Consider the following 54,630-nt stretch of genomic DNA (forward strand, 5'->3'; position numbering starts at 1 on the left):
GGCGCGTCGTGGACGTGGTTGTGGCGGAAGACGTTGCCCACCCCGTACATGTAGCCGGCGGGTGTGTAGGTGGCCAGCTTCGAGAAGTCGTAGATCTCGTTGTGCGCCACGACGTGGTCGCCGCGGCGCAGCGAGTCGCGGTCGCCGCCGGCCGCGAACACCCCGCCGCCGCCCAGGTCGTGCAGGCGGCTGTTGATCACCTTGTTGCGGTGGCCGCCCCTGCTCGTGCGGTATTCGGCGACGGCGGTGATCGCGTCGTCGGCCTCGCCGATGGCGACCGCGTCCATGCTGACGTTGAGGATCTCCAGGCCGTCGAGGACGCACTCCTCGGCGTCGAGGAGGCGGACGCCGGTGCCCGTGGTGCCGTTCAGCCTGAGGCCCTTGAGGGTCACCCCCTTCACGTTCTCCAGCTGGAAGAACGGCGCGTCGAACGACGTGAGACTGATCTCCTTGCCGGCCACGGTGCCGCCGGGCGGGTAGTAGAGCGTGTTGCGGCCCTGGTGGCGGTCGATGTAGTACTCGCCTTCGGCGTCCAGCTCGCTCAGCACGTTCTGGGCCACGCAGGAAGTCCACTTGTCCGTGGCGGCGTACATCGTGGGGTAGCGGGTGCGCAGCTCGCCGACGGCGACGGAGTCGATGCGGACGCGGTCGTTGGCGTAGTTGTTGCCGAAATAGCCCGACAGCCAGCCGTCGGTCTCGTACCTGGTGTGGTCGGCGTCCGCGGCGGAGGGCGGGGCCCAGGTGGCGGAGCGGGCGGAGACGGCCGGGTCGACGGCGGTGTAGACGGTGCGCCAGCGTCTGAGCCGTGTCGTCGGTGATCAGCTCGGGGGCGAAGGTCTATCCGAACGGCGCTGCGAAGCTGGACAAAACCCATCTGACCGTCAAGGAGGCCCCGAAGGGCGCCCGCGACTACGTCTCCGACAAGACCCCGGACGGCACCACGATGGCAGTTGAAGCCGTTCTTGTTGATCTGTCCGGTGGGGATGCCGTCGGCGCCCAGGTCGTAGACGTGGACGTGGGGTAAGGCCGCTTCGGGTACGCGGGATCTCGACGACCATTTCGGCTCGTCCGGGACCTCGCTGAGCTTGCGGAATCTTTCGGGCGCGAGCGTGGTGACCCCGGCGAGCTCCACCTGCTCGCCCGGGTGGGCGGCGTAGGTGACGTAGGAGTGGTGCGCGCCGTCGAGCTCGATGGTCCTGGACGTCCGGTACACGCCGCCGCGGAGGTAGACGGTGCCTCGGTCGCGGGCGGAGGTCCGGCCCGCCAGGGCGTCGCGGGCCGCCGCGATCGTGGCGAACGGGTCGTCGCGGGTGCCGGTGGCGCCGTCTCTGCCGTCCGGCGAGACGTACACGGTGGTCTTCGGGGGAGCGGCGCCGACGCCGGTGTCGCGGTGGCCGCGAGCACGGCGGTCAGCAGGACGCCTAACGCTCTCTTCGGCATACTGCGCGTCATTCCCCCTATTTCGGCTTGGCCGGCAGCTCGCGCTTCGGGGCGAGGTAGACGGAAGGCGGCGTGGTGGAGATGACGGCGCGCTCGAAGTTGATGGCGGCACCCTCCGTCGGCTGGATGTTGAACAGCTGGCCCAGCGACTGCGAGCTGGTGGCGAGCGTGCCGCCCGCCACCGCCAGGAAACCGTACAGCACCTTGGTGTTCTGGGCGATCATGGAGTTGGTCAGCAGAGAGAGCCGGTTGAGCAGGATCTCGCCGACGGCGCGCAGGTGGGGCGTGAGCTTCATGGCCTGGCAGGCGACGAGGTAGCCGAGGACGGTGGCGGCTAGAATGCCGATCTGCATCCAGTAGAGCGCGTAGGCGTCGCGTACCTGGTCGACCTGCGACTCCATGTTGTAGCAGAGGCCGCTGAGCTTCTGCAGGTCGCCGCCGAACACGCTGGCCGCGTCGAGGAACGCCTCCCGGTCGTCGGCGATCCAGCCCGCCCTGGACAGGAAGACGGCGTTGCCGATGAGGCCCGGGTATTCCACCTCCAGGGCCTTGGCCAGCGAGTTCCAGTTGGCCTTCGCGTCGCCCATCGCCGGGAGGTTGGCCAGCGCCGTGGTGGCGATGGTCACGCCCACCATGATGGCCGGCGCCGATCTGGCGGCCAGCTTGAGGTCGTCGAGCGCGGCCTTGGCATGGAGCGCGGCATAGGGCATGGGATGGGTCCTCCTGTCACTGGTAGACGACGGTGCTGGCGTCCTCGGCGGCGCGCCAGTTCGTCTTGATGGTCTCCAGGGCGTCGATCCACGCACCGATCGTCTTGATGGCCTCGTCGACGTGGCCCTTGACGTCGTCGCGGACGCTGTCGTACTTGCCGACCAGGACGAACCCCAGGGTGCCGAAGCCGGGGAAGGGGACGTGGGTGCTGTCGACGGAGCTCTTGAGCCGTTCTAGGCCCGGGATGACGTACTCGCGGAGGTTTCGCTGGATGTCGGCGATGGTCTTGGAAGTGACGTGGATGTCCTGCGCCATGATCTCCCCCTTGACATGTCCGCTGTGTGCGGAAAGCGAAACGTCTGGTTAACGCTGAATGAGCGTATGGAGTAATGTCAAGGGACAGTAGTGATCTTTGTTACAGACGTCGCGGAGGGGGCGTATGGTGCTCGATCCCGGTGGTATCGGTCCGGAGGACCTGGAGCGCGTGGCGCGGGAGGCGGAACAGGCCCTGCACCGCCTCGCCGACGTGCAGGAACGCCTCGGCGAGGTACGCGGGACCGGCACCGCGGCGGGCGGGCGGATCGTCGTCGGCGCCGACGCCTCCGGCCGGATCGACTCGATCAAGCTGGACCCGCGGGTGATGCGGATGGCCAGTCATGAGCTGGCCGCGGAGCTGCTGCGCGCGGTCAACGCGGCGCAGGACGACTGCGCGCGGCAGGCCGGCGACCTGATCGCCGAGGCCGGTGTCGACACCACCGTGGACGAGGCCGCGTTCGCGGCCATGGAGCGACGGCTGGAGGACGCCCACGCCGCCTTCGCCAGGGACCTGGAACATCCGCCGGGACGGTGACGTGGCCCCGGCCGAAGGGCGTGCGGGTCACTGCTGGGAAGCTCGTCGCGAGCGCCCGCGCAGCACGAGACCGGTGGCCGAGGAGAAGAGGACCAGCAGGGAGCCGACCAGCACCAACGCCCGCCCGTCGGGCCCGGCCTCGCCGCCCGCCCCGGTGTCGGCTCCGCCGGCCGGGGTCCTCGTGACGGTGGCCGTGACGGTGTCGTCCGGCTCCGGCGTCGTGGTGGTGTCCTCGCCGTCCTCGTCGTCCGTCTCGCTGGTGTCCGGGCTCGGCGTGGTCGTCGCGGCGCCCTCGCCGACCGCGAGGGGGTACTCCGTCAGGGCGCCTCTGTCCTTGACCTCGCACTCGATCACGGGCTCCTGAGGGGTGGGGCCGAAGTTGATGGCGGCCGCGTGCACCGTGCCGGCATCGTCCCTGTCGGGCGTCGTCGTGGTCAGATTGACGGTCGTCGTGGGGAGGGGGATGGGCGCTCCAGGGGTGACCGTGCCGAGCTGTGCCACGCCTGTGGCCGAGGTGAGGCCGCGGATGTCGCTGATGCCTGCGTAGGCGTACAGGTTGAGTCCCCCGTCCAGGCCGGTCGTGGGCGCGAGCAGTTCGTCGGCTCCGGCGTAGGAGCCGGTCCAGCCGATCGTCAGGTTCTCGCGCCTCCCGACCGTGGCGGGGACCGTGAGCACCACGTCGATCCTGATCTCCTGCTTCTCACCCGTGGCGATCGTGGTGCACTCGTACGGCACCACGGTCGCCGCGTGGGCGTGCGATAACAGCAGGGCGGCGAGCGGGGCGATCAGGTGGACGCGCACGGTGGCTCTCCTTGCGGCAGATGGTGCACTTGAGGGGACGAGAGGCGGGGACGCTGGGTTGACACGATTGTCCACATGGGGACAAGTTCAGCGCAGGCGGGGCGTGTAGGGCGGGAGGGCGTCGAGGTCCAGGTCCGCGTCGGGCCAGCGACGGCGGAGCAGGGCGGCCCCTCGCCGGGCCCACCCGGCGAGGTGCGGCAGAACGCGGTGGGCCTCGGCCGTACGGGCGGTGGCCTCGAGGGTCGCGACCAGCTGCGGGCGGCTGTGGTCGCCGGGGGCGCGGGCGTCGACAGTGAGGAGGCGTTCCAACCGGCGGAGCGCGAACGAGACGCAGGCCGCGGCCAGACCGAAGCCGTACCGCCGGTCGTCCTCGGCCTCGGGCACGCCGCGGGTCAGGGCGCGGCGATACTCGGCGGCAAGGGGATCGTCGCGGACCGACAGCCAGGCGGGGCCGGGGACGTGCAGGCAGACGGCGTCGTGGAGGGCGTGGGTGTAGCCGGCGAACTCGAAGTCGATGAGGCGCGCGTCCGGGTCGCCCGAAGCGTTCACGAGCACGTTGTTGGCCTCCGGGTCGCCGTTGCTCAGCGCCAGGAACGGCCCCGGCTCGGCCAGCTCCGCCAGTGCGGCGGCCAGCTCGTGCTCGGCCTCGCCCGTGATCGGCGCGCCGAGGGCGGCGGCCTGCCTGCGACCCTCGGCCTCGTGGGCGACGAAACGCCCGAAGCGGTCCTCGGCGACGGCGACCGGCCCGAGAGCGGCCCTGCGGGCGTAGTACGTCGCGGCTCGGCCGGCGGTGGCGGCGTTGAGCTCGCCGCGGGCGCGGGCGAAGGCGGCCAGGCGATCGGCGTGCGCGGCGGCGCCGTCCGCGAGCAGCAGCTGATCCAGCGGCGTGCGGGGGGCCAGGTCCTCCAGCACGACGAGCCCGGCCGCAAGATCGGCGGCGAGGACGCGGGGCGCCAGGCCGAGGCCGAGATCATCGGAGAGGAAGCGCAGCGCGGCCAGCTCGGTGCGGGTCCGCCACGAGATGGTTCGGGACCCGTTGACGTGTGGTCGCGTCCATTTGACGATCACCCGCTCGGCGCCGTCCAGCCGCGCCCGCACCACGGCCCAAGGCGGCACCGGCTCCCAGCCGACGACCGTGACGGAGGCGGAACGATGCCGGGACAGGACGGATTCCACGTCGGCCGGCCGGCCGATCTCTTCCGCGGTCACCGGTGAAGCTTACGTCGGAGCGACGGCATGAGGACACGGCCGAGGCCACGCCCCGCGTTGTCCGCACAATCCGGTCTGCCGCGCGCCGATCCCCGTCCGGAGGTGCGCCCGCTTGGGAAGATCGTCATTCCGCGCGGCGGAACTCCTCGCCGCTGGTCCCCGCCCCGGCTGTTGCTCCGTGCGGCCACGCGGGAACGGTCGGCCGGCTCGCCGGAGAGCCCCGAACGCTCGATGCACCGGTCGACCCACTCCGGGAGCAAGCCCAGGGCCGTCTTGGCGTCTTCCTCCAGATACATGTCCCCGACCAGGACGGCCGTGTGCTCGATCCGGTGAGGCGAGCACACGTACGAGAAGGGGCCGCGGACGCCGGCCCAGCTGTCGGCCAGGGTGCCGATGTCCTCCCTGGCCGGTCGGCTGCCTTTGCGGGCGGCAAGCCAGGCGGCGAAGTCATCGACGACAGGCTCGGCTCCTGCCGCCGCCACCGGGCCGACGGCCGTCCGCCACTCGGCGAGCGCTTCCTCCGATGACGCGAAGACCCCGGCCGCGACGATTGCGTCCGAGCCGCACTGGTCGATGTCCCAGCAGTACCAATGCTGGTCGGTGTCCCGCCATGCGAACGGCGCGAGCAGGACTCATGGCTCGTCGGCGTTGGTGCGCCACAGGGGGCGGCGGAGCTGAGTGCGGGCAGTCCGGCGGTCGAGTTGGGCTCTTCTCGCAACATTCGGTAATGGCCGTGCCACAATCTGTGCATGGCAATGTTGCAATCGGCCAATCGCCTGCCTGATCACGGAAGCGGAGGGCTGGGCCAGGTGGCGCACGGAGCGCTGACGACTCCGTCGGGCGGCCACGACGACCTGAGGATGTTCCTCGGCTACAACACGCTGCCCGATCCGCCGTTCCCGCTGGTCGGCTACCTGCAGTACGACATGGGCCAGCGGGCGGACGTCGACCTGGTCACCCTGCTCAGCGCGGCCGCCGAGTCCATGAGGGCGCAGCCGGTGCCGCCGCCGGAGGCGTTCGACGAGTCGCGCCGGCGGGTGGCGGCGGCGATGCGGGTGGACGCCATCGTGATGGTCGTCCCGGCGAGGGCGCTCGCGCCGCAGCACAGCGAGGCCGCCCGCGCCCTGTGGGCCAACCTGGCCGAGGGCTACTACCGCCCCGGCGACGCCGAGGCCTGCGTCGACGCGCGGGAGGCCTCGGTGGCGCTGGCCGTCGACCGCGAGGGCGCCCAGGTGCTGCTGATGGCCGAGCGGGACCCGTCCGGCGCCCACGCCGCGCCGACGCGGGTCGAAGGGGAGCCGCACGGAGCGCTGTTCGACCTGCTGGGAGACGTGCTGGAGGCCCAGTACACCTGGACCAAGGCGGCGTTCGCGCTCTGAGCCGGGCGTCGGAAGGGCATCAGGTCGCCGTGCCACCAGCCGTGGCTCAGCTCCGGCTAGCCCCAGAAGCCTGCGGTTCGGCGCCGAACTGCGGCTTGCGCAGGGTGGCCTAGGCGTGCGCGCCGAGCCACCGCTCGATCCGGTCCCATGCCGCTCCTCGGTCTCGGGGTCCCCGCAGGACATCGAATTGTTGACGAAGGCGCAGCTAACACCCTCGCCGACCTGGGCAAGGGCGCGATCATTCCGTACGAAGTGCCTCCGCGATGGTCAACCTGGCGGCCGAGCGGGCCGGAAGGAACGCGCCCAGCATCGCGATCGCCACCCCCGCCGGGACGAGCACGACCAACCCCCAGGCCCGCCACACGTCGAGCAGGAAGCCCGGCGTCGTGAGCCCTGCCGCGGCGCACATGGCCTCGACGATCAGCCGGTGCGCGCCCACCCCCAGCGGGACGCCCAGCAGCCCGCCCGCCGCGCCCAGGGCCGCCATGGAGGTCACCATCATCACGGTCACCTGGCGGGGGGTCATCCCGATCGACTTGAGCACGCCCAGGTCCCGGCGGCGTTCCCGGGTATTGAGCAGTACGGTGTTGAACACGCCCAGCGCCGCCACCGCGCCGAGCAGCAGGGTGAAGATCGACGTGGCGCTGATGATCGCCACACTGTTGGTGTCGACCTGCGACTTCGCGGCCGGGTACAGGCCGGGGTCGGCCGCCTTGACCGCCGCGTTGTACGCCTCCACGCCGACGCCGGGGGCCAGCTGGACCTCGTACTGCGTGGGCCGCAGGCGGGGGTCGAGCGCGGTCAGCGTCGGCCAGCTCACCATGATCAGGTCGGCGGCGGTGTCCATGGCCTCGCCCACGATCGTGGCGGACGTGCGGCCGCCGTCGAGCTCCAGCATGAGGCGGTCGCCGATCCGGAGCCCGCGTTTGCTCATGAACGCCGAAGGGGCGACGACCTCGCCGGGGCCTGACAGGGGGCGTCCGCGGACGATCACGTCGCCCCGCGCCCGGAGGTCCCCACGCAGGAACTGGGCCATGATCCGGTCCGGCCGTCCCGCCAGCCGCACGTCGATCCAGGCGTCCGCGACCACGTGCCGCGTGCCGGGCAGGGAACGCAGCAGTGCCTCGATCCCCGCGTCGTCGCGCACCGGCCGGGTCTGGTCGGGGCGGCCCACATGGATCACCGTATGGACGTGGCCGGCCCGCTGCGCCGTGTCCCCGTACACGATCATCGAGCGGGACAGGCCCGAGGCGAGCGTCACCGTGGTCACGCCGAGCACGATGGTGGCCAGCGTCAGCGCCGAGCGTCCCGGACGCGCGAACGGCAGGCCCAGCCCCAGGCCGACCGCGCGCGGCAGGCGTGCCCCGGCCAGCAGGTGCTGGACCCGCCGGCCGCGGGCCGAGCCGGGCGCGGCTCCGGCGTTGATCGTCCGGGCGGCGGACATCCGGTGCGCCCGCGAGGCCGGGACGAGCGCGGCCAGCGCCACCACGGCGGGCACACCGAGCAGCGCGGCCACGTGGACCCAGACGCCGACGCCCAGGCCGATGGCCGTCCCGAGCCCCTCGAAGACGAACTGCAGCAGGGGCTGCGCGGCCAGGCCGCCGAGCGCCGTGCCGACCAGGCAACCGGCGAACCCGGGCACCAGGACCATGATCAGGTACACCGCGACGACCTGGTTGGGGGTGAAACCCAGGGCCTTGAGCACGCCGATGTGCCGCCGCCCCGCCACGACCGCGCCGCCGACGACATTGGCCACGATGAGGACCGCCACCGTCAGGCCCAGGATGCCGAATCCGGTCAGGAAGGGCAGGTAGGCGGAGGCCGTGCGGGCGACGTCCCGCTTGACCGTCAGGTACGACCGCCAGTCGAGCAGCGCGCCCGCGGGCAGGGCCGACGTGCTCGCCGCCATCGCCGCCCGCAGGTCGGCGTCGCTGTCCGGGCCGGCGAAGCGGTAGAGCAACTGGGTGGTGGTCGGGCGCAGGGCCTGGATCTGCGTGGGCGCGACCCAGGCCTCGGCCGTCCTGCTCACGCTGGAGGCCAGTCCGACGGCCGTGAGCTTCGGCCCGCCCTCCGGCTGGACCGTGGCGCCGATCAGGTCGAGGAAGAGGGGCTCGGCCGGGCGGTCGAGCACGATCTGCCCCGGGGCGGTCGCCCAGCGGCCGGCCCAGAGGTTCACCCGGTCCACCGGGCCGCCCGGGTCGGCGCGGCCGACGACCGTGAGCGGGCCCGGCGGCACGTCGCCGGTGTCGGCCACGGTGATGACGGCCTGGCCGAAAGGTCCCGCCACGGCCTCCACCGCCGGGTGAGCGGCCGCCCGTACCAGCTGGTCGTCGGAGACCGCCGTGCGGTCGAACGCCGCCACCGCGTGCGCGCCGCGCTGGTGGGCGAACGTGCGGTCGAAAGGGGCCGAGGAGGCCTCGAGCAGGCCGAGCGCCACCACGATCGCCACGCTCGAGCACAGGACGACCACGCCCAGGACCGTGCTTTGGAACCGGCGCCGCCGCACCCCGGCCATCGCCACCCGCCACACCGCCCCGGCGCCTTCCAGCCGATCACGGAGGATTCCGCTCTCCCTCGCACGGCGTCGTCCGTTTCCGGTGCGGCTCGTGCTGGTCGTGCCCTCGCCGCGGCGGTCGCGTGCGTGCGCCGAGCCGTGGAGCCGCTCGCCGGCGTTCAAGGCGTCCGCTCCAGGGACCGCTCGCCCGTCACCCGGCCGTCGGAGAGCTCGACCAGCCGGCTCGCGCACCGCTCGGCCAGCCGCCGGTCGTGGGTCACCAGCAGGAGCGTCTGGCCGATTTGGTGGAGGTCGAGCAGCAGGTCCATCACCTGCTCGCCGGTGTGGCTGTCCAGCGCCCCCGTCGGCTCGTCGGCCAGCAGCACGGCGGGCCGGTTCATCAGGGCGCGGGCGACGGCGACGCGCTGGCGTTCGCCGCCGCTCAGCACGGCCGGATAGAGGCCGGCGCGGTCGGCGATGCCGAGCTCGTCCAGCAGTTCGAGCGCGCGCCTGCGGGCGTGCGCGGCGGGCGTGCCGGTCAGTTGCGCGGCCAGGGCCACGTTGTCGAGCGCGGGCAGGTCGTCGATCAGGTTGAAGAACTGGAAGATCATGCCGATCCCGCGCCGCCTGAACAGCGCCAGCCCCGTCTCGTCCAGCCGCCCCAGATCCTCGCCGCGGACGGTGACCGTCCCCGAGGTCGGCCGGTCCAGCCCGGCGATCATGTTGAGCAGCGTCGACTTGCCGCACCCCGACGGCCCCATCACCGCGACCGCCTCGCCGGCCCGGATCTCCAGCGAGACGCCCTCCAACGCCGCAGTCTCGCCGTAGTGCTTGCTCACCGCGTCGAGTCGCACGACGACCTGGTCAGATGTCGCCGGGTCCGCGACGGTGTCTGATGTCGCCGGGTCCGCGACGGTGTCTGATGTCGCCGGGTCCGCGACGGTGTCTGATGTCGCCGAGCCCGCGACGGTGCTCTCGTTGGACATGAGAGGAGGCTATGAGCGGACCTGGGGGCGGGGCATCCTTCCCGGGATGCAATCCCGCCGCACCATCATCCCGTGGATGTACGGCAGTGGGCTCGCGGGCTGATGCGGATCACGGAGCGGTCTGCGATCGTGAAGGCGTGACGTACGGCCTGATCACCGCCGTGGTGGCGCTCTCCGCGGTCGCGGGCTGGCTGGGCCTGCTCCTCATACGGTCCCGGCGGCGGCACCGCGCGGCCATCGAGGAGCGCGGCCGGCTCCTGGAACGCGAGAGGCAGAGCGCCGCCAGGGCGGCGGTCGACGCCGAGCGGGCCAGGATCGCCAGGGAGTTGCACGACATCGTCAGCCACAACGTCAGCCTCATGGTGGTCCAGGCGAGTGCCGCGAGGGAAGTGCTGGCCACCATGCCCGGCGAGGCCGAGGCGGCGCTCCAGGCCGTGGAGGGCGCGGGCCGTGCCGCCATGACCGAGTTGCGCCACCTGCTGGGCCTGCTCGCCCCCTCCCCGGACGGCGACGACGACTCGCCCGCCGATCCGTCGCCGGGGCTGGCTCGGCTCAGCACGTTGATCGACCGGTTCGCCTTCGCCGGGCTGCCCGCCGAGGTGCGGATCTCGGGGGAGCCGCGGCCGCTGCCGCCGGGCGTGGACGCGACCGCGTACCGGATCGTGCAGGAGGCGCTGACCAACGCGCTCAAGCACGCGGCGCCAGGCGCGAAGGTCGAGGTGACGATCCGTTACGCCGAGCACCAGCTGCGGGTGGAGGTGTTGAACACCGGCCGCAGCGTCCTCACTGACGACCACGGCCTGCCCGGCGGCCCGGGTGCCGTCGGCGGCGTCGGGAAGGGCGCCGGGGACGGAGGGGCCGGGCGGGGGCTGCTGGGGCTGCGGGAGCGGGTCGCGCTCTACGGCGGAGACCTGGACGCCCGGCGTCGCCTCGGCGGCGGTTACCGCGTACGCGCCCGCCTCCCCCTGGAGCGGCCATGACGAGGGAGCCCCGGGTGCTGATCGCCGACGACCAGGCCCTGATCCGCAGCGGCTTCCGGCTGATCCTCACCACGCGCGGCATCGACGTGGTCGGCGAGGCGGCCGACGGGGCACAAGCGGTGGCGGCGGCGCAGGAGCTGCGGCCGGACGTCGTGCTCATGGACATCCGCATGCCCGCCATGGACGGCCTGGAAGCGGCCCGGCGGATCCTGGCGCAGGATCCGGGCTGCCGGGTCCTCATGCTGACCACCTTCGACCTCGACCGCTACGTCTACGCCGCGCTGGCCCTCGGCGCGAGCGGCTTCCTGCTGAAGGACGTCACGCCCGAGCACCTGGCCGCCTCCGTGCGGCTGGTCACCACCGGGGACGCGCTGTTGGCCCCGTCGATCACCCGGCGGCTGGTGGAGCGCTTCGCCGCCGCCGACCGCGCGGGCGTTCCCGCCCCGGCCGGACACGCCGACCTGGCGACCCTGACACCACGCGAGGTCGAGGTGCTGACGCTGATGGGGCGCGGCCTGTCCAACGCGGAGCTGGCCGGCGTGCTATGCCTCAGCGAGACCACGGTGAAGACCCACGTCGCCCGGATCTTCGCCAAGCTCGGCCTGCGCGACCGCGCTCAGGCCGTCGTCGTCGCGTACGAGACCGGCCTGGTCAGCGCCGGTGAGAGCAACCTGTAGCGGCGGGTCCCTCCAGGCGGGGCGCGCCCTTAGTCTGTCGGCATGGCCTTCATCGTGACCACGGGCGCCACCGGCCGGCTCGGCGGCAGGATCGCCGCCCGGCTCGCGGCGGCCGGCGTCGAGCAGCGGCTCGTCTCCCGCAGCGCCGGCCGCGTCCCGCCGCTCGACCGCGCGAGCGCGGTCAGCGCCGACTACGGCGACCCCGAGGCGATGCGGCGGGCCCTCGACGGGGCGACGACCGTGCTGTTCGTGTCGGCCTCGGAGAGCGCCGACCGCCTCGACCGGCACCGCGCCTTCGTCGACGCCGCCCGCGACGCCGCCGTCACGCACCTGGTCTACATCTCCTTCTACGGCGCCTCGCCGTCGGCCACGTTCACGCTGGCGCGCGACCACTGGGCCACCGAGCAGCACATCCGCGACAGCGGCCTGCCCTTCACCTTCCTGCGCGACAACCTGTACGCCGACTTCCTGCCCATGATGGCCGGCGACGACGGCGTGATCCGCGGCCCGGCCGGTCAGGGACGGGTGGCGGCCGTGGCCCAGGACGACATCGCCGACGCGGCCACCGCGGTGCTGCTCGACCCGGGCGCGCACGAGGGCGCGACCTACGATCTCACCGGGCCGCGGGCGCTGACCCTGGACGAGGTCGCCGCCACGCTGAGCATGGCGACCGGGCGCACCTATGCCTACCATCCCGAGACCCTCGAGGAGGCGTACGCCTCCCGCCAGGTGTACGGGGCGCCGGAGTGGCAGCTCGAGGCGTGGGTGTCCACCTACCTGGCGATCGCCGCCGGCGAGCTGGAAGGCGTGAGCGACGCCGTCCCGGCCCTCACCGGGCGCCCGGCGACCACCTTCGAGGAACTGCTCGCCGGGACGCGGTGAGCGGGGCACCCGTCGTTTGACCGGTGTCGCGTGACCGCTTATTTTCTCACCGGTAGTTACTTAAGGGGCGCTCATGGACCAGAGGTACTCGCCGGTTCAGGACGTCCGGCGGCACCACCGCCGGCTCGTGCTGCGCAGCCTGCGGGACGACGGCCCGCAGCCGCGCGCGGACCTGGCGCGCCGGCTGGGCCTGTCGGCCACCACGATGACGAAGGTGGTCGGGCAGCTCCTCGACGAGGGACTGGTCGCGGAGGGCGCCGTGGAGGGCGTCGGTCAGCGGGTCGGCCGGCCGTCCACCGGCATCCAGATCCGCGCGGACGCCCGCCACGTGATCGGCGTCCAGGTCGGCGCCGGCACGGTTCAGCTGGGCCTGTGCGACCTCAGGGCCCAGGTCCGCCGGAGCGCGTCGTTCGCCTTCGACCTCGCCGCCGAGAGCCCCGAGCAGGTCGTGGCGCGGATCGCCGAGGCCGCCTCCGGGCTCTCGGCGGACGTGCCCGCCGACCGGCTGCTCGGCATCGGGGTCGCCGCCCCGGGGCCGGTGGATCCCGCGCACCGCCGCAACGTCCTGTCGGTCAACCTGGGCTGGCGCGAGGTGGCCTTCGCCGACCTGCTGGAGGCCGCGCTGGGCGTGCCGACCGTGGTGGACCACAACGTGCGCTCCATGGCGCTGGCCGAGAGCCGCTACGGGGAGACGGAGGGCGCGGACCCCCTCCTCTACGTGTACGTCCGCACGGGCGTCGGCGCCGGCCTGGTGATCGGCGGCCGCCCCTTCCGCCCCGGCGCCTACGGGGTCACCGAGCTGGGCCATCTGCGCGTGCTGGAGAAGGGCCGCCCGTGCGCGTGCGGCGCGACCGGCTGCCTGGAGACCGTGGTCTCGGAGCCGTACATCGCCGAGCAGCTCGGCCGCCGCCCCTCCAACCCGCTCGCCGAGCTGCCGGAAGCCCTCCTGGACGACCTCGTCGACCACCTGACCACCGGCCTGGCCAGCGCGGTCAACCTGCTCAACCCCGAGCTGATCATGCTCGGCGGGATCTTCCGGCCGGCTCCGGAGCCGGTGTTCGACCGGGTGCGCGCGGCGCTGCGCGCCAAGGCGTTCCCCGTGCTGCGCGACATGGTACGGGTGGAGCGGCCGACGCTCGGCGGCGACGCCGGCGTGGTGGGTGGGGCAAGCGTTGCCTTGGACTGTTTCCTGTACGAAGGGAGGACTTGTGGTTAATCGTGTTTACGCTCCGCTCGCGGCGTTCGATCCGCTGGCGGGCTCGGTGGTGCTCGCGCCCGAGAAGGACGAGGAGGGCTACTGGGTGGGCGCCGCCGGCGTACTGCACGATGGCGAGCGGTTCTGGCTGACCTACCGGCGGCGCCGGCCCAGAGGCGCCGCGTCGGAGCGCGGCTGGCAGTGCGCGGTCGCGGTGAGCGAGGACGGCGTCGATTTCACCGACGTGTGGTCGGTGCACAAGGACGAACTGGGCACCCCCTCGATGGAGCGCTTCTGCCTGATGCCGGCCGACGACGGCGGCTTCCGGCTCTACATGTCGTACGTGGACCCGGCGGACAACCGGTGGCGCATCGACGCGCTGACCGCCGGGCACCCGTCCGCGTTCGACGTGGCCAGGGCCCGGCCGGTCCTTACCGCGGCCTCGACCGGCACCGAGGGCGTCAAGGACCCGTACGTGCTGCGCGCCGGGCCGGTCACGTACCTGTTCGCCAGCTACGCCGAGCCGCTGGAGATCCCCCACCCGGACGCCCACGCCACCGCCGACATCTACAACGCCGGCGTCACCACGCACCCCACCGGCCTGGCCACCAGCCTCGACGGCGAGTCGTTCACCTGGCGGGGCGGCGTCCTGCCGGTCGGCACGGGCTGGGACCGCTACCAGGCCAGGCTCAACAGCATCGTCCCCATCCCCGGCGGGGGATACGTGGGCTTCTACGACGGCTCCGCCTCGCACGCGGAGAACTACGAGGAGCGCTGCGGCATCGCCGTCTCCTCCGACCTGTTCGGCTGGCGGCGGCTGTCGGAGTACGGGCCGTGGGTGACCTCCCCGTACGGCAGCGGCTCCGTACGCTACCTCGACGCGCTGATCCTCGACGGCCACTGGTGGCTCTACTACGAGATGGCCCGCGCGGACGGCGCGCACGACCTACGCGTTCTGCGCGTTCGAGCCGAATGAGCCGGACTCTTGTCGCCGCACCACACTAGTCTCCATAGAAGGCATTCATGGGGGCGGAGGGATCAGTGACGGTCAACGGGACGGCGAGCCGCGAGGCGACGGCCGCGACACCTGCGTCGGGTGAGGCCGTGGGGCGGGTCCTCGGCACGCAGGCGGCCTCGCCGCTGTCGTTCTGGGTCGGCCTGGAGCAGGGCAAGGTCCTGCAGCTCGACGACGTGGTGGTGACCAGGCGGGAGGTGCCGGGGCACGGCCCGGTGCTGGTCGCGGGCGTGGTGACGGCCGTGGAGGCCAGGCACGAGGGCGCCGCGTACGACTCCGACGTGTTCCTGATCGCCGACGGCGCGCTGCCCGCGGCCGTGATCGAGGTGGCCGAGGTGCGGGTGACCAGGATCGAGCCGGAGGTGTTCGTGCCGCCGCTGCCCGGCGCCAAGGTCTATCTGGCCGGCGCGGGCGACCGCGACCAGGCGCTCTACTTCGACGTCATGGACCGGCGCATCCCCCTGGGCATGGGCCGCGACGGCCAGCCGCTCTACGTCAACTTCGACTTCCTCGACGGCACCCGCGGCGCCCACGTGTCGATCTCCGGCGTGTCCGGCGTGGCGACCAAGACCTCGTTCGCCACGTTCCTGCTCTACTCGATCTTCAACTCGGGCGTGCTGGACGCCGAGTCGGCCAACACCAAGGCGCTGATCTTCTCGGTCAAGGGTGAGGACCTGCTCTTCCTCGACCACGACAACCTGCGCCTGGACGAGAGCGCGAGGAGCGTCTACGCCCGGCTCGGGCTGCCTGCCCGGCCGTTCGACAGCGTCCACGTCTTCGCCCCGCCCCGGCCCGGCGACCCCAACGGCGTGCCCCACGTCGCCGCCCGCACCCAGGGGGTGAGCGCGTTCTACTGGACGCTGGTCGAGTTCTGCGAGGAGGAGCTGCTGCGGTTCGTCTTCGCCGACTCCGACGACGAGCGGGCCGGATACTCGCTGCTCGTAGGGCAGGTCGCCGCCCGGCTGAAGTCGTGGGCCGAGCCGGTGGGCGACGGCGGCGCGGTCATGATCAAGGGCACGGCCTGCCGCACGTTCTCCGACCTGGTCGAGCTGCTGTCCGACCAGCTGCAGGACGAGGCCACCCGCACGGAGTGGACAGGGGCGCAGACCCCTCTGGGCACCGTCAACGCGTTCCTGCGCCGCCTGCGCAGCGCGGTCAAGCCGCTCGCCCCGATCGTCCGCGGCGACATGCCGTTCTACCGCGCCCACTCCGTCAGCACCTCCGACGCGCAGGTCTCGATCGTCGACCTGCACAACCTGCCCGAGCGGGCGCAGCGGTTCGTGGTGGGCGTGGTGCTGCGCGGCGAGTTCCACCGCAAGGAGTCCTCGGGCACGGCCCGGCCGCTGCTGTTCGTGGTGCTCGACGAGCTCAACAAGTACGCGCCGCGCGAGGGCGACTCCCCGATCAAGGAGATCCTGCTGGACGTGGCCGAGCGCGGCCGCTCGCTCGGGGTCATCCTCATCGGCGCCCAGCAGACCGCCTCGGAGGTGGAGCGGCGCATCGTCTCCAACAGCGCCGTCCGCGTCGCAGGACGCCTCGACCCGGCCGAGGCCGCCAGATCCGAGTACGGCTGGCTGCCCCCGGCCGTCAGGGAACGCGCCACGATCGCCAAGCCCGGCACCATGTTCGTCGCGCAGCCGGAGATCCCGGTCCCCCTGGCCGTGGCCTTCCCGTTCCCCGCCTGGGCCACCCGGCCCGCCGAGGCGGCGGCGCCCGCGACAGTCGTTTCCCTAGACCCGTTCAAAGGCCTGCCCGGCATCGAAGACGACATCCCGCCCTTCTGACCACAGGTGATTTCGTGAAGATCCTCCACACCGCGGACTGGCACGTGGGCAAGGTGCTCAAGGGCCGCCCCCGGATCGACGAGCACCGCGACGTGCTGCGCGAGCTGGTCGCGGCCGCCCGGACCCACGACGTCGACGCCGTCATCGTGGCCGGCGACCTCTTCGACACCTCCGCGCCCACGCCCGAGGCCCAGTCGCTGGTGCTCAACGCGCTCATGGCGCTGCGCGGCGACGGCAGGGACGTGATCGTGCTGGCCGGCAACCACGACAACCCGCAGCTGCTGGAGGTCTACCGGCCGGTGCTGGGCAAGCTCGGCCTGCACGTGATCGGCTCCTTCCGGCGGCCCGACGCGGGCGGCACGCTCGCCTTCACCGCGCGGTCGGGGGAGCCGGTGCGGCTGGCCGTGCTGCCGTTCCTGTCACACCGGTACGTCGTACGCGCCGCCGAGGTCCTCACCGGCACGGCCGCCGACCACAACCGCGACTACGCCTCCCGCATCGGCGAGCTCATCGGCGCGCTCACGGCCGGTTTCCAGGGCGACACCGTCAACCTCGTCACCACCCACGGCACCCTGCCCGGCGGGGCCTTCGGCGGCGGCGAGCGCGAGGCACAGTCGATCTTCTCCTACTACTTCGAGCCGACCGCCTTCCCGCCCGCCACCCAATACGCCGCCCTCGGCCACCTGCACCGCCGCCAGCAAATCCCCGGCCCCTGCCCGATCTGGTACAGCGGCTCGCCCCTCGCCGTCGACTTCGGCGAGGAGGGCAACACCCCGGGCGCGCTGCTGGTCGAGGTCTCACCGGGGCGGCCCGCCGTGGTGCGGGAGCTGACGTTCACCTCGGCCCGCCGGCTGCGCACCGTGCGCGGCACGCTGGAGCAGCTGGAGGCCATCGAACCGGGCGACGACTGGCTCAAGGTGATCGTCGAGGAGAAACCCCGCGTCGGCCTCGCCGACGACGTGCGGGAGCTGCTGTCCGGCGCCGTCGACGTCATGCTGGACGAGAAGTTCCGGCCCGTGCCCGCCACGCGGCGGGCGAGCTCGGCCGACCGCAGCCCGCGCGAGCTGTTCCGCGACTACCTCGCCGCCACCGGACGCCACGACGATCAGGTGGCCACCCTGTTCGACCGGCTCTACGACGAGGTGACCGGCTGATGCGTCCCCTGCTGCTGCACCTCGACCACTTCGGCAGCTTCCGCGAGCCGGTGACCGTCGACTTCTCCGACACCGAATACTTCGCGCTCGTGGGCCCCACCGGCGCGGGCAAGAGCACGATCATCGACGCGATCTGCTTCGCGCTGTACGGCACGGTGCCGCGCTGGGGCCGGGAGGGCGCCGTCGCCCACGCCCTGGCGCCCTCCGTCAGCGCCGGCAAGGTGGCGATGGTCTTCGAGAGCGACGGGCGGCGCTACGGCGTGGCCCGCGCGATGGTGCGCGACGCCAAGGGCGCGGTGCGTACCAAAGAGGCCAGGCTCGACGAGCTGGACCCGGCGGCGCCGCTCGCCGGGGCGTTCGACGCGGTGGTCAAGCCGCTCGCCGAGGGCGAGAACGTCACCCCCGAGGCCCAGCAGGTGACCGGGCTGGAATACCGGTTCTTCACCCAGTGCGTGGTGCTGCCGCAGGGCCGCTTCGCCGAGTTCCTGCACGCCGCGCCCCGCGAGCGGCAGGACCTGCTGGTGCAGCTGCTCGACGCCGACGTGTACGAGCTGATCAGGCAGCGCGCCGCCCGCGAGGAGGAGACCGCCAAGCAGTCCGCCTCCTTCGCCCGCGACCAGCTCGCCAAGCTCTCCGGCGCGACGGAGGAGGCCGAGCGGGAGCTGGCCGAACGGCTGGCGGCGCTGCGCCGGCTGGCCGAGACCATGGGCGTCGACCTCGACCTGCTGCGGGCCCGCGAGGCCGACATCCGCCGCGCCGAGCAGGAGCGGGCGCTGGTCGCCGAGCGCCAGTCGGTGCTGGCCCAGCTCCGCATGCCCGCCGCGGTCCCGACCCTGGCCTCGGCCCGCCGCGCCGCCGCGGAGGCGGTCGAGACGCTGACCGCCGAGGTCGCCGCGCTCGAGGCCGACGAGCACGAGGCGTTCGAATCACTGACCGCGCTCGGCGACCGCGGCGCCCCACAGGCCGCCCTGGCCGCGCTCGACCACCGCGAACGGCTGCGGGCCGAGGCCGCCCGCGCCCGCGCGGCCGCCGCCTCGGCCGCCGCGGAGCTGGAGGGCCTGGCCGGGGAGCTGGCGACGGCCGACCAGGTGCTCGCCGCTGCAGAGCAGCAGCGCGAACGCCTGCGTGACGCCCACGCCGCCGCCCACCTGGTGGGCCGGCTCACCGTGGGCGAGCCCTGCCCCGTCTGCCACCACCCGATCTCCCGGCTGCCCCGCCACGAGCCGCCCGCCGACATGCGCACCGCCGACCGCGTCCTCGCCGGCGCCCGCGAGCGAGCCCAGCGCGCCAGAGCCGCCCACGCCAAGGCCGAGACCTCGGCGTCGATGTCGGCCACGCAGGCGGCCCGGCTGGAGTCCGAGCTGGCCGCGCTGCCCGCGCCCGGCGACCGGGCCGTGCTGGAGGCCCAGCTCGCCGCCATCGCCAAGGCCGACCAGCTGGCCGCCCAGGCACGCACAGCAGTACGCGCCGCCCGCCGCCGGCTGGAAGAGGCGCGGGCCGACGCCGAGCAGGTCGAGCGCCAGGCCGACTCCGCCTGGCGCACGCTCGAGGCCGCCCGTGACCGGCTGCTCGTCTCCGGCGCCCAGGACGACCCGCCACCGCCCCTCACCCGTGAGGACCTCCACCGGGCCTGGACCGAGCTGCTCGGCTGGCGCGACCGGGCCGCGCAGGCCGCCCGCGCCGCGCTGGCCGAGCGCGAGGAGCAGCTCGGCCAGGCCCGCGACCGGCTCGCCGCCGACCGCCACCGGCTGGCCGAGCGCCTGGCCGAGCACGGCGTCGTCGTCCCGCGCGACGCCTCGCCCGACCAGGTCGGCGCCGCCGTCGCCGGGAGCGTCGCGCGCGCGGAGGGCGCGCTCGACCGCCTCAAGGAGGAGCGCAAACGCGCCGCCGACCTGGAGAGCCAGATCGCGATGAAGGAGCACGAGGCCAAGGTCGCCCACGAGCTGGCGCTCCGCCTGCGCGCCAACGCCTTCGAGCGCTGGCTGTGCGCCGAGGCCCTCGCCGTGCTGGTCGCCTCGGCCTCCGACACGCTGCGCGAGCTGTCCGACGGCCAGTACGAGCTGGCGCTCAGCGACAAGACCGGCGACATCGAGGTCATCGACTACGGCGAGGCGGGGATGCGGCGCAGCGCCCGCACGCTGTCCGGCGGCGAGACCTTCCAGGCCGCGCTCGCCCTCGCCCTGGCCCTGTCCGGCGCCGTCGCCAGAGGCCTCGACTCGATCTTCCTCGACGAGGGGTTCGGCACCCTCGACCCCGCCACGCTCGACACCGTCGCCACCACGCTCGAACGCCTCGCCGCCGGCCAGGAGCGCATGATCGGCGTCGTCACCCACGTTCCCGCGCTGGCCGAGCGGGTCCCGGTACGCTTCGAGGTCAGGCGCGACGCCAAGGGCTCCCATGTGAGGAAGGCGGGGATCGGATGACGGGGTTCACCGTCGACCCGTGGGACCCCGGTTACGCCGCCGCCCTCTCCGTCGAGGCGCTGTCCGAGCTGGGCGCGACCAGTGCCGAGCTGGTGCTCGACATCGAGCGTCCCGCCGCCGACTGGAAACCCGTCACACCGGCGCCCGACACCTCCGCGCCGGGCACGCTGCTGGTCGCCGACGGCGTCCGCAGGATCGACGCCCGCGTGTGGGTGCACGACCCCGACGCGCCCATGCCCGTCCCCGGGATCGCCGCCTCGTACGCGGCCGGCATCGTGCGCTGCGGCCCGGAGGGCGCCGACCTGGCCGAGATCGAGGTCAACCGCACACTGATCTCCGCCTCCCCGCACGCGCCCGAGGTCAAGACCTCGCACGCCACCTACCACCCGAGCAAGGCCGCCGACACCAGCTTCGAGGAGCTGTCCCTGGCGCTGCAGCGGCAGGTCACGCAGCTGGAGGTCGACCTGGCGGTGCGGCACCGCACCAGGAGCGACGACCTGCTGTTGGTGGACGGGCCGCTGCGGGGGCGCTCCCACCTGCCGCGGACGGTCGGCTACATCAAGACCCACCACACCGCGTACCTCCCGCCGCCGCAGTCCGCGGTGGTCGCCGCGCTCACGCCCGGGCAGCGCACGCCCGTGTTCCTCATGGGCACGAGCTGGCGGCGGCACGCCTGGTACCTCCGGCTCCCCGTCCAGTCGTCGGCCCCGTGGGCGGGCGTGGCGCGCTGTGAGGCCAGTGCCGAGCTGGAGCCCGCCCAGGTGGTCCGCCTGGCCGACGCGGTGACGCTGGCCCTGCCGCCGCTGGCCGGGGTCGACTACAAAGACCCGCGCGCGCCTCAGAACCTCGTCCCGATCGGCGGCCTGGAGAAGCTTCTCCGCCACCACCTGGGCGACGCCCGCCTCCTGTACCGCGCGCTCCGCACCTCCTCCGCCGGCGGCGAGCCATGATCGACACCCGGCTGGCCGGCCGCCTCCCATCACGCGCATTGGATCATCGGCAAGATCCTCGGACTAGTCTCCCCACTCTTCGCCCCAGCTCTCGCTGTTGCTGCAGATCTTCACTGTGGTGCTCTTCCGGAGGCTCCTCGGAGTGACCACCTCGAAGACCACGCTGTACGTGCCGGCTCCCTTCCACGTGATGGAGGGGAGCAGGGGCTTCGACGACGGCGTGCCCTGCTGCCTGCCCTGGTTCTGGCCGTTCACGAGCCACCGGTAGCTGTAGGTCCCCGTGGCCGAGACCTTGGCCCAGATGTTCGTGTCGTTGCGCCAGCAGTCACTCAGCTTGAAGCCCTCGTAGGTGAAGACCACCGACTTCACGGTGCTCGCGCCGCCGCTGGTGGCGGTGGGCTCGGAGGTGGTGGGCGCGGGCCTCGCCGTCGTCGGGCGGGAGGTGGGCTCGGTGGTGCCGGGCTCCGGGGCGGTGCTGCGCTTCGGGGTCGTGCTCGGCTTGGTGGTTTTGCTGGGACGCGGACGCAGGGCCCTGGCGGACTTCTCGCTGCCGGTACGGCTCGTGCTCGCGGCGGCAGTGGGGGAGGTCGTGTCCGAGGCGATGGCGGCGGCGCTGGTCTTGCCGCGGAACGCCGGTAGCCAGACCCACGCCGCGACCACCGCACCCGTCAGGACCAGCGCCGCACCGGCGGCCAGCAACGCAGGAGCGCGCCTCCGGCCGGAGCCGCCATGCGCCGGCCCGGTCCGCCCGCCACTCACGAAGGCCGCCTGCGCCGGCCCGGTCCGCCCGCCGCCCACGAAGGCCGCCTGCGCCGGAGCCTGGTCCATGGCCGGGCCGCCGATGAGGCGGAAGAGCACGTCCTGCATGGCCGGGCGGGCGTGCGGGTCCTTGGCCAGGCAGGCGTACACGATCGACCGCAGCGGCTCCGGCACGCCGTCGAGCAGCGGCTCCTCGTACTGGATCCGCCGGAGCACCGCCGGCAGGGAGTCGTTGCCGAACGGCGGGGCGCCGGTGGCCGCGTACACCATGACCGATCCCCAGGCGAACACGTCCGCCGCCGGGCCCACGGCGGCGCCCGCGAACTGCTCGGGCGCCATGTACGCGGGCGTCCCCACGACGCTGCTGCTCCGCGTCACCCCGTCGTCCACGGCCCGCGCGATGCCGAAGTCGATCACCCGTGGCCCGTCCCGGCCGAGCAGGACGTTCGCGGGCTTGAAGTCCCGGTGGACGACGCCGGCCCGGTGGATGGCGACGAGCGCGGTGGCGGTGGCCACGGCCAGCCGCTGCAGGTCCGCCCCGGTGTGCCGGCCCGCCTCCCGCAGGGACGGGCCCTCGACGTACTCGGTCACGATGTACGGCCGCCCGCCCAGCGACGCGTCCAGCACCTGCGCGATGCAGAACGGCTCCACCCTCCGCGCGGCGGCGATCTCCTTGGCGAAGCGGCCGTCCCCCCGTACGCCCTCGCGCAGCACCTTGACCGCGACCCGCGTGCCGTCGGGGGCGGACGCCAGGTAGACCATCCCCTGCCCGCCCTCGCCGAGCGGCCTGATGACCCGGTACGGGCCGATGGAGTCCGGCATCAGTAGTTCTCTATGTCACACACGTCGATCGAGATGGACTTGCTCGTCACGGACGGGGACGTGACCCGCAGGGTGATCCGGTGGCTTCCCGCCTTCAGGTCGTAGTGATAGGAGGTCGCGAACGCCGTGTACTGGCCCTCCGACACCCATGACCTGTTACGGGAGACGGCCTTGCCGTCCACCTCCCAGACATAAGAGATCCACACCTCGGATCGGGACGATTCCACATTGGTCTGGAAGTGCACCGGCGGCATGTAGCAGCCCTGCGCGCTGGACTGGCCGGGGCCGCCGAACATCTCGATCTCGAGGATGCTGACCCTGGCGCCTGTCGCCGGCTTCTTGGTGGTCCGGATGGGAGAGGGTGTCGGGCGCGCCGTCGTGACCTTCGGGGAAGGGGTGGGGGAGGGCGTGGCCCTGGGGGTCTTCGTACGAGGGGTCTTGCGCGTCGTGGGCTTGCCGGTGGGGCCGCGCGTGGACTTGCGGCGCGGTGACGTGGTCGCCGCCGACGGCTCCGTGACCTCGGCGGAGGGCGTGGGGGAGCCCAGGGCCAGCTGTGCGGACCCCGCGCGTCCGGCCGACCACGGGGCGAGCCAGAGGACGCCGCCGACGAGCGCCGCCACCACGACCCCCGACACCCCGACGGCCACCGGCACACCAACCCGCCTACGCCCACCATCGGCAACCCCAGCCCCGATCCCAGCTCCAGGCCCGATCCCGGCCCCAGGCCCGATCCCTGGTCCATGGCCGCTCCCAGGTCCCGGCATCGCCCCTGCTCCTGGCCCTGGCCACTGCCCGGCCGCTGCCGCCATCGGCCCCGCCCCGGACACCGGCACAGGCCGTCCTCCGGGCCCCATTCCAGGCATGGGCCCCGCCCCGGGCATCGACCCGGACGACCCCGGCACCGCCATCGGTCCGGGGGATCCGGGCACCGGCATCGGGCCGAAGGAGCCGGGCACCGCCATCGGGCCGGGAGAGCCGGGCACTCGATCGCCGCCAGCAGGACCCCGGACCGCGGAGTCCTGTCCTCCCAGCAGCCGCAACAGCACATCCCTCATGGCCGGCCGCGCCCGCGGATCCTTGGCCAGGCAGTCGTACAGGACGGACCGCAACGGATGCGGCACCTCGCCCAGTTGCGGCTCGTTGTGCAGAATCCGGTTGATGATGGCCGGCAGCGTGTCCTGCCCGAACGGCGGGGTGCCCGTGGCCGCGTACACCATGACCGACGCCCACGCGAACACGTCCGCCGCCGGCCCCACCGCCTGCCCCGCCAGCTGCTCGGGCGCCATGTACGCGGGCGTCCCGACGATGCCGCTCGCGACGGTGGCGGCGGCGTCCGCGGCCCGCGCGATGCCGAAGTCGATTACTCTCGGCCCGCCCGGCCCGAGGAGCACGTTGGCGGGCTTGAAGTCCCGGTGCACGACGCCCGCCTGGTGGATGGCGGCCAGCGCGGTGGCGGTGGCGACGGCCAGCCGTTGCAGGTCGGCCCCGCTGTGCCGGCCGGCCTGCTGCAGGGACGGCCCGTCGACGTACTCGGTCACGATGTACGGCTGCCGCCCCAGCGACACGTCCAGCACCTGCGCGATGCAGAACGGCTCCACCCGCCGCGCCGCCTCGATCTCCTTGGCGAGCCGGTCGTCGAACCCGGCGCCCTCCCGCAGCACCTTGACCGCGACGGGTCTGCCGTCGGGCGCCTGCCCGAGGTAGACGGTCCCCTGCCCGCCCGCGCCGAGCCGGCCGAGCAGACGATATATCCCTACCGCCGTCGGATCGTCCTCCCGCAGCGGTTCGGCATGCGCCATGAGAGAAGTGACTCCTGAGACGGGGTGCGGTGGATCTTTACGTACGATAGCGACTCATATTCGGATTTGTGGTGAAGTCTGGGGGCCGAGAAAAAATCTCCGTAGCCGCCGCCGTGGACTCCCTCTACGCCGCGGCGGAAAAACGATCGCGCGGTGCCGGACCGGCGGCCTATCGTGAGCGACGCCGACCATGGACCCGAGGAGGCCCGCCATGGACCGCGAAGAGACGTCCTTTTGAGCCGACCAGCAAACGCCGCCGGGGGTTTCCCTTGGCGAGACCCACGTCAAGCGCGGCGACCGCCGCGTCGGCCGCGACAAGGAGCTGATCGAGAAGCTCGGCGGCAACGACCCATGCCCGTGCGGCTCCGGACGCCGCTTTCCGCCACTGCTGCCGCCCCACCGGCCGGTACGACGACACCCTCGGCTACTACTACGTCCGCGACCGCGCGTAGGCCGGGCGGAGACGGCCACCCCGGTGGACTGCGCGGCCGGGTGGCGAACTTCTCCCGGCGGACCTCCGTCCAACGTGGAGTACGGTTCACGACGGCATGGGGAGACATCATGAGGAAGATGATCGGCGCGGTGCTGGCCGGCGGGGCGCTGCTGGTCACCGGCACGCCCGCGCTCGCCCAGAGCGCCAAGCCCGCATTGGGGCCGTACGGCTACGGCCAGGTCAAGCTCGGCATGAGCACCAAGAAGGCCAAGGCCACCGGGAAGATCGTGCTCAAGATGGCCGCCGGACAGGGCTCGTGCTCGGGCTGGGATCTCAAGGCGCACCCCACCGGGAAGGACCGCGTGGGCCTGTACATCTCCAAGAGAGTCGGCGTAGCCGTGATCTTCGCGCCGAAGGGCGTCAGGACGCCTCGGGGCATCGGCATCGGCTCGACGATGAAGCAGGTCAAGAAGGCCTACCCCGGGCTCAAGACCTCGCCGGGCGGCATTCCGTACGTCTCCGTCCCCGGCAACCCCAAGGCCTACTACGCCTTCTTCGCCGACAAGGGCAAGCTCGAGGAACTGGCCCTCGGCCTCGACACGCAGGACTGCGTCAGCTGACAGTTACGCGTCGTAGCGGGCCCGGGGGAGTGAGGCGGTCACCACGAGGCCGCCACCCTCCCGCGGGCGCGCCCTGACGTCCCCGCCGTGCGCGAGCGCCACCGATCGCACGATCGACAGCCCCAGCCCCGCGCTGCGCGCCGTGACCACCCGCTCGGCGCCGTGCCGGTGGAAGGGCTTGAACAGCAGCGGGATGTCGTACGGGGGCACGCTCGGTCCGGTGTTGCTGACCTCCACCTCCACTTTCCTGTCCCCCACGGTACGGCTCACCACCCGCACCCACCCGGTCCCGTCGTCCACGTTGTACCGGATGCCGTTCTCGACCAGGTTGTGCACCAGCCGTTCGAGCAGCAACGCGTCCCCGGTGGTCGGCGCCTGCGCGGTCACCTCGTACACGGTGACCTTCGCCTCGTGGGCGTCCCCCGCGGTCTGCTCGACCACGTGCGTCACCACGTCGGCCAGGTCCACCGGCGACCGGTCCGCGATCTCCTGCTCCGACCTGGCCAGCAGCAACAGCCCGGAGATGAGCCGCTCGTGCCGGGCGTTGATCTCCAGCAGGCTCTCGCCGAGCTCCTTGACGTCGGGCGAGGCCGTACGACGGTGCATGGCGAGCTCGACCAGCGCCCGGTTCAGCGTCAAGGGCGTGCGCAGCTCGTGCGAGGCGTTCGCCACGAACCTGCGCTGCCCGTCGAAGGAGTGGTCCAGCCGCTCCACCATGGTGTCGAACGTGTCGGCGAGGGTCTTGACCTCGTCCTCCGGCCCCTCCAGCGCGATCCGCTCGTGCAGGCCGCGCTCGGCCATGGGCGCGGCGGCGATCTTGCGTGCCGTGTCGGTGACCCGGTTCAGCGGCGCCAGCACCCGCCCCGCCACCACCCAGCCGAGCCCGACGGCCGCGCCGCCGACCACGACCAGCGCGATCGCGCCCTGGGCGAGCAGGGAGGTGACGGCCGCGTTGCGCAGCTCCAGCTCCTGCTGCCGCAGCCACTCGACCGCGGCCTGGCCCTGCAGAAGAACGCCGTCCTTCATGAAGAACAGGTTCTTGACCTTGCCGGGCTCCGACACGTACCGGCTGTCGAACGTCCGCGTCAGCTGCTGGTCGAACAGCAAGTAGGTGACGCCGAGCAGGGTCAGCCCGGCGAGGAAGAAGACGGCGCCGTAGACGAGGGTGAGCCGCAGCCGCAACGTGGGCTGGAAGCGCGGCCGTCTCATGCGATCCGGTACCCCACCCCCGGCACGGTCTCCACGACCGGCGGGTCGGCGAGCTTGCGGCGGAGCTTGAGAATGGTGAGCCGGACCGCCCCCGTGAACGGGTCGGCGTGCTCGTCCCACGCCTTCTCCAGCAGCTGCTCGGCCGAGACCACGCTGCCGTTCGCGCGCAGCAGCTCCGCCAGGACCGCGAACTCCTTCTTCGACAGCGGCACGAACCGGCCGTTCCTGAACACCTCCCTGCGCGCCGGGTCCAGCGTGATCCCGGCCCGGCGCAGCACCGGCGGCACGGCCGGCCGCGAGCGCCGCCCCAGCGCCAGGACCCTGGCGGCCAGCTCGGGGAAGGCGAACGGCTTCGGAAGGTAGTCGTCGGCCCCCATGGACAGCCCCGTCACCCGGTCGTCGAGCTGGGCGGCGGCGGTCAGCATCAGCACCCGTGCGTCGGACTCCGAGGCCACCAGCTCCCTGCACACGTCGTCGCCGTGCACCCGCGGCAGGTCGCGGTCCAGCACGACCACGTCGTAGTCGTTGACCGCGATCCGCTCCAGCGCCGCCTCGCCGTCGTGCGCCAGGTCGACGGCGTGGGTCTCCTCACGCAGCCACTCGGCAATCGCGTCGGCGAGCATGGGCTCGTCCTCAACCACCAGCACCCGCATGGCGTCTCTAGGCCCTTTCATCCGCGTACAGAGCCGAGTGTGACCTAGACGGCATTTGGTCAAAATAAGCCGCGGACGGAAACGCTGAGGAAACAGCCGCACCTATTGCATCTCCCCTCGAAACCACGTTCCTTCGACGGAGGAGATCATTCATGCGAGGACGAGTGCTCACCGCACTGGCCGCGGCGACCCTGCTGCTGGCGGGGTGCGGCGCCGGCGACGGCGGTGCCGACGTGGCGTCGGTGACCGGCAACGGCACCGGCAACCAGGCCGCGGCCAGCGCGAAGCCCAGCGAGGACCCGCACGAGCGCAACCTCAAGTTCGCCCAGTGCATGCGCGAGAACGGCATTCAGATGGACGACCCCGAGCCGGGCAAGGGCATCATGATGAAGTTCGACCGGGGCACGCCCAGGGAGACCGTGGAGAAGGCCCAGGAGGCCTGCAAGCAGTGGGCGCCGCAGGGCGGGCAGGGAGGCAGGGTCGACCCTCAGCGCGCCGAGGCCATGCGCAAGCTCTCGCAGTGCATGCGGGACAACGGCGTGGAGAGCTACCCCGACCCCGACGGCGGCATGATGCGCATCACCGGCGAGATCGCCAACGACCCCGACTTCAAGTCCGCCGAGGAGAAGTGCCAGAAGGAGTCCGCTGAGGCCGGGCTGGGAGGTTCTTGATGGGCCCAGTAAGAGAGGGGGCCACCCTTGACGGAAAGGCGGAGCCCGACACCACGCCTTCCCGGCCGCGCCGCCGACGCGGCCGGGGCAAGGTGGTCGCCGGCCTCCTGATCGTGCTGGTCGCCGCGGGCGGCGGATTCGTGGCGATCAACAGCGCCGGCCTGCTGGAGGGCGCCGCGGGCCCGACCCGGTCCGCCAGTGCCCTGCCCCCCGCCACGGCCACCGTGAGCAGGCAGACCCTGAACGACACCGTGGACGCCGACGGAGAGCTGGGCTACGGCCCGGTCACCTCCGCGGTGACCAGGAGGCCGGGCACGATCACCTGGCTGCCCGAGAGCGGGCAGCAGATAACCCGAGGCAAGTCGCTGTACCGGCTGGACAACAAGCCGGTGGTGCTCATGTACGGCGACACGCCCGCCTACCGCGATCTCAAGATCGGCACCGAGGGCAAGGACGTCGAGAACCTGGAGCGGAACCTCCGCGAGCTCGGCTACGACGGTTTCACGGTGGACGACGAGTACACGTACGACACCTACGAGGCCGTCATGGAGTGGCAGGACGATCGCGGGCTGGACGAGACCGGTGTGGTCGAGCTGGGCCGCGTCGTCTTCGCGCCCGGCAAGGTGCGCGTGGAGAGCCTGGAGGCCGAGGAGGGCCAGCCGGCCCAGCCCGGGCAGAAGGTCCTGACGTACACGGGCACGTCCAAGGTCGTCACGGCCCAGCTGGAGGCCGAGGACCAGCGGATGGCCAAGGAGGGGGCCAAGGTCGAGGTCACGCTGCCCGACGGCAAGAAAGTGGACGGCAAGGTCACCGAGGTGGCCACGGTCATCGTGCCGGGCGAGGGCCAGAACGCCGAGCCCGAGACGCGGATCGAGGCACTGGTCTCGATCGCCGGCTCCAAGGCCGCCAAGGGGCTCGACAAGGCCTCGGTGGACGTGACCTTCACGGCCTCCCAGCGGAAGAACGTGCTGACCGTGCCCGTCGCGGCGCTCGTGGCGCTGCAGGAGGGCGGGTTCGGCCTGGAGGTCGTCGAAGGCGGCAGGTCCCGCTACGTCGCAGTCGAGACGGGGCTGTTCGCCGGGGGCCGGGTCGAGGTCAAGGGTGAGGGGCTCACCGAGGGCATGACCGTGGGGATGCCGAAATGACGCATCCGATGATCCAGCTGACGGACGTGAGCCGGACGTACCCCGGCGGGGTGGCGGCGCTGAGGTCGGTGTCGCTGCGCATCGACCACGGCGAGCTCGTCGCCATCGTCGGCCCGTCGGGATCGGGCAAGTCGACGATGCTCCACGTCGTCGGCACCCTCGACCGGCCCACCTCGGGGACGATCCACATCGACGGCTACAACGTGTCGAAGCTGTCCGACGGCCAGCTCTCGGCGCTGCGCGCCACCACGATCGGCTTCGTCTTCCAGCACTTCCACCTCGCCGCCAAGGTCCCCGCGCTGGACAACGTGGCCGACGGCCTCATCTACACCGGCCTGGCCAGGTCCGAGCGGCGCCGCCGCGCGGCGGCCGCCCTCGAACGGGTCGGGCTCGGGCACCGGATGGACCACGAGCCGCACGAGCTGTCCGGCGGCGAGCGGCAACGCGTGGCCATCGCCAGGGCGGTGGCGGGAGAGCCGCCGCTGCTGCTGGCCGACGAGCCGACCGGGGCCCTGGACTCGGTCTCGGGAACGGGGGTGATGGAGCTGCTGCACGAGCTGAACGCGTCCGGCACCACCATCGTGATCATCACGCACGACCGGGAGATCGCCTCCGGCCTGCCGCGGCAGGTGAGCATGCGGGACGGCCAGATCATCGCGGACTCCGCCGTGCCCGTCGAGTCGCTGGCCGAATCCGGGGTGGCGTGATGGCCGTCGTCGAGGTGCCGCGGCCCAAACTGGCTCCGGCCAGGATGCGGCCCGGCGACGTGATGCGGGTGGGCGCGGTCGGCCTGCGCACGCGGCCGCTGCGGGCGTTCCTGTCCGCGCTCGGCATCGCCATCGGCATCGCGGCCATGGTCGCCGTGGTCGGGCTCTCGTCCTCCTCGGGCGCCGAGCTCGACCGCACGCTCTCCGCCCTCGGCACCAACCTGCTCACCGTCTCGTCGGGCACCACGCTCACGGGCGAGGCGGCGCAGATGCCGAAGGACGCCGAGGCGATGATCGAGCGCATCGGCCCCGTCGAGGCGGCCGCGTCGGTCGGGAAGATCTCCGAGGCCAAGGCCTACCGGTCGGAGCAGATCCCCGAGGCGCAGACCGGCGGCATCAACACCTACGCCGCCAGCCTCGACCTGCCCGCCACCGTCGGCGCGACGCTGAGCAGCGGGACCTGGCTCAACGCGGCCACCGAGCGATACCCGGCCGCCGTGCTCGGCTGGTCCACCGCCCAGCGGCTCGGCATCGGCTCGGCCGGCCCGGACACGCAGGTCGTCGTCGGCGGGGTGCGGTTCACCGTCGTCGGCGTACTGAACCCGGTCGCCCTGGCCACGGACCTGGACAGCGGCGTCCTGGTCGGCTGGCCGGTGGCCGAGGAACGGCTCGGCTTCGACGGCCACCCGACCACCCTGTACACGCGCTCGGAGGAGGCCAAGCTGGAGGCGGTACGCCAGGTCCTGGCCGGCACCGCCAACCCGGAGGCGCCGAACGAGGTGGACGTCTCCCGCCCGTCCGACGCGCTGGCCGCCAAGCAGGCCACCAGCCAGGCGTTCGCCAACCTCCTGCTGGGCGTGGGGGCGGTGGCGCTGCTCGTGGGCGGCGTCGGCGTGGCCAACACCATGGTGATCTCGGTCCTGGAGCGCCGCGCGGAAATCGGCCTGCGCCGCTCGCTGGGTGCGACCCGCGGCCAGATCCGCACCCAGTTCCTGGCGGAGTCGCTGCTCCTGTCCGCGATGGGCGGAGGCGGAGGCATCCTCCTGGGCACCGCCGTCACCATGGGGTACGCGCTCTACAGCGGCTGGCCGTCCGTGGTGCCGGCCTGGGCGACCGTCGGCGGCCTCGCGGCGACGCTGCTCATCGGCGCCATGGCCGGTCTCTATCCCGCCATCCGCGCCTCCCGCCTCTCCCCGACGGAGGCGCTGTCCACCCCGTAGCCGCCGACACGGGCGCCGCGGCTCCCCCCGCTGTTCGGCCCTCTTCCATCAGTGGTCCGGCCGACATGGGCGCCGCGGCTCTCCCCGCTGTTCGGCCCTCTTCCCCGGGGAGACCCCCGCCCAAGGCGGCGGGCACTTGCGGCGAGGTGCGGACAACGGGGGAGCGCGGCCCCATGGGCTATGCGACCGCTCCCTAGTGGGCGGTCGCGTAGCAGGTGGTCTTGCCGACGATCCGGACGCCGGGCTTGTCGCCGTCGACCACGGTCAGCTCGAAGGTCAGCCGCGTCTCCGGATGCCGCAGCACGACCACGTCCTGCGCGTCGTCACGCAGGTCCAGATCGTCGACGACCTTGTCGTACCCCATGGCCTGGAGCTTCTCCAGCAGCCCTACGGACGCGTCCACGAGCTCGCCCTCGATCCGCAGGAACGCTCGCACCTCTCCCGGCACGCAGGAGTCGTCCCGCACCTGTTCGGCGGCCGGCAGGCGGAGGCCGGAGGCGCCGAGCAGATGGTCGGCGTCGGCGGTGAGCTGCTCGGTGGCCGCTTCCAGCGTGGGGAACTCGGACGCCGCCGTACAAGCCGCCATCGCCGCGACGCAGGTCAGCACCGCGGAGGCAGCGTAACGGCGGATACGCACGATCGGACCATATCCAAGAGCATCCGTAACTACGGGGTAAATAACGCAAAAACCACATATTGCTGGGCGTCGTCCACGAACGGTAGCCGGTGCCCGTTCACGGGCCTCATCTCCCGGCGGCTCTGAGCCTGGCGATCAGCCTCAGGTCGGCCACGCAGTGTCCCAGGCCGAGCGCCACGGAATCCCTGGGCCGCTCGGCCCGCCGCACCGGCATGCACAGGGCGGCCCGCAGCCGCCTGCACAGACCGCGCAACAGCGCGCCACCCCCCACCAGCACCGCGCCCCGCTCGCCGAGGTCGGCGGCCAGCTCAGGCGGGCAGCGCTCCACGATCCCGACCGTCGCCCGCACGATGGTCTCGACCGGCTGCCGGGTCGCCTCGTAGATCAGCTGCACGGGCAGCGGCACCGCCCGCTCCCGCCCGCTCTCCACGTCGCGGCCGCGCACCACCACCTGCCGGCCCAGCGGCTTCCAGTCGGTGCCCGCGGTCCTCTTGGCCGCCTCGGCCTCGCGCTCGTCGATCAGCAGCCCGTGCTCGCGTTCGACGAGGCGGGCGATCGACAGGTTCATGCCGTGGCCGCCCCCGGGCACGGCGCCCGAGGCCACCACGATCCCGCGCGACAGGACCGCGATCCTGGTCGAGTCGCGGCCGATGTCCATGACCATCCGCCCGGCGCAGTCCTCGACCGGCACGTCCGCGCCGCGCGCCGCCGCCACCGCGTGCGGGATCAGCAAGACCCCCCGCGACTCCACCTCGAACGCCAGGTCGCACAGCGCCGCCCGGTCGATCGGCGTGGCGCCCTCCGGCAGTGCCATGACCATGCGTGGCCGGGCGAACGGATTCCGGTGCACCTTGCGCAGGAAGTGCCGGACCAGGCGCCGGGTGAGCTCGGCGTCGGCCGGCAGGCCGCCGCTGATCGGCCAGCAGGTCTCGCCGTCCGCGCTGGAGGCCGCCTCCGCGCCGTACCCGAGCACCCTGCCCGTCTCGGCGTCGCGCGCTACGGCCGACGGCTCGTCGAGCACGATCCCCTTGCCTCTGACGTAGATGCGCGTGCTGGCCGCTCCCAGATCCAGCGCCAGATCTCGGCCGAGGAGGCTCATCGCCCTACCGGGGGGTTGACCGTCATGTCGCTTGCATTTCCCGGACCGCCCCAACGCAATACCAGGAACCGAGCGGTTTCCCTTTACCCGTTTCTGAGGTCGGCCAGGGTCTCGTCGGCCCACGCGATGCCGGTGCGGATCTGGGCCATGCCGAGCTTCGGCGCGTACCTGCCGATTCCGTCGCCCGGCGCGGTGATCGCCCTGGTGGCCATGGGGGGCGATGCCGAGCGGGCGGCCGGAACTCCCCGCCGCGCCGGAGCGCAGGGTCCAGGCTGGTTTCGCGTCATAAGCGGCGCCATGCGAAGCTGTGATTGTCCCCAACACCATGGAGGTCCTCATGGCGGAATCACCGGAGCCGGAAGTCAGCGAAACTCCCGAGGACGAGATGAAGCGCAAGTTCCGCGAGGCGCTGGAGCGCAAGCGCAACCAGCATGCCGGTGCGGGCGCGGGTGGCAGGGGCGGTGACCCATCGAAGATTCACGGGGCGCACGGTCCGGCTGCGAGTAAGAGATCGTTCAGGCGCAAGAGCGGCGGCTGAGGCGGGGATTCCTGAGGGGGGCGCGGCACGCCGCGCCCCCCCTTTTCATTCCCGTCCTAGGTAGATCTTTTGTCCGATTTGTGATGATTCGTTTGCGCGTGTCCGGAAAGCCTGGTTAAAGTGTGGGCCAATTAACCAGCCGAATCCCGATGGATCGGGAACCGGGGACCCATCTCCGGGGTGAATCCGGCCACGTGCCGGTAGGGCATCTCCACGCCCGAACCCGTCAGCTAACCCGGTAGGCGTGATGGAGAGGACCCCCATGTTGCATTCCCGCGTCATCCCCCCAGACAGCGTCGTGCCGACCGCCTGCTGATCGGCCCTTTCCCCAGGTATTTCCGCGCTCCGCGCAGCCACCATGTCAGGCGTTCTGCCCGGCTGCGTCCTTTTCGATGAGCGTGTGTCCCTGTCCCCTCGCAAAGGACCTCACAGCTTCATGTCTGCTCGATTTGGCCTGCGTTCCTTCGCTCTGTTCACCGCCTCCGCCATCGGTGCGCTGACCATCGCCTGCACCGCCGTCCATGCCGACTCCGACGACGAAGAGAAGGTGCTACTCAAGGGTTCGACCACGGCGTCCTACTTCTGGGACGACGGCTCCGGCCGCGCCGGTGACACGGGAATGCCGGCCAGCGGCAAGCCCATGCAGAAGGGGCTGGCTGCCAGCCCGAGCTGGCCGCTCCTGACCGAGGGGTACGTGATCTACAAGGGCAAGAAGCTGCCCTTCTTCGTGGGCGACCGCGGCCCCGGCGCGCCCTCGAACCGCGGCATCATGCTCGACCTGGACGCCAAGACCTTCGCCGAGCTGACCGGCGGCACGTTCAACCCCGACACGCTCGGCGTCGACGGCATCGGCGGCCAGGGCCACATCGAGGTCGACTACGTCATCACCAAGTGGGGCGAGGGCGTCGGCAAGAAGAACCACCCGGTCCCCTTCTCCACCGGCGCCTGGTCCGAGCGGGACACCAACCCGGCCGAGCCCCCGCAGGAGGAGGCCGTCGTGAAGCCCGCGGCCTTCGTCGGGGGCGTGACGGCCGCTCCCTAGGGCCAGGTCGCGGAGCCGGCGCTGACTTTACGCACGGAGACCAGAATGACATTCTGGTCTCCGTGACCACCCGCGTAACAGCCAACGGCATCGAAATCGCCTACGAGAGCTTCGGCTCCCCCGCAGGCCGTCCCCTGCTCCTCATCATGGGTCTCGGAGCGCAGCTCATCCACTGGGACGAGGAGTTCTGCCAGCTCTTGGCGGAGCAGGGACACCACGTCATACGGTTCGACAATCGCGACGCCGGCCTCTCCACGCACTTCCACGACGCGGGCGTCCCCGCACCGGAGGGGCCCGCGCCGTACCTGCTGGACGACATGGCCGACGACGCGGCCGCCCTCCTGGACGCCCTCGGCCTGCCCGCCGCCCACGTGGCCGGCGCGTCGATGGGCGGGATGATCGCGCAGACGATGGCCATCCGGCACCCCGGACGCGTGCTCACCCTGACCTCGATCATGTCGACGCCCAGCCCTCACGTCGCCCCGCCGACCGAGGAGGCGCTCTCGGTGCTGATGTCGGCCCCGCCAGCCGACCGCGAGGGCGTGCTGGCCTCGGCGTTGCACACGTGGTCCGTCATCGGCTCGCCCGGCTACGAGATGGACCGGGAGCGGGTCACCAGGGTGGCCGGCCTGGCCTACGACCGGTGCTTCGACCCGCCGGGCACCGCCCGGCAGCTCGCCGCCGTCATGGCCTCCGGCAACCGCACCGAGCAGCTCGGCCGGCTCACCGTGCCCACGCTGGTCCTGCACGGGGAGGCGGACCCGCTCATCCCCCTCGAGGGCGGCCGCGCCACGGCGGCGGCCATCCCCGGCGCCCGGCTGGTCACCTATCCGGGCATGGGCCACGACCTCCCGCGCCCCCTCTGGCCCGACATCGTCACCGAGATCACCAAGCTCACGAGCGCCTGAGCCCCGGCCGTGGGCGGGGCTCACGAGACCTCCTCGCGGGCGCGGAGGATCTCGGTGATGTTCTGCTCCGCCCACCTGGCCACCACCGACACCGGCTCGTGCAGCGACCGGCCGAGATCCGTCAGCGCGTACTCGACGCGCGGCGGCACCTCGGCGAACACCTTCCGGGTCACGAGCCCGTCCTGCTCCATGGCCCGCAACGTCTGCGTGAGCACCTTGGGCGTGACCCCGCCGATCCGCGCCCGCAACTGGGTGAAGCGCATCGGCCCGTGGACGAGGCTGAGCAGCACCAGCACCGACCATTTGTCGCCAATACGATCCAGAACCACCCTGGTCGGACAGTTCGGGTCGAAGACATCGCCAGTACCCATAAGGTACCTATAGCACGATGAAGTAACCAGTATCCAGTGGATACTGTTGACCACATGAAGATCCTTCTCTTTGGCGCGACCGGCATGATCGGCCAGCGCATCGCCGCAGAACTGACCGACCGCGGGCACGAGGTGACCGGCGTCAGCCGTTCGGGCGGCCCGGTCAAGGGCGACGTCCACGACTCCGCCACCCTGGCCAAGGGGCACGACGCCGTCGTCTCCGCCATCAGCCCGCCGCGCGACGGCACCGAGCCCGAGGGCCCGTTCGTCGAGGCGTACCAGGCCCTGATCGAGGGCGTGCGCGCGGCCGGGGTGCGCCGCCTGATCGTCGTCGGCGGCGCCGGCAGCCTCAAGATCCCCTCGGGGGTCGACCTGGTCGACACGCCCGAGTTCCCGGACCTCTACAAAAAAGAAGCACTGGCCCAGCGCACCGTGCTCCACCTTTTCCGCGAGGTCGGCGACCTCGACTGGACCTACATCTCGCCGGCCGCCGAGATCGCCCCCGGCGACCGCACCGGCATCTACCGCATCGGCGGCGACGACCTGCTGGTCGACTCCGAGGGCCGCAGCTTCATCACCGCCGAGGACTACGCGGTCGCCGTCGCGGACGAGCTGGAGAACGGCGCCCACCCGCGCAAGCGCATCACGGTCGCCTACTGAGCGGGCTCATCCGGCAGCAGCGCCTTCTCGTCGGGCTTGTGGACGAGCACGTTGTCGACGTACGACTTCACGGCCGCCTCCAGCCCGACGTCGGCGTCCGCCTGCTCCGACAGGTACCAGCGGTGGTCGAGTATCTCGTGGAACAGCTGCGCGGGCTCCAGCTTCCCGCGCAGCTCGACGGGGATGGCCTCGACCGTCGGCTGGAACACCTCGGCCAGCCACCGGTGGGCCACGATGGCCTCGTCCTCGTGCCGCAGGCCCTTGGCCACCCGGAACCCGTCGAGGTCGTTGAGCAGCCGTCGCGCCTGGTTCTCCTCGACGTCGAGGCCGGTCAGCCGGAGCAGCCGCCGCTGGTGGTGCCCGGCGTCCACGACCTTGGGCCGCACGATCAGCCGGCCGGTGCCGACCTTGCGCCGCACCATCATCTCGGCCACGTCGAAGCCCAGGTCGTTGAGCCGCCTGATGCGCTGCTCCACGCGGCGCCAGTCCACCTCCTCGATGATCTCGCTCTGGTTGATCTCGTCCCAGAGGCGGTGGTAGCGGGCGACGATGTCCTCGGCGGTGTCCATGGGGTCGATCGACGGGTGCAGCAGCCCGCCGGCCTCCAGATCGAGCATCTCGCCGAAGATGTTGGTGTGGGCGGCGTCGATGTCGGCCAGCCGCTGCCCCTCGCTGATCATCGGGTGCATCTCGCCGGTCTCGGCGTCCACCAGATAGGCCGCGAACGCCCCCGCGTCCCTGCGGAACAACGTGTTGGACAGCGAGCAGTCGCCCCAGTAGAAGCCGTTCAGGTGCAGCCGCACCAGCAGCACGGCCAGCGCGTCCAGCAGCCGGGTCAGGGTGTCCGGGCGCAGAGTGCCCGACATGACCGCGCGGTAGGGCAGTGAGAACTGCAGGTGCCTGGTGATCAGGGCCGCGTCCAGGCCCTCGTCGCGGCCGGTGACGTACGCGACCGGCTCCACGGCCGGCGCGTCGAGCCGGGCCAGGTCCCACAACAACTGGTATTCGCGCTTGGCGTAGCGCTCACTGATCTCCTTGATCGCGTACACCTTGCCGGAGAGCCGGGCGAAGCGCACCACGTGCCGCGAGATGCCGCGCGGGAGATCGACCAGATGGTGTTGCGGCCAGTCTGCGAGAGGAACGTCCCAGGGGAGGCGGAGGAGGTCGGAGTCGCCGAGCGCGCCAGTGATCTGCAGGGGCATTTGCTCAGGATATGGTGCATCGGTGGACGAGTTTCTCAAGTGGTACTTTTCTGACCGTCCTGTCCTCGCCCAGTTCCTGGGGGCGGACGGCTACGATCACACACTTGGCGATTTCACCGCCTCCGCCTGGGCCGCCCGCGAGCGTGAAGAGCTCCGCTGGTTAAAGCGCCTCTCGGCGGCCGAGCCCGCGTCCCCGGACGACCAGATCGACAGAGACCTCGTCCTCTCGCAGCTGAGGGGCTCCATCGCGATGGCGTCCTGGCCAGACTGGCGGCGTGACCCGGCCCCCTACCTCTCGGCGATCTTCAACTCGATGTACACGCCGTTCCAGCGCCGGCTCAAGCCGGAGCCCGAGCTCGTCTCGGCCGCCGTCTCCCGGCTGGCCGAGGTGCCCGGCGTGCTGGCGGCCTGCAGGGCCAACCTGGACCCCGACCTCGCCGCGCCGCTGCTCGTCCAGCGCGGGCTCGGCCAGGCCCGCACCGGCCGCCACTTCCTCACGAAGACCGTCCCCGGCATGGTCGAGGACCCTGAGCTTCGCGCGAAGCTGGCCACCGCCGCCGAGCCTGCCGCCGAGGCGTTCGACACGCTTGTCACGTTCCTGGAGGAGTTCCAGTGCGGCGGCACCTGGCGGATGGGGGAGAAGCTCTACTCCACGCTGCTGCGCGAGCGCGAGCTCCTCGGGTACGGCGCCGCCGAACTGCACGAGAAGGGCAAGGCCGCCTGGGCCGAGCTGGACGCCAGGATGCGCCAGGTGGCGGTCCGGGTCGACGGGAGCGAGGACTGGCGGGCGGCGATGGAGGTCCTCATGGACGACCATCCGCCGACCCTGGCGGACATGCGGGCCGAGTACGAAGCCGAGACCCGGCGGGCCAGGGACTTCGTGAAGGAGCGCGACCTGGTGACGTTCGCCGACGGCGAGGAATGCCACGTGCTGCCGTCCGCCGAGTACGCGCGGCCGATCCTGTCCGTCGCCCACTACCTGGCGCCGCCGCCGCTGAGCAGCTCGCGGACCGGCGTCTTCTTCGTGCCGTACACGCCCGACGACTTCACCCCCGAGCAGGTGCGCCAGCGCCTCCGTACGAACTCGCGGGCCCAGATGCCGTCGATCGCCGTCCACGAGGCGTACCCGGGGCACCACTGGCACCTGTCGTACATGGCGGGCAACTGCCGCACGGTCAGGAAGGTCTTCCGGACGCCGTACTTCACCGAGGGCTGGGCCCTGTACGTCGAGAAGTTGCTGCACGAGCAGGGCTACTTCGACACCCCGGCCACCGAGCTGGCCCACCTGGACTGCCGCATCTTCCGCGCCGCCAGGATCGTCGTGGACACGGCCCTGCACTGTGAGGACATGTCCATCGAGGAGGCGGAGACGTTCATGGCCACGAAGGCGTCGCTGTCGCCCGGCACCGCCCAGGGCGAGGTCAGCCGCTACTGCGCCTGGCCCACGCAGGCGCCCGCCTACCTCACCGGCGCCCTCGAGATCGACCGCATCCGCGCGTCGTTCCGGGGCTCGCTGAAGGAGTTCCACGACCGCATCGCGGGCTCCGGCGGCCTGCCGCTGGGCCTGGCGGCTAGGGTCTGCGAGGGAACCGCGGCGGGTTGAGCGAGCGTTCGACCACCGCGGCGAGCTGCTCCTCCGTCAGGACGGTCGGCTTGCCGACGCCGAGCCCGCGCACGTAGACCTCGCAGAGCCACTCCAGCAGCCGGGTGGCCTCGAACGCCTGCTCCAGCGTCGCCCCGATGGTCACCCCGCCGTGGTTGGCCATCAGGGCGGCCTGCTTGCCCTCCAGCGCCGCCCGCACGTTGGCGGCCAGCTCCGGGGTGCCGTACGTGGCGTACTCGGCGACCTTGACCACGCCGCCGAGCAGCAGCGCGTTGTAGTGCACCGGCGGCAGCTCGGTCATGGTGGTGGCCACGACCGTGCCGAACACCGAGTGCGTGTGCACGACGGCCTGGGCGGCGGTGGTCTCGTAGACCGCCAGGTGCATGGGGGTCTCACTGGACGGCTGCAGCTCGCCCTCCACGAGGTATCCCTCGACGTCCACGATCGGGCACATCTCCGGGGTGAGCTTGTCGAGCGCCGCCCCCGACGGGGTGACCGCCACCAGGTCGCCCTGGCGCACGCTCAGGTTGCCCGACGTGCCGATGACCAGGCCGAGCTCGACGGCCCGCCGTCCGTACTCGCACAGCTGCTCGCGGAGGCTCATAGGCTGGCAATGTAGTCGGTCGTCCGAAATACAGCAATCAGAGCCGGTCGATCGCCTGCAGCATGAGTCGTTCGAGGTCGACCCTGGTCAGCCGGCCCGGATAGAGCAGCAGGTGCAGGCTGAGGCCGTCGACCAGGGCGAGCAGGTGCTCGGTCAGGTCGTCGAGGTTGTCGTCCGTGCGCAGCTCGCCGGCCGCACGGGCCTGGCCCAGCAGGTCGCGTACGACGGCCCGCAGCTCGGCCGCCTCCGCCCGCTGCACCTCGGCCAGCCGCTCCGAGGCCAGGCTCCGGCTCCAGAAGCTGACCTCCAGGCGGCTCTCCTGGGTGCGCTCGGCGTCCAGCGGCAGGTTGTCCAGCAGCAGCTCGCGCAGGGCCGCCAGCCCCGACACGCCCTCGACCTTGCGGGTGAGCCGCGCCCGGATGCGCTGGTGGGACTGGCGCAGCGCGGACAGCAGGATCTCGTCCTTGTCGGCGAAGTAGTGCGCGAGCACCCCGTTGGAGTAGCCGGCCTCCTTGGCGATGGCGCGGGTGGTCGCGGCGTCGATGCCGTCCCTGACGATCACCCGGCGGGCGGCCGACAGCACCTCGCGCCTGCGCTCGTCGTGATCGACGATCTTCGGCATCGAATCCTCCGTTGACTTTTTAGTCGGACGTCTGTCTATTTAGACTATGACTGTCGTCACCGTCGGCGTCCATATCGTCGACATTCTCACCCGGCCCGTCGATCACATTCCCGAGGGCCAGGACACCGTGCTGGTCGACCAGATCCGCATCACCGCCGCGGGCGCCGCCGCCGGCACGGCGGTCGACCTGGTCAAGCTGGGCAACGACGTGGTCACGATGGGCGCCATCGGCGACGACGAGCTCGGCGACTTCCTGCTGATGGTGCTGGCCAAGCGGGGGGTGGACACCTCGCGCCTGGCCCGCAGGGCGGGGGAGCAGACGGCCGCCTCCATCCTGCCCATCAGGTCCGACGGCGGCCGGCCCAGTTTCCACGTCCCCGGCGCGAACCTGTCCGTCACGTACGCCGACCTCGACGCCGACGTGCTGCGCGGCGCGCGGGCGATCCACCTGGGCGGCATGGACGTCACGTTCGGGCTGGGCGACCCGGCCTTCTTCGCCCTCCTGGACGAGGTGCGGGCGGCAGGCACGATCATCACGATGGACCTGCTCTCGGAGATGCCCGACTTATTGGGAATGGCCCGCGCCTTCCTCCCGCACGTGGACTACGTCCTGCCGAACGAGTCCCAGGCCCTTCTCATGACCGGGGCCGCGGACGTCGAGAGCGCCGCCGCGTCGCTCCTGGCCGACGGCCCGCGCGGCGTCCTCGTCACCCTCGGCGAGGAAGGCAGCCTCGTGGTCGCGGAGTCGCTCTCCGAACGCGTGCCGGCCGTCAAGGTCGACGTCGCCGACACGACCGGCTGCGGCGACGCCTACTGCGCCGGCTTCCTCACCGGCCTCCTCCACGGCCACGACGTCCTGACCGCCGCCCGCTGGGGCACGGCCGCCGCCGCCCGCGTGGCCACCGGCCTCGGCTCCGACGCCGGCCTCACCGACCTCGACTCCACCCTGGGAATGCTCACATGAACGACGCCGAACTCCGCCAGCGTGCCGCCAAAGTGATCCCCGGCGGCATGTACGGGCACCTCAACGCCGCCATCTTCGCCCCCGGCTACCCGCAGTTCTTCGAGCGCGCCGAGGGCTGCAGGCAGTGGGACGTGAACGGCCGCGAGTACATCGACTTCATGTGCAGCTGGGGCCCGATCGTGCTGGGACACAAGCACCCGCGCGTGGAGGAGGCCGCCGCCCGCCAGGCCGCGCTCGGCGACTGCCTCAACGGCCCCGGCCCGATCATGGTGGAGCTGGCCGAGCTGCTCGTGGACACCATCCCCAGCGCCGACTGGGCGATGTTCTCCAAGAACGGCACCGACGCCACCACGCAGGCTCTCATGGTCGCCAGGGCCGCGACCGGGAAGACCAAGGTGCTGATGGCGCACGGCGCCTACCACGGGGCCGACCCCTGGTGCACGCCGTCGCCCTCCGGCACGACGCCGAACGAGCGGGCCGACCTCGTCGAGTTCACCTACAACTCCCTGGAGTCGCTGGAGGCCGCGGCGGCCACCGTGGAGGGGGACGTCGCGGCGATCATCGTGACGCCGTTCAAGCACGACTCGTTCGAGGACCAGGAGTTGGTCGAGCCCGCCTTCGCACGCGGCGCCCGGGCCCTGGCCGACCGCCTCGGCGCGGCATTGGTGATCGACGACGTGCGGGCCGGCTTCCGGATCGACCTGCGGGGATCCTGGGAGCCGTACGGGGTGCGCCCGGACCTGACGGCCTGGTCCAAGGCCATGGCCAACGGCTACGCGATCGCCGCCGTCACCGGCACCGACGCCCTCCGCGGCCCCGCCCAGACCCTCTACTCGACCGGCTCCTTCTGGTTCTCGGCGGTCGCGATGGCCGCGGCCAAGGCCACCATCGAGACCCTGCGCGACACCGACGGCATCACGGCCATGGAACGCGCGGGCACGCTCCTGCGAGAGGGCCTGTACGAGCAGGCCAAGTCCCATGGTTTCGTGGTCAACCAGACCGGGCCGGTCACCATCCCGTGGCTCAGCTTCGACGGCGACGCCGACCTGTCCGTGGCGATGCACTGGAGCGACGCCTGCCTGCGCCACGGGGTCTACCTGCACCCCTGGCACAACTGGTTCATGTCGGCCGCCCACACGGAGGAGGACGTCGCCAAGGCCCTGGAGGGCACCGATCAGGCCTTCGCCGAAACCCGCGCCCACTTCGGCTGACCGCCCTCACACCCGGGTGTCCGTCACCGTCGTCTATCTACGTAAGGAGTCACGGCAAGGTCACGGCTCGATTGCACCCTCTTGACGCAGGTCAGGGGCCGTCCGTACCTTCGGGCAAAACGTTTAGGAAACTTTCCTAATCAAGGAGCCCCCCATGACCCACCCGGGCGAGATCACGCGGCGTCAATTGCTCCGCCGCATCGGCCTGACCGCGTTCGCAGCCGGCCCCGGCGCGGGCCTGCTGAGCGCCTGCGCCACCGCGGGAACGGGCGGCGATCCCGCCCCCGCTCCCGCGGTCACGCTCTCCGCGGACCCGAAGAATCCGTTCGGCGTCGACGCCAAGAAGCCGCTCGAAGTGGTGATCTTCAGCGGCGGGTACGGCGACGCGTACGCCAAGGACCTGCACGAGGAGCTCTACAAGAAGGCGTTCCCCGGTGTGACCGTCAAGCACACGGCCACCCAGCAGATCGGCACCCAGCTCCGCCCGCGCTTCGTCGCCGGGGACGCGCCCGACGTGCTCAACAACTCCGGCCCCGAGTCGATGGACCTGGCCGCGCTGGCCGCGGAGGGGCACCTGGCGGACCTGGCCCCGCTGTTCGACGCGCCGTCGGTGGACGACCCGGCCAAGAAGGTGCGTGACACCGTCACGCCCGCCGTGCTCGACAACGCCAAGATCAACGGCAAGGACCTGGTGCTCAACTACACCGTCTCCCACCGTGCGCTCTGGTACAACGCCAAGCTGTTCGCGTCCAAGGGCTGGCAGGTGCCGAAGACCTGGGCCGAGTTCACGGCCCTGGGCGACACGGCGAAGCAGGAGGGCATCCTGCTGTTCGCGTACCCCGGACTGAAGGGCCCGTACTACCAGCTCTGGAACGTCCTCTACACCGCCGCCAAGATCGGCGGCAACCAGGTCATCATCGACATCGACAACCTGGTGGACAACGCCTGGAACGCCGAGCCCATGAAGCAGGCGGTGACGGCGTGGGCCGACATCCAGGCGAAATACGGCGACAAGGCGTACTTCGGCCTCGACCACACCCAGACCCAGATCAAGCACCTGCAGAACGAGGTGCTGTTCTACCCTGTCGGGTCCTGGATCGAGAACGAGATGGAGAAGGACAAGCCGCAGGACTTCGAATACGCCATCGCCCCCATTCCCGACGTCACCGCGGCCGACAAGATGCCGTACGGCGCCATCCAGGTGGGCGTCGGCGAGAACTTCGTCGTGGCCGCCAAGGGCAAGAACCCGCAGGGCGGCCTCGAATACCTGCGCCTCATGCTGTCCAAGGAAGGCGCGCGCGGCTTCACCGAGAAGACCAAGAACGTCACGGTGGTCAACGGCGCCGCCGAGGGCGTGGACCTGCCCGCCGGTCTGAAGAGCGCCGCGAAGGCGCAGGACGCGGCCGGCCAGAACATCATCACCGAGGCCCGTTTCGAGGGCTGGTACAAAGAGCTCTTCGACTACGGCACCGAGCAGATCAACGTGGTCATGGCCGGCCGGATCACCCCCGAGAAGTTCTGCGCCAACATGCAGAAGAAGGCCGACGCCGTCAAGAAGGACGACTCCGTGGCCAAGCAGACGCGGAGCCAGTAGTCCATGGTCAGGCTGCGCCGCTACGGGTTCGTCGCCGGATTCCTCGTCGTCCCCGTCGCCCTCTATTCGGTTTTCGTCATCAGCCCGTATCTCCAGGCGTTCCAGCTCTCGCTGACGAGCTGGAACGGCTATTCCTCGGTGGTGCGCTACGTCGGGCTGGACAACTTCGGCCGGCTGCTCGCCGACGGGGTCTTCTGGCAGGCACTGCGCAATCACGGGCTCCTGCTGCTCGTGCTGCCGATCGTGACCATCGTCATCGCGCTGTTCCTGTCGTTCCTGCTGAACCTGGGCGGGGGCACGCGCGGCGCGGGCATGAGGGGCGTCTGGGGGTCGAGGTTCTACCGCGTGGTGTTCTTCTTCCCCCAGGTCCTCGCCGTGGCCGTGGTCGGCGTGCTGTTCCAGGCGGTTTACCGGCCGGATGAGGACGGCGTGCTCAACGGCGTGCTCGCCAGGCTCGGCGCGGAGCCGGTGGGCTGGCTCACCGAGCCGGGGCTGGCGCTCTGGTCGATCATCGCGGTCATGGTCTGGCAGGCGGTCGGGTTCTACGTCGTGCTCTTCTCGGCCGGGATGGCGGCCATCCCCAAGGACTACTTCGAGGCCGCGGCGCTGGACGGCGCCGGGCGGGTGCGGCTGTTCTTCTCGATCACGCTGCCGCTGCTGCGCGACACCGTGCAGGTCGGGTGGATCTACCTCGGCATCGCCGCCTTCGACGGGTTCGCGCTGATCCAGGTGCTGGCGGGGGACAAGGGCGAGCCCGACGGCGCCACGACGATCCTGCCGGTCACCATCTACAAGACCGCCTTCGCCTACAACAAGGTCGGCTACGCCTCCGCGATGGGCGTGGCGCTGTTCTTCCTGACCGTGACGTTCGCCGTGCTGACCCTGCGCACGATACGGCGAGAGAAAGTCGAGCTCTAGAGATGACCGCGCGTGACACGGGCAGGCCGCGGCTGGGCGTGCTCAACGGACTCTCCCACGTGGCGCTGGCGGTCTGGGCGCTGCTGATCGCCCTGCCGTTGCTGTGGACGTTCCTGGCGTCGTTCAAGACCAACACCGAGATCTTCGGCGACCCGCTGCAACTGCCGGGCGCGGTGCGGCTCGACTCGTGGGGGCGGGCCTGGGACAAGGCCCACATCGGGCAGTACATGCTCAACACGGTCGTCGTCGTGTTCTTCGGTACGGCGGGGACTATGGTGTTCGGGTCGATGGCGGCGTACGTGCTGGCCCGCTACCGGTTCGTCGGCAGCAGGCTGATCTACTACTACTTCGTCGCGGGGCTGGCGTTCCCGGTCTTCCTGGCGCTGGGGCCGCTCTTCTTCGTCGTCAGGCAGTTCGGCCTGCTGAACTCGCACGTCGGCCTGGTGCTCGTCTACATCGCCTATTCGCTGCCGTTCACGGTGTTCTTCCTGGCGGCGTTCTTCCGCACGCTGCCGGACGCCGTCGCGGAGGCGGCGCTCATCGACGGCGCCTCGCACACCCGCACGTTCTTCCAGATCATGGTCCCCATGGCCCGGCCGGGCCTGATCAGCATCACCATCTTCAACGTGCTGGGCCAGTGGAACCAGTACCTGCTGCCGCTCGTCCTGCTGGCCGGTGACCCGGACAAATGGGTCATCACCCAGGGCATCGCCAAGATCTCCACGCTGGCGGGATACGAGGCGGACTGGCCCGGCCTCTTCGCCGCCCTGAGCATGACCATCCTCCCCGTAATGATCGTCTATATCGTCTTCCAGCGGCAGATCCAGTCCGGGCTCAGCTCGGGGTCGCTGAAATAAGGTGAGGCCATGGACGTCGAGAGCAAGCTCAAAGACCTGCCCGAATGGCGGCGCGAGGGCGACGAGATCCGCCGCACGGTCAACGCGCCCGACTTCCCCACCGCCATCCGCATCGTGGACGAGATCGCGGTCAAAGCCGAGGAGCTCAACCACCACCCCGACATCGACATCCGCTGGCGCACGCTGCACCTGGCGCTGACGACCCACGACCAGGGCGGCCTGACCGACCTCGACTTCCGGCTGGCCGCCATCATCGACGACATCGCGGCGAAACACGGCGCTTGACCGACATCCCGCCAGATACTCTCCGTGTCGGTCCGGTCACTCGTTAGAGTGGTGCCCTGTCGCAGCCCTGCCTGCCGCGGCCCGGACCTTGGGGAGTTCTCATGCGCGTGCCCACGTTCCTGTTCGTCCTGCTCGGCGTCCTCGCCGCCACCGGCACCGCCGCCTGCGCGGGGCCGCCCGCCCCGCGCCAGGAGGCCCTCGGTTCGCGCGCCGCCTCCCCGGACGGCCAGCTCTCGCTGTCCGCCTCCGGCGACTTCAGCCCCGGCGACACCGACGCCATCGTCTACGACCGCAAGCTGGCCCCCGAAGGATCCCAGGCCAGCGTCACCGTCGAGTCCGGTGACGGCAAGACCCGGACCTCCCTCGTCGTCGAGGGGTTCCTCCCCAACCGCCGCTACGGCGCTCACATCCACACCAAGCCGTGCGGCACGAAGCCGGAAGACTCGGGCCCTCACTACCAGCGCCACCCCGGCAAGATCGATCCGACCAGCGAGATCTGGCTCGACCTCACCACCGATGGCGAGGGTGCGGGTCGCTCGACCGCCCGCAACGACTGGACGCTCGACCCGGACAACCTGCCCCGGTCGCTGGTGATCCACTCCCAGCCCACCGTCACCAGCGGCCCGAAAGTCGGTCAGGCGGGAGAGCGCGTCGCCTGCCTCACGCTAGGCTGAGCCTGCCCGAGAGGGCATAATTACATAATTACATAGCGGAGGTACGAGAACCTGTGACCAACAGCCGTCAGTGGCAGCCACCCCGATTAAGGCTCTTCGAGGCCGCGCACCGCCGCGCCACCTGGCTGGAGCTACTCTACGACCTCGCCTTCGTCGTGGCGGTCGCGGAGCTGGCCGCCGTGCTCGCCGGAGGCGACATCCTGGTCTTCGTCGGGTTGTTCATACCGGTCTGGTGGGCCTGGGCCGGATACGTCTTCTACGCCAACAGGTTCGACACCGACGACGTCAGCCACCGGCTCCTCGCACTGCCCCAGATCCTGGCGGTCGCCACCATGGCCGCGAGCGCGGGCGACATCAGCGCACGTTCGGGGCTCTTCGCGGTCTCGTACGCGGTGGCCAGGGTGCTGCTCATCGTCGCCTACGCCCGCGCCGGCCGCCACGTGCCCGAGGCGCGGCCGCTGGCCGTCCGCTACATCGCCGGCTTCTCCGTGGCCGCGGTCATCTGGCTGGCCTCGCTCGGCGTCGAATCGCCGTTGCGCTACTGGTTCTGGGCCGTCGCCGTCGTGATCGACCTGGCCACGCCCCTGCTGGCACGGGGGCACCAGGGCAAGCTGCCGCCGCAGAGCGAGCACCTGCCGGAGCGCTTCGGCCTGTTCGTGGTGATCGTGCTGGGCGAGGTCGTCGCCGCGGTCGTCACGGGGCTCAAGGGCCACGACATCACGCCGGGGACGCTCGCGATCGCCCTGGCCGGAGTGGCGATCGCGATGGGCTTCTGGTGGCTCTACTTCGGCCACCTGGACGAGTCCGTGGTCCTGCGCACCAAGCTGGCCGGCCAGGTCTGGGTCTACTCGCACCTGCCGCTGTCGCTCGGGCTGGTGGCGTTCGGGATCGGGATCGAGCACGCGATCGCCCACCCCTCCGGCACGAGCTGGTCCGTCGGGGTGCCCGCCGCCCTGGTGTTCGCCGTGCTCGGCCTGCAGCATCTGTGCTCGCTCGACCGCCGCGCCGGCGGCATCCGCCTGGCCGTCGCCGCCCTCACGCTCGCCACGTCCGCGCTGCCCACCGCGGCGGCGCTGCCTCTCATCCTCGTGTACGCGGCCGCACAGGTGGCGTACGACCTGCTCCGCCCCCAGCCGGAAGGTGCCGCATGACCGCCAAGGACCTGTTCGACCGCCAGCTGGCCGCCATCGCCGACGGGGACCTGGAGGCGCTGCTGGCCCAATACCACGACGACGCCACCGTGGTCCGCTTCGACCGCGTCGCCCGGGGCCCCGCCGAGATCAGGGACCTGTTCACCGCGTACCTTTCGGCGAAGCCCCAGGTGGACGAGATCGTCTCGCTCCAGGTGACCGAAGACGTGATCTTCTACAACGCGGTGATGACGATCGGCGGCAATCACGTCACCACATACGGCACCCTGGTGATCAGGGACGGCCGGATCTGGCGCCAGACCGCCGCCGCCCTCCCGCTTTCCTGATCGCCTTGAACACCGGCTCCGCGCGGGCTCATTCGCCCGCGTAGAGCCGTTGGAGATCCACCAACTGCACCCGCCCTCCGCTCTTCGCGGCGGCGTCCTGGAGGGCGGGCATGAAGCCGGCGGCACTGAAAAGCAGGATGACCTTGGGCTCCTGCCCCCGGGTCTTGAGGGTGGCCGCGATCTTCTCCATCCGCTCGAGATGCGCCATCCCGAGCGTGTCGCCCCACTTGGCTTCCCCGATGGCCAGAAGATTCTTGTCTTCGTCCATCGACACGACATCAACCTCGTGGCTCGTGCGGGAGGAAGTGTCGTAGACGACCCCGGACAGCACGTCGGTGGCCAAGCCCCCGAGCGTCTCCTCTGCCGCCATGTCGCGCGCCCAGGTCTTGCACATGTCCTCGAAGACGGGCCCGGCCACGGCGCTGCGGAACCGCGGTCGAGCGCCTTTCCAGATGCGTTCGGTACGACCTGGGCGTACCCGTTCGAGTGCGCCGTACGCCGGTCTCATGATCGCGTGGTAGAAGCGGACCAGCGGCTCGGTGATGCGGTAGGTGGAGCGGTTCTGCCGGAACGCGTCGGGCTCGCTGGTGAGCAGACCTGCGCCGGCGAGGACGGTCAGATGGTGGGAGATGTCGGTCGCCTTGCGCTCGAGCCTGCTCGCTATCGAGCCCCGTGTGCAGTTTCCCTCGGCGACCGCGGCGAGCACCGTGTGATAGAGGCCGGTGTCCCGGAGCGTCGGGTCTTCCGCCAACAGGAATCTGACCTCCCTGAAGAGAGGGCTCACTGGATTGAGCACGTGCTCGATCACCCAGGCGTCGAAGTCCTCCACGCGTGCGGGCGCTGCTCCGCCGAGGTATTCGGTCTTGTAGGCAGGCGTGCCGCCCAGGACCAGGTAGACGAGCGCGGCAAGGCGTGGATCGTCGAGCCCCCAGAACTCCCTGGCCAGGCGGAAGTCGAAGGTTGGCACGGTGAGTTCCATGCCGGCTCGCCCACGGAGAGGCGCCGATCCCGTCAGCAAGTTGCCCATGAACGAGATCGACGATCCGCAGAGCAGGATCCGCGCACGGGACTCGCGGCGTTCCCTGCGTCGCGGTGACAGCGCGCGTTGGATCATCGACGGCAACTCCTGTGCGCCGCGGACCGTGTAAGGGAACTCGTCGAGGACCACGGGAATGGGGCGGTCCTTGCCCAGCGCGAGCAGGCTGTCGAGTGCGTCGTCCCAGTTCGTGAGGTGGATGGGACCGGGAGCGCCGATATGCCGGCCCAGTGCTTCGCCGAGTTGTCTGCGTGATTCCTCGGCCGAAACGACCTCCGTCGCTGCAAAGTAGAAGCCTCCCGTGGCCTCGCACAGGGCGTCGAGGAGGAATGTCTTGCCTTGGCGTCGACGGCCGGACACGACGCCCAGCTTCGCTCCGGGCTGCTCGTCGAAGACGAAATTGGTGAGCTGCGTCCACTCCCACGTGCGGTCGAACATGTCGGCGGGCTTGGGAATCTGCATCGGCGCCTCCTAGGAGCGCAATTATAATAAGTGCGCTCCTAAGAAGCTGCGGGTTCAGGAGCCTTCGGCCAGCGCGAACGCGCCCCTGACCAGTGCGAGCAGTTCTGTCCCCGCCTGTCCCTCGTCCATCGGCGCGCCCGGATCGACCGCCATCGCCGTCACCACGTACGTCCTCCCGCCGGAGGTGCGGGCGAGGAAGCTCAGGTCCAGCACCCCCGGCTCCGACCCGCCCTTGTACCACACGGCCGGCCACCGCCCCCGGTCCAGCCCGAGCCCGGCGTCGTTGATCGACATCACCTCGCCGACGCGCGGGTCGCGCAGCTTCGCCAGCCGCGCATATGCCTCGCACACGTCGGCGGGGGAGCCGTACCACTCGATCGTGTCCAGCTCGCGCGGCTGGGTCCACGGCTTGACGGCCGACAGCGGGACCTCGGCCACGACCTCCTTCAAGTACGCGCGCTTGCCGGCCGTGCGCAGCGACAGGTAGCGCTTGGCGTGCTTCGGATGGTCGGCGCCCTTGAGCACGAACATCTCCCGCGTCGTGAGCAGGGGCACGTTGCGCTTGTCCGGAGCGCCCCACGCCCGCATCGTCCGCTCGACCCTCTTCCGTCCCACCTTGTGGATCAGCAGGTCCGTGGCCGTGTTGTCGCTGATGGAGATCATCAGCCTGGCGGCCTCCAGCACGGACACCTTGCTGTGGTCCGGCCGGTCCTGGAGCTGACCGCTCGGCAGGCTCTTCACCTCCGGAGTGACCGTGAGCTGCGTGTCCCAGCCGAACGCGCCGCTCCTGATGCGCTCGGCCACCGCGCCCAGCACGTACAGCTTGACCATCGAGCCGAGAGGGCGCGCGGTGTCGTGGGCGACGGCGTGCGCGGGACGGCAGTCGCCGCCCCTGGTCACCTCGGCCGCCACGAAGCCGGTCTGCGGCGCGACCTTCCGCAGCCGCTCGTCCAGCTCGGCCCAGCTCTTGGGGGCGGGTCTCTCGGGGGTGGGCGCGCGGAACCGCAGGCCGTCGATCAGCCCCGCGCCGTCCACCGACAGCACCACCTCGTACGGGGCGCCGCCCGCCACGATCCGGGCGACCAGCGCCCTTTCCTGCGACCGCGCGATCTGCTCCAGCCGCATGTCCTTGAAGTTCGCGAGCACCTGGTTGATCTGGGCGGCCGGGATGTTCTCGAGGAAGCCGGCGGCGAAGTGCGCGGCCAGCTCGCTGTCCGCGATCGGCGTGCGGCCGGCCGCGTCGAGCAGCCAGCTCAACTGCCGGCCCGCCGGTGTCTCCGGGATCACTGGAGCGACGGAGGTCCGGGCGGAGGTGGCCTGGATGGAGGTCGCCGGGGCGGAGGTGGCCTGGGCCGGCACGGGCTGGCCCACGCAGGCGGCCAGCGCCGCCGTCACCGTGGCCGTGGCCAGGAGGCGGGCGGGCTTGGACGGACTGTTCATGGAAGGTCTCTCCTTCGGCAACGGGTACGCCCTTCCCAGGCAATCGGAGCCCCATCCCGCGAAGCCACCCGGCGGGCCGCCGTTCTGGCAGGTGCGGATGACCGCCGGACATATGCGGCTAACCTCATAGACGCCGTTCCGGCCTGCGACGACGATGGGAACCTATGAGTTCCAGGCTGACGGCCGCGGTGCCGGCGCTGATCGCGGCCGGATGCGTCGTGGCCGGCGCTCTCCTGGAGAGCGGCCTGCCCGCTCCGGCGACGCAGTGGTCGTACATCGCGATCGGGGTGACCCTGCCCGCGCTGGGCTGGCTGCTGGCCTCCAGACGTCCCGACGTCCGCTTCGGCCGGCTGCTCCTGATCAGCGCGCTCGGTCTCGGGCTCGGCACGCTGGGCGTGGGGCTGTCCGCTCGCGGCGCACAGCCGGAACTCCTCATGTCCGTCCTCATCCCCGGATACGCCGTCTTCTACGGCACGATCTGGATATTCATCCCACTGCTGTTCCCCGACGGACGACTGCCCTCGCGCCGCTGGCGGCCCGTCGCGTGGATCTCCGGCGTGGCGATCGCCGCGCACGGCATCGGATTGGCGCTGGTCGGCTACACGCCTTACAGCATGCAGCCCCTGCCTCGGTCAGGTGCCGGGCTGATCGCGCTGCTCGTGGCCGGGGCGGCGCAGTTCATCACGTGGATCATGGCGGGGGTGGTGTTCTGCGGGCTCGTGGCACGCTGGCGGCGCAGCGCGCAGGCCGAACGCGGGCAGTACGCCTGGGTCGTCGGCGGTGCGGCCGTCAGCCTGGCCGGTGGCGTGCTGCTCGTCGCGTCCGGGTTCGGCGGGGTGGCGGGCGTGGTCGGGCTCATGGCCATGCTCGGGGCGCTGCCCGCCGCCATCGGCGTGGCGATCGTCCGGCATCGGCTGCTCGACCTCCGGGTGGGGATCCGGGGATCGCGGCTGCACCTGGTGTTCGACCTGCGGCCCACGGTGGACGAGGTGCTGTCCGACCTCGGCACGGCGCTCGACGACACGCCCGAGCCGGTGGAGCAGCTCGGCCGGCTGGCCGCGGCCGTGCGTGCCGGGCTGGAGACCAGGTGGGCGGCCGTGACGCTCGCGGACGGGACCCGCGTGGTCGCCGGCCGCGAGGACGGCCCGGCGGCGCTGACCGTGCCGGTACGCGGCGGGCTCGGCCGCATCGAGTGCGGGCCCAGGACGGCGGGCCGGCTGACCCGCGAGGACCGGCGGCTCCTGGAGGCGCTGGCCGTGCCCGCCGGGCTGGCCATCCAGAGCGCCGGCCTGGTGACCCGCCTGGTCAACGCCCAGGAGGCCGAGCGCAGGCGCATCGAACGCAACATCCACGACGGCGTGCAGCAGCAACTCGTCGCGCTCATCGCCGGGCTGGAGCTGGCCCGCGCCACGGGCGGCGGCCCGGACATGCTGGCCCACCTGCGCGAACAGGCCCGCCAGACGCTCGACGACCTGCGCGAACTGGCGGCCGGCATCCACCCGGCGGTCCTCAGCCAGGGCGGCCTCGTGGAGGCCGTCGAGGAACGCTGCTCGCGGCTCCCCGTGCACACCACCGTCACGTCCGGCCCCGGGCTGCGTTCGCGGCGCTTCGCCGACCAGATCGAGGGCGCGATGTACTTCACGGTCAGCGAGGCCGTCGCCAACGCGCTCAAACACGCCGCCGCCACGACCATAGGAGTACGGCTGTCGCACGAGAACGGCCGCCTGCGCGCCACGGTCACCGACGACGGCAAGGGCTTCGACCCGCACGCCGCCGCCCACCGCGGGCTGGCGACGCTGGCCGACCGGCTGGACGCCCTCGGCGGCGGCCTCGACCTCGACAGCGAGCCGGGAAAGGGGACTCGGATGAACGCGTGGGTGCCGGTCGATGGGTGAACGGATCCGCACGGTGGTGGCCGACGACCACTACCTCGTACGCGAAGGCACGCGGCGGCTGCTGGAGACGTCCGGCGAGGTGACGGTCACGGGCGCGGTCGGCACCCCCGACGAGCTCATGGACGCGGTACGCCGGCTCGCCCCCGACGTCGTGATCACGGACATCCGCATGCCCGGAGGGGAGTGGCGCCCCGGCTTCGAGGGCATCGACGCCGCCCACCGCATCCGGGCCGCGCATCCACGGACCGGGGTCGTGGTGCTGTCGCAGTTCTCGGACGCGCTGTACGCGTTCGAGCTGTTCAAGCACGGGACCGAAGGCTACGCCTACCTGCTGAAGGACCGCGTGGGCGACCTGGACGAACTGCTGGGCGCCATCAGGGCCGTCGCCTCGGGCGGGTCGGTGATCGACCCCAAGGTGGTGGAGGGCCTGCTGGCCCGGCGGGACGTACGCGGGCAGCGGGAGGAGCTGACGCCGCGGGAGCGCGACGTGCTCCGGGAGATGGCGCACGGCCGTTCGAACTCGGCCATCGCCCGCGCCCTGCACCTGTCGATCTCGTCGGTGGAGAAGAACGTCAACTCCATCTTCGCCAAACTGGGCCTGGAGAACAGCGGCGACGTGCACCGCCGGGTGGCCGCGGTCCTCGCCTACCTCGGCCCCGACAGGTCCTGAACCCGGCGGGGTGTTTAACGGACGCCGATGGAGTCAGAGGAGTCGTTGGCCGAACCGAGGGGGAGGAACTGTTCATGGTGCGCAGAACGCGGGTCGTCGTCGTGGGCGCGGGGTTCGCCGGACTGGCCGCCACACGGGTGCTGGCCAAGGCCGGCGCGCTCGTGACGGTCGTCGACCGCAACCCGTACTCGACCTTCCAGCCCCTCCTCTACCAGGTGGCCACGGCCTCGATGGGCTCGGCGGACGTGTCCTACCCGATCCGGACCTTCGCCGCCAAATGGCCGAACGTGCGGGCCCGCCAGGCCGAGCTGAGCAAGGTGCAGGCCGACAAGCGGCGGGTGGAGTTCGCCGACGGCAGCACGCTCGACTACGACTACCTGGTGCTGGGCACCGGCGTCACCACCAACTGGTACGGGGTGCCGGGTGCGCAGGAGAACGCGCTGCCGATCTACTCCCTGGGCGACGCGGCCACCCTGCGCCGGCGGCTCCAGCAATACCTGGAGGACACCGCCACGGGTCGGCGCGAGAGCACCCACGTCGTGGTGGTGGGCGCGGGCGCGACCGGGGTGGAGGTCGCGGGCACGCTGGCCGAGCTGCGCGAGCGCACCCTGCCGCTGACGCATCCGGAGATCCGGTCCGACCAGACGAGCGTGTCGCTGGTGGAGCGGTTCGACTTCGTGCTGTCGCCGTACAAGCCGCGGCTGCGCGACGCGGCGGCGGCCGCGTTGCGCAAGCGAGGGGTACGGCTGCGCCTGGGCTCCACGCTGGCGTCCGTGGAGCCGGACGCCGTGGTGCTCGAGGACGGGACGCGGCTGCCGAGCGACGTGACCGTGTGGGCGCTCGGCGTCGCCGCGTCCGACCACGTCGCCGACTGGGGGCTGCCGCAGGGCAAG

Annotated in this window: 55 protein-coding genes and 1 riboswitch (2 of these 56 running past the window's edge); of the genes, 35 read left to right on the forward strand and 20 right to left on the reverse strand. The window is 71.5% G+C overall.

Features of this window, described 5'->3' with window-relative positions; all coding sequences use genetic code 11:
• On the reverse strand, positions 1-560 hold the 5' portion of the coding sequence (locus ID574_RS27040; protein WP_188191763.1) for a right-handed parallel beta-helix repeat-containing protein. The gene continues 565 nt to the left of window position 1, outside the view; only the first 560 of its 1,125 coding nucleotides appear in the window; its start codon is at positions 558-560; its stop codon lies off the left edge, out of view.
• A gap of 245 nt (positions 561-805) precedes the next feature.
• Here ID574_RS27040 and ID574_RS27045 point away from each other — a divergent pair, with 245 nt between their 5' ends.
• Entirely contained in the window at positions 806-1,024 is a 219-nt protein-coding gene (locus ID574_RS27045; protein WP_188191764.1) for a hypothetical protein, read from the forward strand.
• Between the two features lie 433 nt (positions 1,025-1,457).
• On the opposite strand, the gene ID574_RS27050 is transcribed toward ID574_RS27045, so the two are convergent.
• A complete protein-coding gene (locus ID574_RS27050; protein WP_188191765.1) occupies positions 1,458-2,150 on the reverse strand; it encodes a hypothetical protein in 693 nt (230 codons plus the stop codon).
• A gap of 16 nt (positions 2,151-2,166) precedes the next feature.
• The gene (locus tag ID574_RS27055) at positions 2,167-2,466 is read right to left on the reverse strand and encodes a hypothetical protein (RefSeq protein WP_188191766.1); all 300 of its coding nucleotides are present in this window, start codon (positions 2,464-2,466) and stop codon (positions 2,167-2,169) included.
• A gap of 124 nt (positions 2,467-2,590) precedes the next feature.
• Here ID574_RS27055 and ID574_RS27060 point away from each other — a divergent pair, with 124 nt between their 5' ends.
• The gene (locus ID574_RS27060; protein WP_188191767.1) at positions 2,591-3,001 is read left to right on the forward strand and encodes a YbaB/EbfC family nucleoid-associated protein; all 411 of its coding nucleotides are present in this window, start codon (positions 2,591-2,593) and stop codon (positions 2,999-3,001) included.
• 27 nt (positions 3,002-3,028) lie between these two features.
• Here ID574_RS27060 and ID574_RS27065 read toward each other — a convergent pair whose 3' ends face one another.
• The gene (locus tag ID574_RS27065; RefSeq protein WP_188191768.1) at positions 3,029-3,802 is read right to left on the reverse strand and encodes a hypothetical protein; all 774 of its coding nucleotides are present in this window, start codon (positions 3,800-3,802) and stop codon (positions 3,029-3,031) included.
• An 87-nt stretch (positions 3,803-3,889) separates the two neighbouring features.
• Positions 3,890-5,011, reverse strand: a complete 1,122-nt coding sequence (locus tag ID574_RS27070; protein ID WP_188191769.1) for a phosphotransferase — start codon at positions 5,009-5,011, stop codon at positions 3,890-3,892.
• 749 nt (positions 5,012-5,760) lie between these two features.
• Between ID574_RS27070 and ID574_RS27075 the strand changes: the two genes are divergently transcribed.
• Positions 5,761-6,390 carry a hypothetical protein gene (locus ID574_RS27075; RefSeq protein ID WP_188191770.1) on the forward strand — a complete coding sequence of 210 codons (630 nt, stop codon included), beginning with the start codon at positions 5,761-5,763 and terminating at the stop codon, positions 6,388-6,390.
• A gap of 238 nt (positions 6,391-6,628) precedes the next feature.
• Here ID574_RS27075 and ID574_RS27080 read toward each other — a convergent pair whose 3' ends face one another.
• Together ID574_RS27080 and ID574_RS27085 are read right to left on the reverse strand one after the other, a co-directional pair.
• Complete coding sequence (locus tag ID574_RS27080) at positions 6,629-9,067, reverse strand: ABC transporter permease (RefSeq protein ID WP_223167093.1); 2,439 nt, start codon at positions 9,065-9,067, stop codon at positions 6,629-6,631.
• Positions 9,064-9,870: an ABC transporter ATP-binding protein gene (locus ID574_RS27085; protein ID WP_188191771.1), complete on the reverse strand. Its 807-nt coding sequence runs from the start codon at positions 9,868-9,870 to the stop codon at positions 9,064-9,066. The genes ID574_RS27080 and ID574_RS27085 overlap by 4 nt, the downstream gene beginning before the upstream one ends.
• 137 nt (positions 9,871-10,007) lie before the next feature.
• Between ID574_RS27085 and ID574_RS27090 the strand changes: the two genes are divergently transcribed.
• From ID574_RS27090 to ID574_RS27130, 9 genes are all read left to right on the forward strand, one after another.
• Positions 10,008-10,850 carry a sensor histidine kinase gene (locus ID574_RS27090; RefSeq protein WP_223167094.1) on the forward strand — a complete coding sequence of 281 codons (843 nt, stop codon included), beginning with the start codon at positions 10,008-10,010 and terminating at the stop codon, positions 10,848-10,850.
• Complete coding sequence (locus ID574_RS27095) at positions 10,847-11,527, forward strand: response regulator (protein WP_188191773.1); 681 nt, start codon at positions 10,847-10,849, stop codon at positions 11,525-11,527. The genes ID574_RS27090 and ID574_RS27095 overlap by 4 nt, the downstream gene beginning before the upstream one ends.
• Positions 11,528-11,569: 42 nt before the next feature.
• Complete coding sequence (locus ID574_RS27100) at positions 11,570-12,409, forward strand: SDR family oxidoreductase (RefSeq protein ID WP_188191774.1); 840 nt, start codon at positions 11,570-11,572, stop codon at positions 12,407-12,409.
• Positions 12,410-12,482: 73 nt separating this feature from the next.
• Positions 12,483-13,625, forward strand: a complete 1,143-nt coding sequence (locus ID574_RS27105) for an ROK family transcriptional regulator (protein WP_188191775.1) — start codon at positions 12,483-12,485, stop codon at positions 13,623-13,625.
• Positions 13,618-14,580 carry a hypothetical protein gene (locus tag ID574_RS27110; protein WP_223167095.1) on the forward strand — a complete coding sequence of 321 codons (963 nt, stop codon included), beginning with the start codon at positions 13,618-13,620 and terminating at the stop codon, positions 14,578-14,580. The genes ID574_RS27105 and ID574_RS27110 overlap by 8 nt, the downstream gene beginning before the upstream one ends.
• Before the next feature lie 65 nt (positions 14,581-14,645).
• Positions 14,646-16,403, forward strand: coding sequence for an ATP-binding protein (locus tag ID574_RS27115; RefSeq protein WP_188191777.1), 1,758 nt, complete (start codon positions 14,646-14,648; stop codon positions 16,401-16,403).
• 14 nt (positions 16,404-16,417) lie between these two features.
• Positions 16,418-17,557, forward strand: coding sequence for an exonuclease SbcCD subunit D (locus tag ID574_RS27120; RefSeq protein ID WP_188191778.1), 1,140 nt, complete (start codon positions 16,418-16,420; stop codon positions 17,555-17,557).
• Positions 17,557-19,980 (forward strand): AAA family ATPase, encoded by a 2,424-nt coding sequence (locus tag ID574_RS27125; RefSeq protein WP_188191779.1) that lies wholly within the window; start codon positions 17,557-17,559, stop codon positions 19,978-19,980. The genes ID574_RS27120 and ID574_RS27125 overlap by 1 nt, the downstream gene beginning before the upstream one ends.
• A complete protein-coding gene (locus tag ID574_RS27130; RefSeq protein WP_188191780.1) occupies positions 19,977-20,930 on the forward strand; it encodes a hypothetical protein in 954 nt (317 codons plus the stop codon). Before ID574_RS27125 ends, ID574_RS27130 begins: the two co-directional genes overlap by 4 nt.
• 63 nt (positions 20,931-20,993) lie before the next feature.
• Here the strand turns inward: ID574_RS27130 and ID574_RS61730 are convergent, their stop codons facing one another.
• Both ID574_RS61730 and ID574_RS60145 read right to left on the reverse strand, forming a co-directional pair.
• Complete coding sequence (locus tag ID574_RS61730) at positions 20,994-22,511, reverse strand: serine/threonine protein kinase (protein WP_188191781.1); 1,518 nt, start codon at positions 22,509-22,511, stop codon at positions 20,994-20,996.
• Positions 22,511-24,310, reverse strand: a complete 1,800-nt coding sequence (locus tag ID574_RS60145; RefSeq protein ID WP_223167096.1) for a serine/threonine protein kinase — start codon at positions 24,308-24,310, stop codon at positions 22,511-22,513. The genes ID574_RS61730 and ID574_RS60145 overlap by 1 nt, the downstream gene beginning before the upstream one ends.
• 325 nt (positions 24,311-24,635) lie before the next feature.
• On the opposite strand from ID574_RS60145, the gene ID574_RS62890 reads away from it, so the two are divergent.
• Together ID574_RS62890 and ID574_RS27150 are read left to right on the forward strand one after the other, a co-directional pair.
• Complete coding sequence (locus ID574_RS62890; RefSeq protein WP_223167132.1) at positions 24,636-24,875, forward strand: SEC-C metal-binding domain-containing protein; 240 nt, start codon at positions 24,636-24,638, stop codon at positions 24,873-24,875.
• Complete coding sequence (locus tag ID574_RS27150) at positions 24,872-25,363, forward strand: hypothetical protein (protein ID WP_223167097.1); 492 nt, start codon at positions 24,872-24,874, stop codon at positions 25,361-25,363. The genes ID574_RS62890 and ID574_RS27150 overlap by 4 nt, the downstream gene beginning before the upstream one ends.
• A gap of 3 nt (positions 25,364-25,366) precedes the next feature.
• Here ID574_RS27150 and ID574_RS27155 read toward each other — a convergent pair whose 3' ends face one another.
• The gene (locus ID574_RS27155; RefSeq protein WP_188191782.1) at positions 25,367-26,572 is read right to left on the reverse strand and encodes a sensor histidine kinase; all 1,206 of its coding nucleotides are present in this window, start codon (positions 26,570-26,572) and stop codon (positions 25,367-25,369) included.
• Positions 26,569-27,225: a response regulator transcription factor gene (locus tag ID574_RS27160; RefSeq protein WP_188191946.1), complete on the reverse strand. Its 657-nt coding sequence runs from the start codon at positions 27,223-27,225 to the stop codon at positions 26,569-26,571. Before ID574_RS27160 ends, ID574_RS27155 begins: the two co-directional genes overlap by 4 nt.
• 152 nt (positions 27,226-27,377) lie before the next feature.
• On the opposite strand from ID574_RS27160, the gene ID574_RS27165 reads away from it, so the two are divergent.
• From ID574_RS27165 to ID574_RS27180, 4 genes are read left to right on the forward strand one after another with little or no spacing between them, the layout of a single operon-like run.
• Entirely contained in the window at positions 27,378-27,896 is a 519-nt protein-coding gene (locus tag ID574_RS27165) for a hypothetical protein (RefSeq protein ID WP_188191783.1), read from the forward strand.
• Entirely contained in the window at positions 27,896-29,041 is a 1,146-nt protein-coding gene (locus ID574_RS27170) for an efflux RND transporter periplasmic adaptor subunit (protein ID WP_188191784.1), read from the forward strand. The genes ID574_RS27165 and ID574_RS27170 overlap by 1 nt, the downstream gene beginning before the upstream one ends.
• The gene (locus ID574_RS27175) at positions 29,038-29,748 is read left to right on the forward strand and encodes an ABC transporter ATP-binding protein (RefSeq protein ID WP_270094305.1); all 711 of its coding nucleotides are present in this window, start codon (positions 29,038-29,040) and stop codon (positions 29,746-29,748) included. Before ID574_RS27170 ends, ID574_RS27175 begins: the two co-directional genes overlap by 4 nt.
• Positions 29,748-30,968: an ABC transporter permease gene (locus ID574_RS27180; RefSeq protein WP_188191785.1), complete on the forward strand. Its 1,221-nt coding sequence runs from the start codon at positions 29,748-29,750 to the stop codon at positions 30,966-30,968. The genes ID574_RS27175 and ID574_RS27180 overlap by 1 nt, the downstream gene beginning before the upstream one ends.
• A gap of 193 nt (positions 30,969-31,161) precedes the next feature.
• On the opposite strand, the gene ID574_RS27185 is transcribed toward ID574_RS27180, so the two are convergent.
• The 3 genes from ID574_RS27185 to ID574_RS61735 all read right to left on the reverse strand — a co-directional run bounded on the left by ID574_RS27185 (position 31,162) and on the right by ID574_RS61735 (position 32,916).
• On the reverse strand, positions 31,162-31,605 hold the full coding sequence (locus ID574_RS27185) for a hypothetical protein (protein WP_188191786.1): 444 nt from the start codon (positions 31,603-31,605) through the stop codon (positions 31,162-31,164).
• Between the two features lie 106 nt (positions 31,606-31,711).
• Entirely contained in the window at positions 31,712-32,704 is a 993-nt protein-coding gene (locus tag ID574_RS27190) for a rod shape-determining protein (protein ID WP_188191787.1), read from the reverse strand.
• 83 nt (positions 32,705-32,787) lie between these two features.
• Positions 32,788-32,916, reverse strand: coding sequence for a hypothetical protein (locus ID574_RS61735; RefSeq protein ID WP_262496047.1), 129 nt, complete (start codon positions 32,914-32,916; stop codon positions 32,788-32,790).
• A gap of 125 nt (positions 32,917-33,041) precedes the next feature.
• Here ID574_RS61735 and ID574_RS27195 point away from each other — a divergent pair, with 125 nt between their 5' ends.
• The 3 genes from ID574_RS27195 (at position 33,042) to ID574_RS27205 (ending at position 35,192) form a co-directional block, all read left to right on the forward strand.
• The gene (locus ID574_RS27195) at positions 33,042-33,242 is read left to right on the forward strand and encodes a DUF5302 domain-containing protein (protein WP_223167098.1); all 201 of its coding nucleotides are present in this window, start codon (positions 33,042-33,044) and stop codon (positions 33,240-33,242) included.
• A gap of 127 nt (positions 33,243-33,369) precedes the next feature.
• Positions 33,370-33,502, forward strand: a riboswitch (cyclic di-AMP (ydaO/yuaA leader).
• Between the two features lie 176 nt (positions 33,503-33,678).
• Positions 33,679-34,284, forward strand: a complete 606-nt coding sequence (locus ID574_RS62405; RefSeq protein WP_188191789.1) for a hypothetical protein — start codon at positions 33,679-33,681, stop codon at positions 34,282-34,284.
• A 62-nt stretch (positions 34,285-34,346) separates the two neighbouring features.
• Positions 34,347-35,192: an alpha/beta fold hydrolase gene (locus ID574_RS27205; RefSeq protein ID WP_223167099.1), complete on the forward strand. Its 846-nt coding sequence runs from the start codon at positions 34,347-34,349 to the stop codon at positions 35,190-35,192.
• 20 nt (positions 35,193-35,212) lie between these two features.
• On the opposite strand, the gene ID574_RS27210 is transcribed toward ID574_RS27205, so the two are convergent.
• On the reverse strand, positions 35,213-35,563 hold the full coding sequence (locus ID574_RS27210) for a winged helix-turn-helix transcriptional regulator (protein WP_188191790.1): 351 nt from the start codon (positions 35,561-35,563) through the stop codon (positions 35,213-35,215).
• A 54-nt stretch (positions 35,564-35,617) separates the two neighbouring features.
• Here ID574_RS27210 and ID574_RS27215 point away from each other — a divergent pair, with 54 nt between their 5' ends.
• Entirely contained in the window at positions 35,618-36,223 is a 606-nt protein-coding gene (locus ID574_RS27215) for an NAD(P)-dependent oxidoreductase (protein ID WP_188191791.1), read from the forward strand.
• Here the strand turns inward: ID574_RS27215 and ID574_RS27220 are convergent.
• Positions 36,217-37,425: a DUF4032 domain-containing protein gene (locus tag ID574_RS27220; protein WP_188191792.1), complete on the reverse strand. Its 1,209-nt coding sequence runs from the start codon at positions 37,423-37,425 to the stop codon at positions 36,217-36,219. The two genes, ID574_RS27215 and ID574_RS27220, sit on opposite strands and share 7 nt — an antisense overlap.
• 22 nt (positions 37,426-37,447) lie before the next feature.
• On the opposite strand from ID574_RS27220, the gene ID574_RS27225 reads away from it, so the two are divergent.
• Entirely contained in the window at positions 37,448-39,028 is a 1,581-nt protein-coding gene (locus tag ID574_RS27225; protein WP_188191793.1) for a DUF885 domain-containing protein, read from the forward strand.
• On the opposite strand, the gene ID574_RS27230 is transcribed toward ID574_RS27225, so the two are convergent.
• Both ID574_RS27230 and ID574_RS27235 read right to left on the reverse strand, forming a co-directional pair.
• Entirely contained in the window at positions 38,997-39,632 is a 636-nt protein-coding gene (locus tag ID574_RS27230) for a class II aldolase/adducin family protein (RefSeq protein ID WP_188191794.1), read from the reverse strand. The genes ID574_RS27225 and ID574_RS27230 overlap by 32 nt on opposite strands.
• A 37-nt stretch (positions 39,633-39,669) precedes the next feature.
• Positions 39,670-40,254, reverse strand: coding sequence for a TetR/AcrR family transcriptional regulator (locus ID574_RS27235; RefSeq protein WP_188191795.1), 585 nt, complete (start codon positions 40,252-40,254; stop codon positions 39,670-39,672).
• Between the two features lie 46 nt (positions 40,255-40,300).
• On the opposite strand from ID574_RS27235, the gene ID574_RS27240 reads away from it, so the two are divergent.
• The 9 genes from ID574_RS27240 to ID574_RS27280 all read left to right on the forward strand — a co-directional run bounded on the left by ID574_RS27240 (position 40,301) and on the right by ID574_RS27280 (position 48,234).
• Positions 40,301-41,218, forward strand: a complete 918-nt coding sequence (locus ID574_RS27240; protein ID WP_188191796.1) for a carbohydrate kinase family protein — start codon at positions 40,301-40,303, stop codon at positions 41,216-41,218.
• A complete protein-coding gene (locus ID574_RS27245; protein WP_188191797.1) occupies positions 41,215-42,429 on the forward strand; it encodes an aminotransferase class III-fold pyridoxal phosphate-dependent enzyme in 1,215 nt (404 codons plus the stop codon). Before ID574_RS27240 ends, ID574_RS27245 begins: the two co-directional genes overlap by 4 nt.
• A 154-nt stretch (positions 42,430-42,583) precedes the next feature.
• Positions 42,584-44,023: an N-acetylglucosamine/diacetylchitobiose ABC transporter substrate-binding protein gene (gene ngcE, locus ID574_RS27250; RefSeq protein ID WP_188191798.1), complete on the forward strand. Its 1,440-nt coding sequence runs from the start codon at positions 42,584-42,586 to the stop codon at positions 44,021-44,023.
• A 3-nt stretch (positions 44,024-44,026) separates the two neighbouring features.
• Entirely contained in the window at positions 44,027-44,941 is a 915-nt protein-coding gene (locus ID574_RS27255; RefSeq protein WP_188191799.1) for a carbohydrate ABC transporter permease, read from the forward strand.
• A gap of 2 nt (positions 44,942-44,943) precedes the next feature.
• Positions 44,944-45,798, forward strand: a complete 855-nt coding sequence (locus ID574_RS27260) for a carbohydrate ABC transporter permease (RefSeq protein ID WP_188191800.1) — start codon at positions 44,944-44,946, stop codon at positions 45,796-45,798.
• Between the two features lie 9 nt (positions 45,799-45,807).
• Positions 45,808-46,083 (forward strand): 4a-hydroxytetrahydrobiopterin dehydratase, encoded by a 276-nt coding sequence (locus ID574_RS27265; protein WP_188191801.1) that lies wholly within the window; start codon positions 45,808-45,810, stop codon positions 46,081-46,083.
• A gap of 101 nt (positions 46,084-46,184) precedes the next feature.
• The gene (locus ID574_RS27270; RefSeq protein ID WP_188191802.1) at positions 46,185-46,757 is read left to right on the forward strand and encodes a superoxide dismutase family protein; all 573 of its coding nucleotides are present in this window, start codon (positions 46,185-46,187) and stop codon (positions 46,755-46,757) included.
• A 53-nt stretch (positions 46,758-46,810) separates the two neighbouring features.
• Positions 46,811-47,908 (forward strand): low temperature requirement protein A, encoded by a 1,098-nt coding sequence (locus tag ID574_RS27275; protein WP_188191803.1) that lies wholly within the window; start codon positions 46,811-46,813, stop codon positions 47,906-47,908.
• Positions 47,905-48,234 carry a nuclear transport factor 2 family protein gene (locus ID574_RS27280; protein ID WP_188191804.1) on the forward strand — a complete coding sequence of 110 codons (330 nt, stop codon included), beginning with the start codon at positions 47,905-47,907 and terminating at the stop codon, positions 48,232-48,234. The genes ID574_RS27275 and ID574_RS27280 overlap by 4 nt, the downstream gene beginning before the upstream one ends.
• A 28-nt stretch (positions 48,235-48,262) precedes the next feature.
• Here the strand turns inward: ID574_RS27280 and ID574_RS27285 are convergent, their stop codons facing one another.
• Entirely contained in the window at positions 48,263-49,732 is a 1,470-nt protein-coding gene (locus ID574_RS27285; RefSeq protein WP_223167100.1) for an ATP-binding protein, read from the reverse strand.
• Between the two features lie 54 nt (positions 49,733-49,786).
• Positions 49,787-51,172, reverse strand: coding sequence for a serine hydrolase (locus ID574_RS27290; RefSeq protein ID WP_188191805.1), 1,386 nt, complete (start codon positions 51,170-51,172; stop codon positions 49,787-49,789).
• A 164-nt stretch (positions 51,173-51,336) separates the two neighbouring features.
• Here ID574_RS27290 and ID574_RS27295 point away from each other — a divergent pair, with 164 nt between their 5' ends.
• From ID574_RS27295 to ID574_RS27305, 3 genes are all read left to right on the forward strand, one after another.
• Positions 51,337-53,067 (forward strand): sensor histidine kinase, encoded by a 1,731-nt coding sequence (locus ID574_RS27295; protein ID WP_188191806.1) that lies wholly within the window; start codon positions 51,337-51,339, stop codon positions 53,065-53,067.
• Positions 53,060-53,737 carry a response regulator transcription factor gene (locus ID574_RS27300; RefSeq protein ID WP_188191807.1) on the forward strand — a complete coding sequence of 226 codons (678 nt, stop codon included), beginning with the start codon at positions 53,060-53,062 and terminating at the stop codon, positions 53,735-53,737. The genes ID574_RS27295 and ID574_RS27300 overlap by 8 nt, the downstream gene beginning before the upstream one ends.
• Before the next feature lie 74 nt (positions 53,738-53,811).
• Positions 53,812-54,630: the 5' portion of an NAD(P)/FAD-dependent oxidoreductase gene (locus ID574_RS27305; protein ID WP_188191808.1), read on the forward strand. Its footprint extends 402 nt past the window's final position; 819 of the gene's 1,221 nt are visible here — the first part of the coding sequence; its start codon is at positions 53,812-53,814; the stop codon falls past the right edge of the window.

The organism is Nonomuraea sp. SYSU D8015 (assembly GCF_008065375.1).
In the GTDB taxonomy this organism is placed as follows: Bacteria; Actinomycetota; Actinomycetes; order Streptosporangiales; family Streptosporangiaceae; genus Nonomuraea.

What these genes read in the sequence shown, in the direction of transcription:
- ID574_RS27050 (WP_188191765.1), bottom strand. Translation starts at nt 2,150, where the DNA reads ATGCCCTATGCCGCGCTCCATGCCAAGGCCGCGCTCGACGACCTCAAG.
- ID574_RS27055 (WP_188191766.1), bottom strand. Translation starts at nt 2,466, where the DNA reads ATGGCGCAGGACATCCACGTCACTTCCAAGACCATCGCCGACATCCAG.
- ID574_RS27060 (WP_188191767.1), top strand. Translation starts at nt 2,591, where the DNA reads ATGGTGCTCGATCCCGGTGGTATCGGTCCGGAGGACCTGGAGCGCGTG.
- ID574_RS27075 (WP_188191770.1), top strand. Translation starts at nt 5,761, where the DNA reads ATGGCAATGTTGCAATCGGCCAATCGCCTGCCTGATCACGGAAGCGGA.
- ID574_RS27085 (WP_188191771.1), bottom strand. Translation starts at nt 9,870, where the DNA reads ATGTCCAACGAGAGCACCGTCGCGGGCTCGGCGACATCAGACACCGTC.
- ID574_RS27095 (WP_188191773.1), top strand. Translation starts at nt 10,847, where the DNA reads ATGACGAGGGAGCCCCGGGTGCTGATCGCCGACGACCAGGCCCTGATC.
- ID574_RS27100 (WP_188191774.1), top strand. Translation starts at nt 11,570, where the DNA reads ATGGCCTTCATCGTGACCACGGGCGCCACCGGCCGGCTCGGCGGCAGG.
- ID574_RS27105 (WP_188191775.1), top strand. Translation starts at nt 12,483, where the DNA reads ATGGACCAGAGGTACTCGCCGGTTCAGGACGTCCGGCGGCACCACCGC.
- ID574_RS27125 (WP_188191779.1), top strand. Translation starts at nt 17,557, where the DNA reads ATGCGTCCCCTGCTGCTGCACCTCGACCACTTCGGCAGCTTCCGCGAG.
- ID574_RS27130 (WP_188191780.1), top strand. Translation starts at nt 19,977, where the DNA reads ATGACGGGGTTCACCGTCGACCCGTGGGACCCCGGTTACGCCGCCGCC.
- ID574_RS61730 (WP_188191781.1), bottom strand. Translation starts at nt 22,511, where the DNA reads ATGCCGGACTCCATCGGCCCGTACCGGGTCATCAGGCCGCTCGGCGAG.
- ID574_RS60145 (WP_223167096.1), bottom strand. Translation starts at nt 24,310, where the DNA reads ATGGCGCATGCCGAACCGCTGCGGGAGGACGATCCGACGGCGGTAGGG.
- ID574_RS27150 (WP_223167097.1), top strand. Translation starts at nt 24,872, where the DNA reads ATGAGGAAGATGATCGGCGCGGTGCTGGCCGGCGGGGCGCTGCTGGTC.
- ID574_RS27155 (WP_188191782.1), bottom strand. Translation starts at nt 26,572, where the DNA reads ATGAGACGGCCGCGCTTCCAGCCCACGTTGCGGCTGCGGCTCACCCTC.
- ID574_RS27160 (WP_188191946.1), bottom strand. Translation starts at nt 27,225, where the DNA reads ATGCGGGTGCTGGTGGTTGAGGACGAGCCCATGCTCGCCGACGCGATT.
- ID574_RS27165 (WP_188191783.1), top strand. Translation starts at nt 27,378, where the DNA reads ATGCGAGGACGAGTGCTCACCGCACTGGCCGCGGCGACCCTGCTGCTG.
- ID574_RS27170 (WP_188191784.1), top strand. Translation starts at nt 27,896, where the DNA reads ATGGGCCCAGTAAGAGAGGGGGCCACCCTTGACGGAAAGGCGGAGCCC.
- ID574_RS27175 (WP_270094305.1), top strand. Translation starts at nt 29,038, where the DNA reads ATGACGCATCCGATGATCCAGCTGACGGACGTGAGCCGGACGTACCCC.
- ID574_RS27180 (WP_188191785.1), top strand. Translation starts at nt 29,748, where the DNA reads ATGGCCGTCGTCGAGGTGCCGCGGCCCAAACTGGCTCCGGCCAGGATG.
- ID574_RS27190 (WP_188191787.1), bottom strand. Translation starts at nt 32,704, where the DNA reads ATGAGCCTCCTCGGCCGAGATCTGGCGCTGGATCTGGGAGCGGCCAGC.
- ID574_RS61735 (WP_262496047.1), bottom strand. Translation starts at nt 32,916, where the DNA reads ATGGCCACCAGGGCGATCACCGCGCCGGGCGACGGAATCGGCAGGTAC.
- ID574_RS27195 (WP_223167098.1), top strand. Translation starts at nt 33,042, where the DNA reads ATGGCGGAATCACCGGAGCCGGAAGTCAGCGAAACTCCCGAGGACGAG.
- ID574_RS62405 (WP_188191789.1), top strand. Translation starts at nt 33,679, where the DNA reads ATGTCTGCTCGATTTGGCCTGCGTTCCTTCGCTCTGTTCACCGCCTCC.
- ID574_RS27210 (WP_188191790.1), bottom strand. Translation starts at nt 35,563, where the DNA reads ATGGGTACTGGCGATGTCTTCGACCCGAACTGTCCGACCAGGGTGGTT.
- ID574_RS27215 (WP_188191791.1), top strand. Translation starts at nt 35,618, where the DNA reads ATGAAGATCCTTCTCTTTGGCGCGACCGGCATGATCGGCCAGCGCATC.
- ID574_RS27220 (WP_188191792.1), bottom strand. Translation starts at nt 37,425, where the DNA reads ATGCCCCTGCAGATCACTGGCGCGCTCGGCGACTCCGACCTCCTCCGC.
- ID574_RS27230 (WP_188191794.1), bottom strand. Translation starts at nt 39,632, where the DNA reads ATGAGCCTCCGCGAGCAGCTGTGCGAGTACGGACGGCGGGCCGTCGAG.
- ID574_RS27235 (WP_188191795.1), bottom strand. Translation starts at nt 40,254, where the DNA reads ATGCCGAAGATCGTCGATCACGACGAGCGCAGGCGCGAGGTGCTGTCG.
- ID574_RS27240 (WP_188191796.1), top strand. Translation starts at nt 40,301, where the DNA reads ATGACTGTCGTCACCGTCGGCGTCCATATCGTCGACATTCTCACCCGG.
- ID574_RS27245 (WP_188191797.1), top strand. Translation starts at nt 41,215, where the DNA reads ATGAACGACGCCGAACTCCGCCAGCGTGCCGCCAAAGTGATCCCCGGC.
- ngcE (WP_188191798.1), top strand. Translation starts at nt 42,584, where the DNA reads ATGACCCACCCGGGCGAGATCACGCGGCGTCAATTGCTCCGCCGCATC.
- ID574_RS27255 (WP_188191799.1), top strand. Translation starts at nt 44,027, where the DNA reads ATGGTCAGGCTGCGCCGCTACGGGTTCGTCGCCGGATTCCTCGTCGTC.
- ID574_RS27260 (WP_188191800.1), top strand. Translation starts at nt 44,944, where the DNA reads ATGACCGCGCGTGACACGGGCAGGCCGCGGCTGGGCGTGCTCAACGGA.
- ID574_RS27265 (WP_188191801.1), top strand. Translation starts at nt 45,808, where the DNA reads ATGGACGTCGAGAGCAAGCTCAAAGACCTGCCCGAATGGCGGCGCGAG.
- ID574_RS27270 (WP_188191802.1), top strand. Translation starts at nt 46,185, where the DNA reads ATGCGCGTGCCCACGTTCCTGTTCGTCCTGCTCGGCGTCCTCGCCGCC.
- ID574_RS27280 (WP_188191804.1), top strand. Translation starts at nt 47,905, where the DNA reads ATGACCGCCAAGGACCTGTTCGACCGCCAGCTGGCCGCCATCGCCGAC.
- ID574_RS27285 (WP_223167100.1), bottom strand. Translation starts at nt 49,732, where the DNA reads ATGCAGATTCCCAAGCCCGCCGACATGTTCGACCGCACGTGGGAGTGG.
- ID574_RS27290 (WP_188191805.1), bottom strand. Translation starts at nt 51,172, where the DNA reads ATGAACAGTCCGTCCAAGCCCGCCCGCCTCCTGGCCACGGCCACGGTG.
- ID574_RS27295 (WP_188191806.1), top strand. Translation starts at nt 51,337, where the DNA reads ATGAGTTCCAGGCTGACGGCCGCGGTGCCGGCGCTGATCGCGGCCGGA.
- ID574_RS27300 (WP_188191807.1), top strand. Translation starts at nt 53,060, where the DNA reads ATGGGTGAACGGATCCGCACGGTGGTGGCCGACGACCACTACCTCGTA.